47 protein-coding genes, 2 tRNA genes and 2 pseudogenes (1 of these 51 only partly in view) are annotated in these 57,671 nt (G+C 62.2%); 32 read left to right on the forward strand and 19 right to left on the reverse strand.

Translation table 11 applies throughout. The features are described from left to right. Window positions 1-112: 112 nt before the first annotated feature. Complete coding sequence (locus BDD18_RS00810; RefSeq protein WP_066698908.1) at window positions 113-1,252, reverse strand: branched-chain amino acid ABC transporter substrate-binding protein; 1,140 nt, start codon at window positions 1,250-1,252, stop codon at window positions 113-115. 233 nt (window positions 1,253-1,485) lie between these two features. Between BDD18_RS00810 and BDD18_RS00815 the strand changes: the two genes are divergently transcribed. The 11 genes and pseudogenes from BDD18_RS00815 (at window position 1,486) to BDD18_RS00870 (ending at window position 13,143) form a co-directional block, all read left to right on the forward strand. Continuing rightward, the gene (locus tag BDD18_RS00815) at window positions 1,486-3,489 is read left to right on the forward strand and encodes a peptidase U32 family protein (protein ID WP_142080842.1); all 2,004 of its coding nucleotides are present in this window, start codon (window positions 1,486-1,488) and stop codon (window positions 3,487-3,489) included. Between the two features lie 54 nt (window positions 3,490-3,543). Next, a pseudogene (locus BDD18_RS00820) lies at window positions 3,544-6,239 on the forward strand (cation-translocating P-type ATPase). Window positions 6,240-6,409: 170 nt separating this feature from the next. Then, complete coding sequence (locus BDD18_RS00825; protein WP_142080844.1) at window positions 6,410-7,681, forward strand: O-acetylhomoserine aminocarboxypropyltransferase/cysteine synthase family protein; 1,272 nt, start codon at window positions 6,410-6,412, stop codon at window positions 7,679-7,681. Window positions 7,682-7,752: 71 nt separating this feature from the next. Next, window positions 7,753-8,841 (forward strand): IS5 family transposase, encoded by a 1,089-nt coding sequence (locus BDD18_RS00830; RefSeq protein ID WP_142080708.1) that lies wholly within the window; start codon window positions 7,753-7,755, stop codon window positions 8,839-8,841. A gap of 286 nt (window positions 8,842-9,127) precedes the next feature. Then, on the forward strand, window positions 9,128-9,541 hold the full coding sequence (locus BDD18_RS00840) for a YbaN family protein (protein ID WP_082758600.1): 414 nt from the start codon (window positions 9,128-9,130) through the stop codon (window positions 9,539-9,541). 72 nt (window positions 9,542-9,613) lie between these two features. Beyond that, a tRNA-Asn gene (locus BDD18_RS00845) sits at window positions 9,614-9,689 on the forward strand. A 51-nt stretch (window positions 9,690-9,740) separates the two neighbouring features. After that, window positions 9,741-9,816 (forward strand) — tRNA-Asn (locus BDD18_RS00850). 195 nt (window positions 9,817-10,011) lie between these two features. Then, a pseudogene (locus BDD18_RS00855) lies at window positions 10,012-10,724 on the forward strand (IS5 family transposase). 65 nt (window positions 10,725-10,789) lie between these two features. Continuing rightward, window positions 10,790-11,530, forward strand: a complete 741-nt coding sequence (gene aat / locus BDD18_RS00860; protein ID WP_142080846.1) for a leucyl/phenylalanyl-tRNA--protein transferase — start codon at window positions 10,790-10,792, stop codon at window positions 11,528-11,530. Window positions 11,531-11,538: 8 nt separating this feature from the next. Continuing rightward, window positions 11,539-12,282 carry an arginyltransferase gene (locus tag BDD18_RS00865; protein ID WP_066696491.1) on the forward strand — a complete coding sequence of 248 codons (744 nt, stop codon included), beginning with the start codon at window positions 11,539-11,541 and terminating at the stop codon, window positions 12,280-12,282. Window positions 12,283-12,348: 66 nt separating this feature from the next. Beyond that, a complete protein-coding gene (locus BDD18_RS00870) occupies window positions 12,349-13,143 on the forward strand; it encodes an IclR family transcriptional regulator (RefSeq protein ID WP_066696493.1) in 795 nt (264 codons plus the stop codon). A 53-nt stretch (window positions 13,144-13,196) separates the two neighbouring features. Here the strand turns inward: BDD18_RS00870 and BDD18_RS00875 are convergent, their stop codons facing one another. The 6 genes from BDD18_RS00875 to BDD18_RS00900 form a co-directional block, all read right to left on the reverse strand. Then, window positions 13,197-14,318 (reverse strand): serine hydrolase, encoded by a 1,122-nt coding sequence (locus tag BDD18_RS00875; protein WP_142080848.1) that lies wholly within the window; start codon window positions 14,316-14,318, stop codon window positions 13,197-13,199. Window positions 14,319-14,433: 115 nt separating this feature from the next. Continuing rightward, window positions 14,434-15,972: a 2-isopropylmalate synthase gene (locus BDD18_RS00880; RefSeq protein WP_066787940.1), complete on the reverse strand. Its 1,539-nt coding sequence runs from the start codon at window positions 15,970-15,972 to the stop codon at window positions 14,434-14,436. 207 nt (window positions 15,973-16,179) lie between these two features. Then, window positions 16,180-17,013 (reverse strand): CDP-diacylglycerol--serine O-phosphatidyltransferase, encoded by an 834-nt coding sequence (gene pssA / locus BDD18_RS00885; protein WP_142080851.1) that lies wholly within the window; start codon window positions 17,011-17,013, stop codon window positions 16,180-16,182. 187 nt (window positions 17,014-17,200) lie between these two features. Further along, on the reverse strand, window positions 17,201-18,217 hold the full coding sequence (gene ilvC, locus BDD18_RS00890; protein ID WP_142080854.1) for a ketol-acid reductoisomerase: 1,017 nt from the start codon (window positions 18,215-18,217) through the stop codon (window positions 17,201-17,203). A gap of 50 nt (window positions 18,218-18,267) precedes the next feature. Beyond that, entirely contained in the window at window positions 18,268-18,759 is a 492-nt protein-coding gene (gene ilvN, locus BDD18_RS00895; RefSeq protein ID WP_044396337.1) for an acetolactate synthase small subunit, read from the reverse strand. Between the two features lie 139 nt (window positions 18,760-18,898). Next, complete coding sequence (locus BDD18_RS00900) at window positions 18,899-20,680, reverse strand: acetolactate synthase 3 catalytic subunit (RefSeq protein ID WP_142080856.1); 1,782 nt, start codon at window positions 20,678-20,680, stop codon at window positions 18,899-18,901. 287 nt (window positions 20,681-20,967) lie between these two features. Between BDD18_RS00900 and BDD18_RS00905 the strand changes: the two genes are divergently transcribed. From BDD18_RS00905 to BDD18_RS00930, 6 genes are read left to right on the forward strand one after another with little or no spacing between them, the layout of a single operon-like run. Continuing rightward, entirely contained in the window at window positions 20,968-21,537 is a 570-nt protein-coding gene (locus BDD18_RS00905) for an RNA polymerase sigma factor (protein ID WP_044396330.1), read from the forward strand. After that, a complete protein-coding gene (locus tag BDD18_RS00910; protein WP_066788674.1) occupies window positions 21,534-21,971 on the forward strand; it encodes a DUF3619 family protein in 438 nt (145 codons plus the stop codon). The genes BDD18_RS00905 and BDD18_RS00910 overlap by 4 nt, the downstream gene beginning before the upstream one ends. Window positions 21,972-22,000: 29 nt before the next feature. Beyond that, a complete protein-coding gene (locus BDD18_RS00915) occupies window positions 22,001-22,897 on the forward strand; it encodes a DUF3106 domain-containing protein (RefSeq protein ID WP_142080858.1) in 897 nt (298 codons plus the stop codon). A gap of 12 nt (window positions 22,898-22,909) precedes the next feature. Continuing rightward, window positions 22,910-23,449 (forward strand): RDD family protein, encoded by a 540-nt coding sequence (locus BDD18_RS00920; protein WP_082758808.1) that lies wholly within the window; start codon window positions 22,910-22,912, stop codon window positions 23,447-23,449. Window positions 23,450-23,494: 45 nt separating this feature from the next. After that, window positions 23,495-23,899, forward strand: coding sequence for a diacylglycerol kinase (locus BDD18_RS00925; protein ID WP_142080860.1), 405 nt, complete (start codon window positions 23,495-23,497; stop codon window positions 23,897-23,899). Continuing rightward, a complete protein-coding gene (locus BDD18_RS00930) occupies window positions 23,892-24,485 on the forward strand; it encodes an LOG family protein (protein WP_142080862.1) in 594 nt (197 codons plus the stop codon). The genes BDD18_RS00925 and BDD18_RS00930 overlap by 8 nt, the downstream gene beginning before the upstream one ends. A gap of 74 nt (window positions 24,486-24,559) precedes the next feature. Here BDD18_RS00930 and BDD18_RS00935 read toward each other — a convergent pair whose 3' ends face one another. After that, the gene (locus tag BDD18_RS00935; protein WP_044396316.1) at window positions 24,560-24,898 is read right to left on the reverse strand and encodes a P-II family nitrogen regulator; all 339 of its coding nucleotides are present in this window, start codon (window positions 24,896-24,898) and stop codon (window positions 24,560-24,562) included. Between the two features lie 72 nt (window positions 24,899-24,970). Next, a complete protein-coding gene (locus BDD18_RS00940) occupies window positions 24,971-26,629 on the reverse strand; it encodes an NAD+ synthase (RefSeq protein ID WP_142080864.1) in 1,659 nt (552 codons plus the stop codon). 80 nt (window positions 26,630-26,709) lie between these two features. Here BDD18_RS00940 and BDD18_RS00945 point away from each other — a divergent pair, with 80 nt between their 5' ends. Then, the gene (locus BDD18_RS00945; protein WP_142080866.1) at window positions 26,710-27,987 is read left to right on the forward strand and encodes a GNAT family N-acetyltransferase; all 1,278 of its coding nucleotides are present in this window, start codon (window positions 26,710-26,712) and stop codon (window positions 27,985-27,987) included. Window positions 27,988-28,091: 104 nt separating this feature from the next. Here BDD18_RS00945 and BDD18_RS00950 read toward each other — a convergent pair whose 3' ends face one another. The 3 genes from BDD18_RS00950 to ppa all read right to left on the reverse strand — a co-directional run bounded on the left by BDD18_RS00950 (window position 28,092) and on the right by ppa (window position 33,319). Then, on the reverse strand, window positions 28,092-30,236 hold the full coding sequence (locus tag BDD18_RS00950; RefSeq protein WP_142080868.1) for a methyl-accepting chemotaxis protein: 2,145 nt from the start codon (window positions 30,234-30,236) through the stop codon (window positions 28,092-28,094). Window positions 30,237-30,740: 504 nt separating this feature from the next. Then, window positions 30,741-32,426, reverse strand: a complete 1,686-nt coding sequence (locus BDD18_RS22690; protein ID WP_276490452.1) for a methyl-accepting chemotaxis protein — start codon at window positions 32,424-32,426, stop codon at window positions 30,741-30,743. Between the two features lie 356 nt (window positions 32,427-32,782). Further along, window positions 32,783-33,319, reverse strand: coding sequence for an inorganic diphosphatase (gene ppa / locus BDD18_RS00960; protein ID WP_142080870.1), 537 nt, complete (start codon window positions 33,317-33,319; stop codon window positions 32,783-32,785). Window positions 33,320-33,558: 239 nt separating this feature from the next. On the opposite strand from ppa, the gene BDD18_RS00965 reads away from it, so the two are divergent. Both BDD18_RS00965 and BDD18_RS00970 read left to right on the forward strand, forming a co-directional pair. Further along, window positions 33,559-35,640 carry a sodium-translocating pyrophosphatase gene (locus tag BDD18_RS00965; RefSeq protein WP_142080872.1) on the forward strand — a complete coding sequence of 694 codons (2,082 nt, stop codon included), beginning with the start codon at window positions 33,559-33,561 and terminating at the stop codon, window positions 35,638-35,640. 123 nt (window positions 35,641-35,763) lie between these two features. Continuing rightward, window positions 35,764-36,588: a metal-dependent hydrolase gene (locus BDD18_RS00970; RefSeq protein ID WP_142080874.1), complete on the forward strand. Its 825-nt coding sequence runs from the start codon at window positions 35,764-35,766 to the stop codon at window positions 36,586-36,588. Between the two features lie 124 nt (window positions 36,589-36,712). Here the strand turns inward: BDD18_RS00970 and BDD18_RS00975 are convergent, their stop codons facing one another. Further along, window positions 36,713-37,237, reverse strand: coding sequence for an Mpo1 family 2-hydroxy fatty acid dioxygenase (locus tag BDD18_RS00975; RefSeq protein ID WP_142080876.1), 525 nt, complete (start codon window positions 37,235-37,237; stop codon window positions 36,713-36,715). Window positions 37,238-37,614: 377 nt separating this feature from the next. On the opposite strand from BDD18_RS00975, the gene BDD18_RS00980 reads away from it, so the two are divergent. The 4 genes from BDD18_RS00980 to BDD18_RS00995 all read left to right on the forward strand — a co-directional run bounded on the left by BDD18_RS00980 (window position 37,615) and on the right by BDD18_RS00995 (window position 41,331). Then, window positions 37,615-38,322 (forward strand): Crp/Fnr family transcriptional regulator, encoded by a 708-nt coding sequence (locus BDD18_RS00980; RefSeq protein ID WP_044396307.1) that lies wholly within the window; start codon window positions 37,615-37,617, stop codon window positions 38,320-38,322. Between the two features lie 113 nt (window positions 38,323-38,435). Further along, on the forward strand, window positions 38,436-39,869 hold the full coding sequence (locus BDD18_RS00985; protein WP_142080878.1) for an aldehyde dehydrogenase family protein: 1,434 nt from the start codon (window positions 38,436-38,438) through the stop codon (window positions 39,867-39,869). A gap of 47 nt (window positions 39,870-39,916) precedes the next feature. Continuing rightward, window positions 39,917-40,510 (forward strand): DUF2889 domain-containing protein, encoded by a 594-nt coding sequence (locus BDD18_RS00990; RefSeq protein WP_066788020.1) that lies wholly within the window; start codon window positions 39,917-39,919, stop codon window positions 40,508-40,510. Between the two features lie 59 nt (window positions 40,511-40,569). Further along, window positions 40,570-41,331: an SDR family oxidoreductase gene (locus BDD18_RS00995; RefSeq protein ID WP_142080881.1), complete on the forward strand. Its 762-nt coding sequence runs from the start codon at window positions 40,570-40,572 to the stop codon at window positions 41,329-41,331. A gap of 34 nt (window positions 41,332-41,365) precedes the next feature. Here the strand turns inward: BDD18_RS00995 and BDD18_RS01000 are convergent, their stop codons facing one another. Beyond that, window positions 41,366-42,205 (reverse strand): type IV pili methyl-accepting chemotaxis transducer N-terminal domain-containing protein, encoded by an 840-nt coding sequence (locus BDD18_RS01000; RefSeq protein WP_142080883.1) that lies wholly within the window; start codon window positions 42,203-42,205, stop codon window positions 41,366-41,368. Between the two features lie 223 nt (window positions 42,206-42,428). Between BDD18_RS01000 and moaA the strand changes: the two genes are divergently transcribed. From moaA to BDD18_RS01020, 4 genes are all read left to right on the forward strand, one after another. Next, window positions 42,429-43,565 (forward strand): GTP 3',8-cyclase MoaA, encoded by a 1,137-nt coding sequence (gene moaA, locus BDD18_RS01005; RefSeq protein WP_142080885.1) that lies wholly within the window; start codon window positions 42,429-42,431, stop codon window positions 43,563-43,565. Window positions 43,566-43,660: 95 nt separating this feature from the next. Next, window positions 43,661-44,290, forward strand: a complete 630-nt coding sequence (gene mobA, locus BDD18_RS01010) for a molybdenum cofactor guanylyltransferase MobA (RefSeq protein ID WP_066692511.1) — start codon at window positions 43,661-43,663, stop codon at window positions 44,288-44,290. Window positions 44,291-44,350: 60 nt separating this feature from the next. Further along, the gene (moeA, locus tag BDD18_RS01015; protein WP_066692509.1) at window positions 44,351-45,703 is read left to right on the forward strand and encodes a molybdopterin molybdotransferase MoeA; all 1,353 of its coding nucleotides are present in this window, start codon (window positions 44,351-44,353) and stop codon (window positions 45,701-45,703) included. A gap of 124 nt (window positions 45,704-45,827) precedes the next feature. Continuing rightward, window positions 45,828-46,151 carry a thioredoxin family protein gene (locus BDD18_RS01020; RefSeq protein ID WP_142080887.1) on the forward strand — a complete coding sequence of 108 codons (324 nt, stop codon included), beginning with the start codon at window positions 45,828-45,830 and terminating at the stop codon, window positions 46,149-46,151. Between the two features lie 28 nt (window positions 46,152-46,179). On the opposite strand, the gene BDD18_RS01025 is transcribed toward BDD18_RS01020, so the two are convergent. After that, window positions 46,180-46,908 carry an SIMPL domain-containing protein gene (locus BDD18_RS01025; protein ID WP_142080889.1) on the reverse strand — a complete coding sequence of 243 codons (729 nt, stop codon included), beginning with the start codon at window positions 46,906-46,908 and terminating at the stop codon, window positions 46,180-46,182. 230 nt (window positions 46,909-47,138) lie between these two features. On the opposite strand from BDD18_RS01025, the gene ompR reads away from it, so the two are divergent. Both ompR and BDD18_RS01035 read left to right on the forward strand, forming a co-directional pair. Beyond that, complete coding sequence (gene ompR / locus BDD18_RS01030; protein WP_015014739.1) at window positions 47,139-47,870, forward strand: osmolarity response regulator transcription factor OmpR; 732 nt, start codon at window positions 47,139-47,141, stop codon at window positions 47,868-47,870. Between the two features lie 5 nt (window positions 47,871-47,875). After that, window positions 47,876-49,405, forward strand: coding sequence for a sensor histidine kinase (locus BDD18_RS01035; RefSeq protein ID WP_142080891.1), 1,530 nt, complete (start codon window positions 47,876-47,878; stop codon window positions 49,403-49,405). A gap of 59 nt (window positions 49,406-49,464) precedes the next feature. Here BDD18_RS01035 and BDD18_RS01040 read toward each other — a convergent pair whose 3' ends face one another. Further along, window positions 49,465-50,379 (reverse strand): DHH family phosphoesterase, encoded by a 915-nt coding sequence (locus tag BDD18_RS01040; protein WP_142080893.1) that lies wholly within the window; start codon window positions 50,377-50,379, stop codon window positions 49,465-49,467. A gap of 146 nt (window positions 50,380-50,525) precedes the next feature. Here BDD18_RS01040 and BDD18_RS01045 point away from each other — a divergent pair, with 146 nt between their 5' ends. Continuing rightward, window positions 50,526-51,338, forward strand: a complete 813-nt coding sequence (locus BDD18_RS01045; protein ID WP_142080895.1) for a pseudouridine synthase — start codon at window positions 50,526-50,528, stop codon at window positions 51,336-51,338. Window positions 51,339-51,410: 72 nt separating this feature from the next. Further along, a complete protein-coding gene (locus tag BDD18_RS01050; RefSeq protein WP_142080897.1) occupies window positions 51,411-54,584 on the forward strand; it encodes an ATP-binding protein in 3,174 nt (1,057 codons plus the stop codon). A 182-nt stretch (window positions 54,585-54,766) separates the two neighbouring features. Here BDD18_RS01050 and BDD18_RS01055 read toward each other — a convergent pair whose 3' ends face one another. From BDD18_RS01055 to BDD18_RS01065, 3 genes are all read right to left on the reverse strand, one after another. Then, on the reverse strand, window positions 54,767-56,962 hold the full coding sequence (locus BDD18_RS01055; protein ID WP_244938954.1) for a putative bifunctional diguanylate cyclase/phosphodiesterase: 2,196 nt from the start codon (window positions 56,960-56,962) through the stop codon (window positions 54,767-54,769). A gap of 254 nt (window positions 56,963-57,216) precedes the next feature. Then, the gene (locus tag BDD18_RS01060; protein WP_142080902.1) at window positions 57,217-57,441 is read right to left on the reverse strand and encodes a SlyX family protein; all 225 of its coding nucleotides are present in this window, start codon (window positions 57,439-57,441) and stop codon (window positions 57,217-57,219) included. Between the two features lie 24 nt (window positions 57,442-57,465). Then, window positions 57,466-57,671: the end of a lysozyme inhibitor LprI family protein gene (locus BDD18_RS01065; RefSeq protein WP_170207361.1), read on the reverse strand. The gene runs 559 nt beyond the window's last position; the window shows 206 of its 765 coding nt (coding positions 560-765); its start codon lies off the right edge, out of view — the gene reads right to left on this strand; its stop codon occupies window positions 57,466-57,468.

The raw sequence follows: 57,671 nt of genomic DNA on the forward strand, positions 1-57,671 counted from the left end.
CAGAGATTTCGCAGCCATTCACCAAACAGACGACATACAGCTTGAGTGATCCGCTGCGACTACATTAAGCGGCTACCTGAGCCAGTGCTAGATAGCCACTCAGGGTGAGAGATCAGTTAAGAGCGACGCGACGACCATCTTTGTATGTATACAAAGTGACCGCCGGGGTAGTCAACTCCCCCTTGGATGTGAAAGCAATGTTAGCTGTAACACCCTTGTATTCCGTTTTCGAGATGAACGCGTTGAAAACCCTGGGATCAACAGAGTTAGCGCGCTTCATCGCATCCGCCAACACCATCGTAGCGTCGTAAGCGTATGGACTGTAGATCTGGAATTGACCAGGGAACTTAGCGTCGTAGCGTTTTTTCCAATCAGCCCCACCTTGCATTTTGTCTACGGAAGCACCACCCGTAGCGCATGTGACATTCTTGAGCGCTTGAGTTTTACTTGCCAGCTCGGGTAGCTTTTCAGTGCACAGAGCATCACCTCCGAAATACTTCACGCCAGACAACCCCAGCTGCTCCATTTGACGCAACATAGGCCCAGCTTGAGCATCCAATCCACCGTAAAAGATGGCATCAGGCTTTTTGTTCTTGATGGAAGTCAAGATAGCCATGAAGTCTGTGGCCTTGTCGTTGGTGAATTCTTCACCGACAACCTTGACGCCTTTTTGTAGCGCTGTAGCTTTAAAAACTGACGCGACACCCTGCCCGTAAGCAGTGCGATCATCAATGATCGCCACTGTTTTAATTTTGAGGTGGTCAGCACCGAACAACGCCAACGCAGCACCCAGAGCGTTGTCGTTGGCAATCAGTCGGAACGTTGTCTTGTGTCCAGGCTTTGTTAAGTCTGGATTGGACGCAGACGCCGTGATGTGAGGCATGTCGCATTTGGCATAGACAGCTGAAGCTGGAATCGAAGTTCCAGACTGCAGGTGCCCCACCACACCAGCTACTTTTTGATCACACAATTTCTGCGCAACTGCAGTAGCTTGCCGTGGGTCTCCGGCATCGTCTTCTGCCGCGAGTTCAAATTTGATCTTCTTTCCACCAATGACCAACGCTTGAGCATTCAGATCCTCAACGGCCAAGCGAACCCCGTTTTCAGTATCTTTTCCAATGTGGGCAATCCCACCTGACACCGGGCCACCATGCGCGATTTTTACAACTTGAACGTCTTGAGCATGTGCCGTTCCAGCGATAACTGCACAGGCAGCCGCAGCTCCGAGGGGAAGAGAAACTAAACGAAGCATGTTTTGATGAAATACAGGAAAAACAAAAGACACGAAACGATCTCCAAAATTGATTGACTTGGGTTTTCGCACTCTGAACGCCCGACTGAGCGACCAGCATGTTAGCAAGCCCAACTCTTGTGGGGGACAGATGCTATGTTCACATATTAGTCCACTTCAAGATTGCGCATATTGACGAGGCGTTTAAAGCAGCGTCTGAGATGCGCTTTTCTACCGAGAACGATAATTGAGACATGTCCCTACTTCCCCACCAGCTCGAACTGCTATCGCCTGCGCGCGACACAGACATTGGCATCGAAGCCATCAACCACGGCGCCGATGCCGTCTACATCGGCGGCCCGGCCTTTGGCGCGCGGGCCAGCGCGGGCAATGACATCCGAGACATTGAGCGCCTGGTGAAGCACGCCCACCGCTTCAACAGCCGCATTTTCATCACGCTCAACACCATCCTGCGCGACGATGAGCTGGAGGCCGCGCGCCAGATGGCCTGGCAGGTGTACGAGGCGGGCGCGGACGCGCTCATCATCCAGGACATGGGCCTGCTCGAAATCGACCTGCCCCCCATCCAACTGCACGCCAGCACCCAGACCGACATCCGCACGCCGGAGAAGGCCCGTTTTCTGCAGGACGCAGGCCTGTCGCAAATCGTGCTGGCACGCGAGCTGACGGTGCAGCAGATTGCGGCAGTCCACAAAGCGCTGGGCCCGGTGGATGCGCCCGGCCGCGCCAACATCGAGTTCTTCATCCACGGCGCGCTCTGCGTGGCCTACAGCGGCCAGTGCAACATCAGCCATGCGCAAACGGGCCGCAGCGCTAACCGCGGCGACTGCAGCCAGGCCTGCCGCCTGCCCTATCAGGTGACGGACGCGCAGGGGCGCATCATTGCGCACGACAAGCACGTGCTGAGCATGAAGGACAACAACCAGAGCGATAACTTGCGCGCCCTCATCGACGCCGGCGTGCGCAGCTTCAAGATTGAGGGCCGCTACAAAGACATGGGCTATGTGAAGAACATCACGGCCTACTACCGCACCTTGCTCGACGAAATCATCGAAGAGCGCGAGGCCCAGGGCCGGCCGCTGTCGCGCTCGTCCAGCGGGCGCACCACTTTCACCTTCACGCCCGACCCGGCGCAAAACTTCAACCGCGAGTTCACCGACTACTTCGTCACCGGCCGCAAGGAAGATATCGGCGCCTTCGACACCCCCAAGAACCCTGGCCAGGCAATCGGCTGGGTGACCAAGGTGGGCCCCGATTTTGTGGAGCTGGAAGTGAGCGACCCCGCCACCGTGCTGCACAACGGCGATGGGCTGTGCTACTACGACCTGCACAAGGAGCTGGTGGGCATGGCCATCAACGTGGCCGAGCCCGTGTCGGCACGCAGCGTAGGCCAGTGGCGCGTGTACCCCAAGGACCCGATGGAAGGCTTCAAGGACCTGCGCAAGGGCACCGAGATCAACCGCAACCGCGACATGGACTGGGTGCGCACGCTCGAGAAAAAATCCAGCGACCGCCGCATCGGCCTGTGGGCGCACCTGAGCGAAACGCCCAGCGGCTTCAGCCTGATGCTGACCGACGAAGACGGCAACGCGGGGTGTGCCGAGGTACAGCAGCCGCATCAACCCGCCACCGATGCCACCAAGGCCGAAGCCAGCCTGCGCGAGCAGCTGGGCCGCTTTGGCGCAACGGTGTTTGCGGTGCATGACATTGCGCTGCAGTTGTCACAGCCCTGGTTTGTGCCCGCGTCAGTGCTCAACGCCCTGCGCCGCGATGCGGTGGCCGATCTGGAAGCCAACCGCGCCCGCAACTTTGCCCGCCTGCCACGCGCGACACCGGTGGAGCCCCCTGTGCCCTACCCCGAAGACACGCTCTCGTTCCTCGGCAACGTGTTCAACCATAAGGCCCACGACTTCTACGTGCGCCACGGCGTGAAGGTGATCGCTGCAGCCTACGAGGCGCACGAGGAGGAAGGCGAAGTCAGCCTCATGATCACCAAGCACTGCGTGCGCTTTTCCATGAGCCTGTGCCCCAAGCAGGCCAAGGGCGTGACCGGCGTGCAGGGCACCATCAAGGCCGAACCCTTGATGTTGATCAATGGCAAGGAAAAGCTGACCTTGCGTTTTGACTGCAAGCCCTGTGAAATGCACGTGGTGGGCAAGATCAAGCGCCAGGTGCTGAACCAGGTGCCAGAAGCCCCGCTCCAGTTCTACAAAGCCCGGCCGCAAGTCGCGCACTAAGACAACGCGAAGAAGTCCTTGTGTGGGCGTGCGGCCCGTTTCACCGATTGCCGCATGTTCCCATCCACCGCGCCGCACCTGCACCCTACCGAGGCCGTCGCCCAGGCCCATGGCGTCAACCCTGACGCAGGCCTGCATGCCGAAGAGGCGCAGCGCCGCAACGCCACCCATGGCGCCAATGAACTGGCTGCATCCCAAGACCGCCCCTGGTGGCGTCTGCTGGCCGACCAGTTCAAGGACTTTATGGTGCTGGTGCTGCTGGGCGCGGCCGTCATATCGGGGCTGGTGGGCGAAGTCACCGACACGCTGGTGATCCTCGTCATCGTAGTGCTCAACGCCGTCATCGGCTTTGTGCAGGCCTGGCGCGCCGACCAGGCCATGGCTGCGCTGCGCCAGCTGGCGGCGGCACACGCCACCGTGCTGCGCGGCGGCATGGTGCAGGTCCTGCCCGCTACTGAGCTGGTGCCCGGCGACATCGTGCTGCTGGAGGCTGGCAACCAGATCCCGGCCGACCTGCGACTCATCGAGATTGCGCAGCTACAGGTGGACGAATCGGCCCTCACGGGTGAATCCGTGACCGTGGCCAAGCAGACCGAAGCCCTGGCGGCCGAAGACGTGGGCGCGCTGGGCGACCGCACCAACATGGCCTTCAAGGGCACCACGGCTACGCATGGCCGCGCACGCGGGCTAGTAGTGGCCACCGGCATGCACACCGAGCTGGGCAAGGTCGCCACGCTGCTTGACACCGGCGACCGCAGCACGCCGCTGCAACTGCGCCTGGCAGCCTTTGGCAAGCGCTTGGCCATCGCGGTGCTGGGCATCTGCGCCGTGATTTTTGTGGTGGGCATCCTGCGCGGCGAAGTGCCCCTGCTCATGGCGCTGACAGCCATCAGCCTGGCCGTGGCTGCCATCCCCGAGGCCCTGCCGGCCGTGGTCACGGTGCTGCTGGCCCTGGGTGCGCGCCGCATGGTGGCCGTGCACGCGCTGGTGCGGCGCCTGCCGTCGGTGGAAACGCTGGGGTCGGTCACCACCATCTGCTCGGACAAGACGGGCACGCTCACGCAGAACCGCATGCATGCCGAGCTGCTGGTGGCGCACGGTGTGCGCTGGGTGCCCGGCGACCCCCTGCCCGGTGCGGCCCACGCCGAGGCCCTGCGCGCCGCCGCACTGTGCAACGACGCCACGCTCCAGGCAAAGAGCGAAGAGGGTCCGTCAGGCACCCAGTGGCTGGGCGACCCCACCGAAACCGCGCTGGTGCTGGCCGCCCACGCGGGCGGGCTGGACAAGGCCCAGCTCGACGCCGCCAGCCCCCGCGTGCAGGAGCAGCCCTTCGAATCCGACCGCAAGCGCATGACGACCTTCCACCGTGCAGCGCACGGCTTTGTGGCCTACACCAAGGGCGCGCCCGAATCCTTGCTGCCCCGCTGCACCGCCCACTGGACGCCCGAAGGCGCTGCCGCCCTCGACACCGCCCGGGTCCTCGCCACCGCCCAGCAGCTGGCCGCCCAGGGTCTGCGCGTGCTGGCGCTGGCCCGCCGCAGCCACGCCCGCCTACCCGACACCAACGATATCGACGCGGTAGAAAACCAGCTGGAGCTGCTGGGCCTGATCGCCCTTATCGATCCACCCCGCCCCGAGGCCCAGGCCGCAGTGCGCGACTGCATCAGCGCGGGCATCACGCCGGTGATGATCACGGGCGACCACCCAGCCACCGCACGCGCCATTGCGCACCGGCTGGGTATCGCGCGCAGTGCCGATGCTCCGGTACTCACCGGCGCCGACCTGGCCACGCTGGACGACGCCGCGCTGCGGGCCAAGGTGGAGCAGGTGCAGGTCTACGCCCGCGTGGACCCGGCGCAAAAGATCCGCATCGTCGAGGCCCTGCAGGCCCAGGGCCACTTCGTCGCCATGACCGGCGATGGTGTGAACGACGCCCCGGCGCTCAAGCGCGCCGACATCGGCGTGGCCATGGGCCAGGGCGGCACGGACGTGGCGCGCGAGGCGTCGAGCCTGGTGCTGCTGGACGACAACTTCGCCACCATCGTCGCAGCGGTGCGCGAAGGCCGCCGCATTTACGACAACATCCGCAAGTTTGTGCGCTACGCGATGACCGGCAACTCGGGCGAGATCTGGACCATCTTCCTTGCGCCGCTATTGCTGTTGCCCATTCCTCTGCTGCCCATCCACATCCTGTGGGTCAACCTGGTCACTGATGGCCTGCCGGGCCTGGCGCTGGCGGCCGAACCGGCCGAGCGCGGCATCATGCAGCGCCCGCCCCGCGCGCCGCGCGAGAGCTTGTTTGCGCATGGCATGTGGCAGCACATTCTGGGCGTGGGCCTGCTCATTGGCGGGCTGTGCCTGGCAGTGCAGGCCTGGGCCCTGCACACCGGCCACGCGCGCACTGGCAAACCATGGTGTTCACCGTGCTCACGCTGGCGCAGATGGCGCATGTGATCGCGATCCGGTCCGAGTCCGAGCCCATCTGGCGCCTGGGCCTGTGGAGCAACCGCCCGCTGCTGTGCGCCGTGCTGCTCACCTTTGCGCTGCAGTTGGCGACCATCTATGTGCCCTGGCTCAACCCCATCTTCCGCACCGAACCACTGAGCCTGGGCGAGCTGGCGCTGTGCATCGGCGCCGCGCTGGTGGTGCTGGTGGTGGTCGAAATCGAGAAGGCATGGCGACGCAGCCAGCCGCAGCGGCGCACCACGCCAGAGCCCAGCGACAGCGCCCTGGACGAGCCTGCGACCTGAGGGTGCTCTGGGCACGCAATAACGTCATAAGCACATAGCCAACGATTCGATGACGCCGTGGGCCAGCGGTGCCAGAATGGCCCGCGCCATCGGCACATTCGGCTTCGCCCCCGGCACGGGTGGAGGCCGGTTGCCCCACTCCCTTCCCTTCAACGAAAGAGACAGCTTCCATGAAAATCGAAACCCTGGCCGTACACGCTGGCTACAGCCCCGACCCCACCACCAAGTCTGCCGCCGTGCCCCTGTACCAGACGGTGGCCTATGCGTTTGACAGCGCCCAGCATGGGGCCGACCTGTTCGACCTGAAAGTGCCGGGCAACATCTACACGCGCATCATGAACCCCACCACTGACGTGCTCGAAAAGCGCGTCGCAGCACTCGAAGGCGGCGTGGCCGCGCTGGCCGTGGCCTCGGGCATGGCGGCCATCACGGCAGCCATCCAGACCATTGCCGAGGCCGGCGACAACATCGTCTCCGCCAGCACGCTCTATGGCGGCACCTACAACCTGTTTGCCCACACCTTCCCGCAGCAAGGCATCGAAGTGCGCTTTGCCGACCCGCGCGACCCCGCCAGCTTTGCCAAGCTGATCGACGTGCGTACCAAGGCCGTGTTCTGCGAATCCATCGGCAACCCGCTGGGCAACGTGACCGACATCGCCGCGCTGGCCAAGGTGGCGCACGACCACGGCGTGCCGCTGATCGTGGACAACACCGTGCCCAGCCCCTACCTGTGCCGCCCCATCGAGCACGGCGCCGACATCGTGGTGCACGCGCTCACCAAGTACATGAACGGCCATGGCAACAGCATCGGCGGCATCATCGTGGACAGCGGCAAGTTCCCCTGGGCCCAGCACAAGGAACGTTTCAAGCGCCTGAACGAGCCCGACGTGAGCTACCACGGCGTGGTCTATACCGAGGCCCTGGGCCCGGCGGCGTTCATCGGCCGCGCACGCGTGGTGCCGCTGCGCAACATGGGCGCGGCGCTCTCGCCGTTCAACGCCTGGCTGACGCTGCAGGGCATCGAGACCCTGCCGCTGCGCATGGACCGCATCTGCGACAACACGCTGGCGCTGGCGAAGTTCCTGCAAAGCCACCCCAAGGTGGAATGGGTGCGCTACGCGGGCCTTCCCGACCATGCCGACCACGCCGTGGCGCAACGCCAGATGGGCGGGCGCGCATCGGGCATCCTGAGCTTTGGCCTGAAGGCCGGTGACGCTGACCCACGCGCGGCAGGCGCCCGACTCCTAGATGCACTGGGCCTGTTCACGCGCCTCGTGAACATCGGCGATGCCAAGTCGCTGGCCACGCACCCAGCGTCCACCACCCACCGCCAGCTCAACCCCGAGGAGCTGGCCAAGGCGGGGGTCAGCGAAGGTATGGTGCGCCTGTCGGTGGGCATCGAGCACATTGATGATCTGCTTGCAGACCTAACAGGCCGTTGAAAAATCCCCCGCCGACGCTGGCGTCGGCCAGTACGATCTGAAGCCATCGGCGAACAACCCAGACGAGGACGATGAGAGGCAACCAAGACTTCCAGGGGGCGATGTTCAGCTACATCAGCCTTGAAGAGCGCGTGCCGCAGACACACCCGCTGCGCAAACTGCGCGCCGCAGTCGATGCGCTGCTGGCGACGATGAACCGCGAGTTCGACGCGGTGTACGCCCGCCGGGGCCGCCCCTCGGTGCCGCCGGAGATGCTGCTCAAGGCCCTGCTGCTGCAGATCCTGTTCTCCATCCGCAGCGAGCGCCAGTTGGTCGAAGCGGTCAACTACAACCTGCTGTACCGCTGGTTCGTGGGCCTGAACATCGAGGACAAGGTCTGGGACCACTCCACCTTCAGCGCCAACCGCGAGCGGCTCTTCAACGAAGACTTGGCCCGCGCCTTCTTCGAGCGGGTCAAGCACACCGCCGATTGGGCGAAGTTGACCAGCGACGAACACTTCAGCGTGGACGGCACGCTGATCGAGGCCTGGGCCTCGCACAAAAGTTTCAAGCGCCGGGACGACGACCAAACCCCGACTGAGGGGCGCAATCCCGAGGTGGACTTCAAAGGACAGCAGCGCTGCAACGACACCCACGCCAGTACCACGGACCCCGATGCCCGGCTGTTCAAGAAGAGCGCGGGCGACAAGGCTCGCCTGTGCCACATGGCGCACATCCTCATGGAAAACCGCAACGGTCTGATCGTGGACGTGGAGATCACCCATGCCAGCGGCACCGCCGAGCGCGAGGCGGCGCTGGCCATGTTGAAGCGTCGGGACAACAAGAACAAGCGGGCTACGGTCGGGGCCGACAAGGGCTACGACAGCAAGGCCTTCATCAAGGGCTGCCGAAAGCTCAAGGTCACGCCGCACGTGGCGGCCAAGGACAAGCACTCGGCGGTGGATGCCCGGATCACCCGACACGAGGGCTACAAGACCAGTCAGAAGGTGCGCAAGCGCATTGAGGAGGCCTTTGGCTGGATCAAGACCGTGGGTGGTCTGGCCAAGACCAAGCTCATCGGTCAGGCCAAGCTCACGGGTCAGGCGCTGCTGTGCTTTGCCACCTACAACCTGGTGCGCATGGGCAGCATCGGCGGCTGGTGGGACGCGCATCATGCGTGAGCCCGGGGATACGTGCGCCCGAAATGGGCGAGATGGCCTGCAAACAGGCCAGATTGGCCGGTGCAATCGCTGCGCAGACGCGTCTGGGCCACTCGTTTCTTCGAAAACAGCGTCCCTGATGCGTTCGATGCCCACTTTTTCAACGGCCTGCTAAAGAATGCACTAGATCAAGTGTGATGACCTGCCAATGCTCGAAGACCTATCCATGACGCCATTCCGCATTCACAGATAGCCGAGCGCCCCACGTAGGCACGAGGCGCTGATGCCTTGCGGGCACAATGCGCGCATGGATCAAGACAGGGCCAAATCCCCCGAACCCGCACCACTACGGCCCCTTCCCGTATTGGTTCGGGGCATTCTCTTGGTATTTGCCATATTCAATTTGGCACTGGGAATAGTGGGTATCTTTGTTCCCGGGCTGCCCACCACGATGTTCATCTTGTTGGCGGCCTGGGCCGCCGCAAAGAGTTCCCCGCCCCTTTACCGATGGCTGTGGAATCATCGGTTGTTCGGCCCAATGCTTCAAAACTGGGCCAGTGGCGGTTGCGTCAGCCGCAAGGCCAAATGGACAGCTTCAGCAGTGATGTCATCGAGCGTGGTCATCCTGTTGTTCAGCAACGCACCTCGCTGGGCAACTGCTACAGCCATTGCGTGCATGGCCATTGTCTTGGCTTGGTTGTGGCGCCGCCCTGAGCCTTGAAGACAGAGTCTTCAAACAAAACGCGAGAATGTTGAGGAGCACACAATTTTGTGTATATAATCTAAGTCTTGTTCCTCGATAGCTCAGTCGGTAGAGCGCCGGACTGTTAATCCGTAGGTCCCTGGTTCGAGCCCAGGTCGAGGAGCCAAAAATTTAGATAGCTTTGCAAATCTCAGTAAAGCAAAACCATACCGATTATTCCTCGATAGCTCAGTCGGTAGAGCGCCGGACTGTTAATCCGTAGGTCCCTGGTTCGAGCCCAGGTCGAGGAGCCAATCAAAAACCCTGCACTGCAAAGTGCAGGGTTTTTTTTTGCCCGAACATCTATGCAGACGACAAATACGGAATCATGACCAACTCCGTCTAAAACGCTAGGGTCTGTTGAGAATCATTCTGAGATGCGTGAATGGATGTGATGCAATAGGCGCATGAGCATTCGATGGGTACTGACAGACGAGCAATGGGCCAAGATGGAGCCTCAATGCCTTGGCAAGCCAAGTGATCCTGGACGCAGCGGCACAGACAACCGCCGCTTCGTTGAGGCAGTGCTGTGGATTGCCCGCACAGGCAGCCCCTGGCGAGACCTGCCGCCAGAGTTCGGCAAGTGGAACACGGTGTTCAAACGCTTTAGAGACTGGGTTAAGGCCGATGTGTTCCAACGTCTGTTCGATGCAGTGAGCGAGCAGCCGGACATGGAATATGCGATGGTGGATGCCACGATTGTGAAAGTGCATCGGCACGGCCAGGGGGCAAAAGGGGGACTTCGGGCCAGGCCATAGGCCACTCGAGGGGCGGCATGACCACGAAGATACTGGCGCTGACGGATGCATTGGGCAATCTGGTGAAGTTCGTCTTGATGCCAGGGCAGCGCCACGACACCAAAGGGGTCAGAGAGCTGATTGCCGATGTGCGCTTTGATGCCTTGCTTGCCGACAAGGCCTTCGATGTGAATTGGCTGATCCAGGAGTTGGGTAAGCGCGGGGCGCAGGTGGTGATCTCACAGATGCCCCGCAGGAGAGCGCCACTGGAGATTGACCTGGAGGTCTACAAATGGCGCCACTTGATCGAGAACTTCTTTTGCAAGCTCAAGGAGTTCAAACGTATCGCAATGCGCAGCGACAAGACGGATAGCAGCTTCGCAGCGATGATCTATCTCGCAGCTGGGGTTATCAACTCTCGGTAATTCTCAACAGACCCTAGCTTAGTCACACTTGAACCGCTCGCTGAAGATTTCTATCTGCATAACCTATGGACGTCGCACTGCCTTGGCTCGCCCCTGGGGACCCATTCCCCACACCTGAATCCGCATGGGGACTTGATACACCGGCGCCGGGACTACTGGCCGCAGGCGGCACACTCGATACCGAGACTTTGTGTCGTGCCTACGCTCAAGGTACCTTTCCCTGGTTTAGCCATGGTCAGCCCATTCTCTGGTGGGCTCCAGACCCACGGATGGTGCTCCAGGTGAACCAGTTCAAGCTACACCCTTCGTTGCGCAAGACTCTCAAAAAATTCCAAAAATCGCCAGAGTGCTCAGTCACTGTAGACAAGGCGTTCTCACGGGTGATCCGAACTTGCGCCACCCAGAGCAGAAAAGGTCAAAACGGTACTTGGATCGTTCCATCCATGGTGGAGGCATATGAACAACTTCATGCCCTGGGCGTGGCGCACAGCGTGGAAACCTGGGTCGATGACAGGTTAATCGGAGGTCTTTACTTCGTAGCACTGGGCAAGGCGGTGTTCGGCGAATCCATGTTTGCACATGTGACAGACGCCTCGAAAATTGCACTGGCTGCATTGGTGTGCATCGCAAAAGCGCAGGGCGTGCCTTGGATCGACTGTCAACAAAACACCAGACACCTGGCATCTTTGGGGGCAGCAGAAATACCACGCAAAGCATTCGTTGCTGACATTCAGGCCCTTTCAAGCGAACCGGACCCTCAATGGTTTTTTGAATCCGTATACTGGTCGCAGTTACTGTCCCGCTGAAACAAGGCATGACGCAACTCAATGACCTGCCACTGCACACGCTGCAGTACTACGCTACGGCGCCCTACCCCTGCAGCTACCTGCCAGACAGGGTGGCACGCTCGCAAGTAGCAACCCCCAGCCACCTCATTCAGAATTCCGTTTATTCGGACTTGGTGAACAAGGGATTCAGGCGCAGCGGCATGTTCACTTACCGCCCATATTGCGATGGCTGCCAAGCCTGCAAGCCATTGCGCATCGTCGCTGATGAGTTTTTGCCTGATCGCAGTCAGCTAAGGGCGCAGGCACGCCATCAGCACCTGCAAGCCCACATCTTGCGTTTGTGCTTCCTTCCCGAGCACTATCAGCTGTACCAGCGCTACCAAAAAGCCCGACATCCTGGTGGCGGTATGGATCAGGACAATATTGACCAGTACACGCAGTTTCTGCTGCAAAGCAGAGTCAATTCGCGATTGGTGGAATTTCGAGAGCCAGGGCATGACGGCATACCGGGAACACTCAAAATGGTCTCCATTCTCGATGTGCTAGATGACGGGATTTCGGCGGTCTACACGTTCTTTGAGCCAGATGAGCGTTCAAGCTACGGGACTTACAACGTGCTCTGGCAGGTAGCACAGGCACGAAAACTGAGCCTCCCTTATGTTTACTTGGGGTATTGGATCCAAGAAAGCCCAAAGATGGCTTACAAAGCCCGCTTCAAACCCAGCGAAATCCTGGAAGACCAGCGCTGGCAGCGACAGGCATCTGGCTGACACTCACGCAAGGCGGGATCACATTTCACAAGGTAAGATGCAGTAGCACATGCTGCGTCATAGCCCATGAAAAAAATAGATTCAGATATCCCAGCGAAACCAAGCGTACAAGTCCTTGAACGGATGTTTACCCTGATAGATGTCTTGGCCTCACGCGAAGATGCCATCTCATTGAAGGAAATCAGTGAAAAGACAGGGCTGCACCCCTCCACCACACACCGCATCCTGAACGACTTGACCATCGGTCGATTTGTTGATCGACCAGAATCTGGCAGCTATCGCCTAGGAATGCGCCTGTTGGAGCTGGGCAATCTCGTCAAAGCCCGCTTGAGCGTGCGAGATGCTGCATTGGTGCCTATGCGCAACCTGCACAAGCTCATCCAACAACCCGTCAACCTGAGCATGCGCCAAGGAGACGAAATTGTTTACATCGAACGGGCCTACAGTGAGCGATCTGGTATGCAAGTGGTTCGCGCCATTGGCGGCAGAGCGCCTTTGCACTTAACCTCTACCGGAAAATTATTTCTGGCACTGGATGACCCGCAACGCGTACGCGCTTACGCAACCCGTACTGGGCTGGCCGGGCATACCCGCAACAGCATTACCCAACTACCCATTTTGGAGCGCGAGTTGGCAAAAGCACGGCAATATGGCATTGCCCGCGACAACGAAGAACTGGAATTGGGCGTTCGATGCATTGCCGCCGGCGTTTATGACGACCAAGGCAAACTGGTGGCAGGCCTTTCGATTTCTGCACCAGCGGATCGGCTGGACGAAGGCTGGCTACCAAAACTTCAGGCCACAGCGCAAGAAATTTCATTGGCACTGGGATACACGCCCGACCGCACAGCGAGCCCCTGAAATAGCAAAGCCCAGGGCACCTTCGATACCCTGGGCTTCAAAAGCGCCGGCTATCAACCGTGGCTTCCTTTTTGGGCCGTCATCTTGGGCGCTCCAAAAGCGCGGGCTGACTCCACCCAGTTTCTCACCCGCTCTGCATCTCCCAGACGGCTGAACTTACCCGCAGAGTCCAGGAAAACCATGATCAGCTTGCGTCCTGCAACCTCGGCCTGCATCACCAAGCAACGACCGGCTTCGGAGATGTAGCCTGTCTTCTGAAGACCGATGTCCCAAGTAGGGTTTTTCACCAGACCATTCGTGTTGTTGTACTGCAGCGTCTTGCGCCCTACAGCCACTTCATAGCTGGGCGACGTAGACAACTCCCGCAGCACTGGATCCCCATGAGCCACATTCACCAGGGTGGCTAGGTCACGTGCACTGGCTTGGTTCTGGCTTGATAAACCAGTCGGTTCCACATAACGCGTATCTGTCATGCCAAGCATGCGAGCCTTCGCGTTCATGAGGCTCACGAACGTAGCCAAGCCGCCGGGGTAAGTACGTCCAAGGGCATGCGCCGCACGATTCTCGCTGGACATCAACGCCAAGTGGAGCATCTCGCCACGGGTCAGGGTAGTGCCTACGCTCAAACGGGACCGGCTTCCCTTTTCTGTATCTACATCATCCTGGGTGATGGTAATGGGTTCATCCATCGGTAACTTGGCCTCGCTGATGATGAGACCTGTCATCAGTTTGGTGAGGGATGCAATCGGCAAAACAGCATGATCGTTCTTGCTCAGCAACACTTCACTCGTGTCTTGGTCAATGACCAAGGCAACGCTCGACTTCAAATCCAAGGGATCAGACACCTCATGCAACCCAGCCATCTGCCCAAATGACAACTTGGCCGGGACCGCCGGAGCACGCGAAACAGCCGAAGCCTTGACGGGGCGAACCCCGGCTTTCGCACTCACGCGCCGACGGTCGTTGGCCTGGCGATCAGAAGAACGCAGGGTCACGGCCACACGGCGATCAGCAGTTTTTTTGGTGGAGGCGGTGGCTGAAGGTGCCACCTTTTTGACGGTAGCTCGCTTGCGCTCTGCGGCATTTGCAGAGGGGGCGATGAGCGCGGAACTGACGATGACAAGACCCAAGATGGAGGCAATCCGGCTCACTGCGGTGCGAAAGCGATGTTGCATCCAGGTGCTCCAAACGTAAAGGAATGTGTGGCAGTGTACAGAATCAAAAAAAGTCGCGCAAGATCAAGACCTTGCACGACTTTTAACGAAATTGGTTGAATTATAAATTGCTTACTCAACCTTGGGCGGCCACTCTGTCTGCTTTACTTTGTAATTTATTCAGCGCGCTCAGATAAGCTTTGGCAGAGGCCACCACGATGTCAGGATCGGCACCCACGCCGTTGACGACGCGGCCGCTGTTTTGCAATCGCACCGTCACTTCGCCTTGACTCTCTGTGGAGCCACTGATGGCGTTCACAGAATAGAGCACCATCTCGGCACCACTTTTGACGTGCGACTCAATCGCCTTCAACGATGCGTCCACAGGACCGTTGCCAACAGACTCTCCACGCACTTCCACGCCATCTACCGTGAAAACTACGCGGGCACGTGGCTGCTCACCAGTTTCACTTTGCTGAGCCAACGATACAAACCCATATTGCTCGCGCTCACTGGTAACACTCTCATCGCTCACCAGGGCCAGAATGTCCTCATCAAAGATCTCGCTCTTGCGATCAGCAAGTTCCTTGAAACGAGTGAACGCCGTGTTGAGTTCCGTCTCGCTCTCAAGACTGACGCCCAGTTCCTGCAAGCGTTGCTTAAAGGCGTTACGCCCGCTAAGCTTGCCCAGCACGATTTTGTTGGCACTCCAGCCCACGTCTTCCGCACGCATGATTTCGTAGGTGTCACGGGCCTTGAGCACACCGTCCTGGTGAATACCAGAAGCGTGTGCAAAAGCGTTGGCGCCGACCACCGCCTTGTTGGGCTGCACCACAAAGCCAGTGGTCTGGCTGACCATGCGGCTGGCCGCCACGATGTGCTGGGTGTCGATCGCCAAATCCAGGTTGAAGTAATCACGACGGGTTTTGATGGCCATGACCACTTCTTCCAACGAGCAATTACCAGCGCGTTCGCCCAGCCCGTTGATAGTGCATTCCACCTGACGCGCACCACCAATCATCACGCCAGCCAGCGAGTTGGCTACAGCCATGCCCAAGTCGTTGTGGCAGTGCACAGACCAGATGGCCTTGTCGCTATTGGGAATACGCTCACGCAGCGTTTTGATGAAGTTGCCGTACAGCTCAGGAATTGCGTAGCCCACCGTATCAGGCACGTTGATGGTAGTTGCACCCTCCGCGATGACCGCCTCCAGCACACGGCACAGAAAATCTGGCTCGCTGCGGTAGCCGTCCTCAGGGCTGAACTCGATGTCGGCCACCAAATTGCGCGCAAAGCGTACCGATTGCTTTGCTTGCTCCAGCACCTGCTCCGGAGTCATGCGCAGCTTCTTCTCCATGTGCAACGGAGACGTGGCGATGAAGGTGTGAATGCGCGCTGAATTGGCACCCCTGAGAGCCTCGGCAGCACGGGAAATATCGCGGTCATTGGCGCGGGACAGCGAGCAAATGGTCGAGTCCTTGATGGCATTGGCGATGGACTGCACTGCCTCAAAATCACCGTTCGAGCTGGCAGCAAACCCGGCTTCGATCACATCCACCTTCAGACGCTCCAGCTGGCGCGCAATGCGCAGCTTCTCGTCTTTGGTCATGGAAGCCCCGGGGGACTGTTCACCGTCACGCAAAGTGGTGTCGAAAATGATGAGTTTGTCTGCCATGTCGTCTCTCCTGGTACTGGTGGGGTTAACCCGCAACGCTTGAAATTGGATGCCCAAAGAAAAAGGCCCGTTGCGGGTGCATACGGGCCTTTGAGAAAAAGTGTGCGCGTGCGCCTACCGTCTCCGCCCGTGGGGAGATAGCAGTAGAGCCAGTGCAAACATATTCATGCATTGCAATGTAGCACAAGTCATCCATCTGCCTTACCCTCATTTGTGAAGCCCACGCTCTTCGGGCTCATCGGTGGAGGTGCTGATCACACTGCTATGCTGACCCTTGGCCTTGCGCCAGGCATAAACGCCATAGCCGCTCATGCCATACAGAACAAAAATGCCAAACAGCACGATGGGGGGATGGATATTGATGACGGCAATCACCAGCGCGATGAGCACGATGGCTGCGAAAGGCACGCTCTTTTTCATCTGCACGTCTTTGAAGCTGTAGAACGGCACATTGGTGACCATGGTGAGACCCGCATACAGCGTGAAGGCAAACATGATCCACGTGATCTGCGACCAGCTAAGCCAAGAATCCTCACCCGGCCGCACGCCCAGTTCGGTCATCAACCAAATAAAGCCAGCCACCAACGCCGCAGCCGCAGGAGACGGCAGACCTTGGAAGTAACGTTTGTCCACGACCCCAGTGTTCACATTGAAGCGAGCCAGACGCAACGCAGCGCAAGCACAGTAGACAAACGCAGCAGTCCACCCCCACTTGCCCAAACCCTGCAACGCCCACTCATAGGCAATCAAGGCCGGTGCGGCGCCAAACGACACCATGTCCGAGAGCGAATCCATCTGTTCGCCAAAGGCACTCTGGGTGTTGGTCATGCGGGCCACGCGCCCATCCAGGCTATCGAGCACCATGGCACAGAAGACACCCACAGCGGCCATGTCGAAGCGGCCATTCATGGCCATCACAACGGAATAAAAGCCCCCAAACAAAGCCGCCAGCGTGAACAGATTGGGCAAGATATAGATACCCTTGCGCCGCTTGCGCACCGAGACACCGTGGTTGTTGCGGGACTCATTGCCATCGTGCATCAAACAAACCTCCAGCGCTTTGTGGACAAGCGCAAACAGCTATTATATTTGTAGCAACGCAGAATCCCGGGAAGCTGCGATGTCCACCACCCTCAAACGGGCAAAGGACGAGTGTAGCCGTTACCCATGCTGCGATCGACCAATGAAAAGGGCCACCGAAGTGGCCCTTGGATTCTGCAAGGCAAGATCAGTTGCGGGTCTGGTCCACCAGCTTGTTCTTGGCGATCCAAGGCATCATGGCGCGCAGCTGAGCGCCCACCAATTCGATGCTGTGGTCGGCGGTGTTGCGGCGGCGGGCGGTCATGCTTGGATAGTTCAAGCGGCCTTCCTGGATGAACATCTTGGCGTAGTCACCGTTCTGGATACGCTTGAGCGCATTGCGCATGGCGGCGCGCGATTGCTCATTGATCACTTCAGGGCCGGTCACGTACTCGCCGAACTCGGCGTTGTTCGAAATCGAGTAGTTCATGTTGGCAATGCCGCCTTCGTAGATCAGGTCCACGATGAGCTTGAGCTCGTGCAGGCATTCGAAGTAGGCCATTTCAGGAGCGTAGCCAGCTTCAACCAGGGTTTCGTAACCCATCTTGATCAGCTCAACAGCACCGCCGCACAGCACGGCTTGCTCACCGAACAGATCGGTCTCGGTTTCTTCCTTGAAGTTGGTCTCGATGATGCCGGCCTTGCCGCCACCGTTGGCCATGGCGTAGCTGAGAGCCAGGTCACGGGCCTTGCCGGACTTGTCTTGGTGCACAGCCACCAGGTGGGGCACGCCGCCACCTTGGGTGTACGTGTTGCGCACAGTGTGGCCGGGAGCCTTGGGGGCGACCATCCACACGTCCAGGTCAGCGCGGGGCACGACCTGGTTGTAGTGAACGTTGAAACCGTGGGCGAAGGCCAGCGAGGCACCTTGCTTGATGTTGGGGGCCACGTTGTTGTTGTAGACCTCGGCGATTTGCTCGTCAGGCAGCAAGATCATGACCACGTCAGCAGCCTTGACTGCATCGTTGACTTCCATCACGGTCAGGCCAGCCTTGCCAACCTTGTCCCAGGAAGCGCCGCCTTTGCGCAGACCCACCACGACCTTCACGCCGCTATCGTTCAGGTTTTGCGCGTGGGCGTGGCCCTGCGAGCCGTAGCCGATGATGGCAACAGTCTTGCCCTTGATCAGGCTCAGATCACAGTCTTTGTCGTAGAAAACTTTCATGGGTAGCTCCGGTTGAAATACGTTGTAAAGGATAAAAGTTCGGGATTGTCTTACACGCGCAAGATGCGCTCGCCGCGGCCAATGCCGCTGGCGCCCGTGCGCACGGTTTCCAGAATGGCAGCACGGTCAATGGCTTGCAAAAAGGCGTCGTTCTTGGACTGATCGCCAGTGAGCTCGATGGTGTAGCTCTTCTCGGTCACGTCGATGATGCGGCCGCGGAAGATGTCGGCCATGCGCTTCATCTCTTCGCGCTCCTTGCCCACGGCACGCACCTTCACCATCATGAGCTCGCGCTCGGTGTAGGCGCCTTCGGTCAGGTCCACCACCTTCACCACTTCGATCAGGCGGTTCAGGTGCTTGGTGATCTGCTCGATCACGTCGTCAGAACCCGTGGTCTGGATGGTCATGCGCGACAGCGAGGGGTCTTCCGTGGGGGCCACGGTCAGGGACTCGATGTTGTAGCCACGGGCAGAGAACAAGCCCACAACGCGGGACAAGGCGCCCGCTTCGTTTTCGAGCAAAACGGCAATGATGTGTTTCATGATGATGAGATTCCTCTTTTCGCTGCCCTCCCCTGCGCACGGTAATGCGCAGGCTTGACAGACAATAGATTCGTCAAAAAATGCTATCAATTAGATAGCTGCTAGCGCTTTACAGAAAAGCGCTGGAGGCCGATTTTGCTTAAAGGTCTTCCGAACCCAGCAGCATTTCGGTAATGCCCTTGCCGGCCTGCACCATCGGGAACACGTTCTCGGTGGGATCGGTACGGAAGTCCAGGAACACGGTGCGGTCCTTGAGCTTGCGGGCTTCGCGCAGCGCGGGCTCCACGTCCTGAGGGCGCTCAATGAGCAAGCCCACATGGCCGTACGCTTCTGCCAGTTTCACGAAGTTGGGCAACGCGTCCATGTAGCTGTGGCTGTAGCGGCCCGAGTATTCAATCTCTTGCCACTGGCGCACCATGCCCAGGTAACGGTTGTTCAACGCACAAATCTTGATCGGTGTGTTGTACTGCAGGCAGGTGGACAGTTCCTGGATGTTCATCTGCACCGAGCCTTCGCCGGTGACGCAGAACACTTCAGCATCGGGCTTGGCCAACTTGATACCCATGGCGTAAGGAATACCCACGCCCATCGTGCCAAGACCACCCGAGTTGATCCAGCGGCGCGGCTCATCAAAGCGGTAATACTGGGCAGCCCACATCTGGTGCTGACCCACGTCCGACGTGATGTAGGCATCTGCGTCTTTGGTCATGTTCCAGAGCGTTTCAACCACGTACTGGGGCTTGATGACATCAGGCGAGCCCATGTCGTACTTGAGGCACTGGCGACTGCGCCAGGCTTCAATCGTGTCCCACCAAGCCGACAGCGCACCCGCATCGGGGCGCGTGCTGCTCTCGCGGATCATGGAGATCAGCTCGGTCAACACATCTTTGACATCGCCCACGATCGGCACGTCCACCTTGACGCGTTTGGAGATGCTGGAAGGATCGATATCGATGTGGATGATCTTGCGATCGTTTTGCGCAAAGTGCTTGGGATTCCCGATCACGCGGTCATCAAAGCGCGCCCCCACCGCCAGCAGCACGTCGCAGTTCTGCATGGCGTTGTTGGCTTCAATAGTGCCGTGCATGCCCAGCATACCGAGGAACTTGCGGTCAGAAGCCGGGTAAGCCCCCAGGCCCATCAGCGTGTTGGTGACGGGGTAACCCAGCATGTCCACCAGCGTGCGCAACTCGTTCGTCGCGTTGCCCAGCAACACGCCGCCACCGGTGTAGATGTAGGGACGCTTGGCGGCCAGCAGCAGCTGGAGCGCCTTGCGAATCTGGCCGCTGTGGCCCTTGCGCACGGGGTTGTACGAGCGCATTTCTACGCTTTGTGGATATCCCGTGTAAGGCACTTTCTTGAAGGAGACGTCCTTGGGGATGTCCACCACCACAGGCCCTGGCCGACCGGAGCGGGCAATGTGGAATGCCTTCTTGAGCGTCATGGCCAGATCGCGTGGATCTTTGACCAGGAAATTGTGTTTAACGATGGGGCGCGTGATGCCGACCGTATCGCATTCCTGGAAAGCGTCCAGACCGATGGCTGCCGTGGGCACCTGACCAGAGATGATCACCATCGGGATGCTGTCCATGTAGGCGGTAGCGATGCCGGTCACGGCATTCGTGAGGCCCGGGCCGGATGTCACCAATGCCACACCCACTTCACCGGTGGCGCGGGCATACCCGTCTGCAGCGTGCACTGCGGCCTGTTCGTGGCGCACCAGCACATGCTGAATGGTGTCTTGCTTGTAGAGAGCGTCGTAAATATAGAGAACAGCTCCGCCTGGGTAACCCCAGATGAACTGAACATTCTCTGCTTGAAGCGACTTGACGAGAATCTCGGAACCCATCAGATCCTGCGAAGTGTTCGCGGATGCCTGTGCAGCGGCTGCCACTGCGAGTTCTGCTTTGGAAATTTCCATGATCAACCTTTGTGAATTTCTCTAACGAAAAACCTTGGGTGCTCCTCGCACGCGCTCTTGTGAAGCCAGCTTGGAACTTGAGGCCAAGGACATAGGCGGGATGATTGCCGCGCCGGACCGTGACCCGTTTGCCTTTTGAATTGCTCGCAGATTATCGCACTGCAACACAAGCTCACACGCTGCCTTTCAAAAAAAACATCAAAAATGAGATAATCGAGGGCTTACCAGCCTGTGGGTGTTGTTAGCACCACCAACCATGGCGCTGCACCATTGCGGGCCCATTTGTCTTGGCAACTGAACAAGAACTCTCCGATTTCCTCAAAAGCGTAGAAAAGCGCGCATTCAAGCGCTCGCTTTACCACGTGCGTAACGAGGAGGCGGCCCTGGACATCGTGCAAGACAGCATGCTCAAGCTGTCGGAGCACTACGGGGACAAGCCGGTCGCCGAGCTACCCATGCTGTTCCAGCGCATTCTTTCCAACTGCACCCTGGACTGGTTTCGCAGGCAAAAGACCCGCAACGCACTGTTTTCGAACATGAGCGACTTCGAAGGCCCAGGCGAAGATGGCATGGATTTTGATTTGCTAGAGGCATACTCTGGCCCAGACAACGGAGAGCGCGCAGAAAGCGCCGAAGACGAAACCACACGAGCCCAGACGTTTCGCGAGATAGAAACAGAGATTCAGGAGCTCCCCGCACGTCAACGGGAAGCGTTCCTCATGCGTTACTGGGAAGAAATGGATGTTGCAGAAACAGCCGCCGCTATGGGCTGTTCCGAGGGAAGCGTAAAAACACATTGTTTCAGAGCCATCCAGACACTGAGCAAGGCACTCAAGGCCAAAGGAATCGAGTTATGAACACCGCACCCCACCCCTCTAACGACGCAGCCGCAGACCTGTTTGCTCGCCGGGTTGCGGCACGAATGACGCAAGGCACTGAAGACCTGCCCTACGACATCAGCGAACGCCTGCGGGCCGCTCGCATGCAGGCACTGGCCAAGCGCAAAGTGGTAGCACCGGTGCGCAAAGCAGCTCCCGTGGTGCTGCACTCCGGCTCCACAGCTATTTTGGGACGCGGAAGCGACGGCGGCTGGTGGAACGCACTGGTGTCAGCCATCCCCCTCATGGCGTTGGTGATTGGACTATTCGCTATAAATGCGGCCCAAGACGAAAATGGGCTCAATGAAGTGGCAGAAGTGGATGCAGCCTTGCTCACCGATGACCTGCCCCCTGAGGCATATGCCGATCCAGGATTCATGCAATTTTTGAAAACTGCTGCCGCGCGCAACTGACGCGCTTTCACACTCCGCCCACCGCCTGCATGCAAACAGAACAAACCGCCGCGCTCACCAACACGCCAGCCATCGTGCTGGCTTTGGTGCTTTTGGGCGCCATGGCGGTTGCGAGCGTACAAGTAGCGCAGTACGTTCTTCTTGCGCCAGGCACGCTGCTGCCTGCAGCGCCTTCCAAGCCCGTGACCAAGCTGCGGCCTGCTGCGGCTACGGGGCTTCAGCCTTCAGAGGCATTCACCGAAATGGCCTCGGGCCCTGGTTGGGAAACCCTCTCAACACCCCAAAAACTGGCGCTCTATCCGCTGGCAGAGCGATGGGCTGTTTTGAGCGAAAGTCAAAAGCGCCGCTGGCTCGCGCTGGCACAGACCTTTGAAACGTTGCCGCCTGAAGAGCAGGAGAAACTGCACAACCGCATGACCGAGTGGTCAAGCTTGAGCGCTCGGCAACGCAGCCAGGCACGCCTGAACTATGCAGACGCGCAGCGGCTGGCGCCCAATGACAAGCGGGCCCACTGGGAGGCTTATCAGGCACTGAGCGATGAAGAAAAGCGCTCACTGGCTGCTGATGCTCCCACCAAGCCTGCGGGAGCGGCGCCTGCTTTGCGCCCCGAGTCTCCCAAGAAACTGGTGCAGGTTCCCGCAGCCGCGCAAGCAGGGCCGGCCCGGGCCAACCCACCAAAGATCACACCGACGGACCCGCACCTGCCGCGTACCTTGGTGGTCGTCCCCGTGCCAGCAACCACCCCACCAGCGGAGCCTGCCCGAGCACCAGCGGCACCCATTGTGGTGGAGACGACCCCGGTTTCCACGCCTTCGGCCACCCCCTCCTCGCTGCCTCCGCTGCCGAGCGGTCCGGCTGCATCGGAGCCCGCACCAGCCCCTGCACTGCAACCCCGGCCGGAAGATATTGGCTACCAGCCGCAGTGATACCCTTCAGGCATGTCTGCTCTTCCCGAATCCGGCTCCTCCATCCCATCGCCCGCCCCTCAGTCCAGCAAGCTTCAAACACCCAGTATCACGCGGCGGATGGCATGCTGGCTGTACGAGGGCATTCTGATGTTTGGCGTGGTCTTCATCGCGTCGTACCTGTTTGATACGCTGAGCCAGTCTCGCCACGCATTGGCCAACCGCGGCCTCCGCATGGGGTTCCTGTTTGTGGTCTTTGGTATTTATTTCGGGTGGTTCTGGTCGCGCGGCCAGACGCTTGCACAAAAAACCTGGCACATCCGCGTAGTCAGCCCCACTGGCGCGCCTGTCACGCAAGCGCGCGCTGCGTTGCGCTACGTGCTGTGCTGGGTATGGTTCCTTCCACCCCTGGCAGCCTATTCCTTTGGTGTACCAGCCCTTGAAGTGCTGGTCCTGCTGGGCGGTTGGGTGGCGATGTGGGCTATTTTGAGCCGTTTCCACCCTGCGCAGCAGTTCTGGCATGACGCATGGGCGGGCACCCGTCTGGTGCATTTTGATCCGGGCAAAAAATAATACCGGGGCGGCTTGGTCGCCCAGCCCTCTCCACGACGACCTCACATGTCCATCCCACCCCCCACATCACCAGCCAACGCACAAAAAAACCGCAAAGGGCTTAACCGCGTCTGGCATGCCGCTGGCTATTCCATTGAAGGTTTGAAGGCCGGCTGGCACGAAACCGCCTTCCGCCAGGAAGCTCTGGCAGCGTTGGTACTGGTTCCCCTGGCCTTCTGGCTGGGCAAGAGCTGGGTAGAGGTCGCTTTGCTGGCCGGTTCTGTGGTGATTGTGATGATCGTCGAACTGCTCAACACAGGGATCGAAACGGCCATTGATCGCATTGGCCCGGAGTGGCACGACCTTTCCAAACGCGCCAAGGACATGGGCAGCGCCGCCGTGCTGCTGGCGTTGCTGCTGTGCGGCGGGATCTGGGTAGCCGCTATCGCTCAAAGGATTTTTCATGGCTGAACCCACGTTTTCGATCTGTGTCTACTGCGGTTCACGCCCTGGAGAGAACCCCGCATTTGCCCAGGCCGCACAAGAGGTGGGCCGCTGGATCGGGGAACACTCGGGTCAGCTGGTGTACGGCGGCGGACGCAGCGGACTGATGGGCACCGTGGCAGAGGCCACGCGCCTTGCGGGCGGTCGCGTAGTGGGCGTGATTCCGCAGGCGCTGGTAGACAAGGAATTGGCCAACCGTGCCTGCGATGAATTGCACATCGTGCAGAACATGCACGAGCGCAAGGCGATGATGGCCGAGCGTAGCGATGCCTTTGTGGCCCTGCCGGGCGGCATCGGCACGTTTGAAGAACTGTTTGAAGTGTGGACCTGGCGCCAGCTTGGCTACCACGGCAAGCCCTTGGGCCTGCTGAACGTGGCGGGTTATTACGATGGCCTGTTAGGTTTTCTGCAAACCAGCGTGAAGAGCGGCTTCATGGGCAACTGGCAGATGGAGCTGCTGCAAACGGAGACGACTCCGGCAGCGTTGCTGCGCAACCTGGTGCTGGCAACCGGCCCGGACCAACAGGGCACCCCACTGCGTGCAGTGATCTAAAAAGCTATTCGAAGGGCGCACCTTGCGCGTGAGATAGTCAGTGGGGCTACCGTGCCCCACCAACCGCGGCATCGTCAGATGGCCGCATCGTCCAGGTCTCCGGTTCGGATGCGCACCACGCGCTCCACGGGAGTCACAAAAATCTTGCCGTCACCGATCTTGCCGGTGCGGGCCACGTTCACGATGGCATCGACGCAGCGGTCCACGTCCTCTGTTTTCACCACCACCTCCACCTTCACCTTGGGCAGAAAGTCCACCACGTATTCCGCGCCTCGGTACAGCTCGGTGTGGCCTTTTTGGCGCCCAAAACCTTTGACCTCGGTCACCGTCAAGCCAGTCACGCCGCATTCGGCAAGCGCTTCACGCACCTCTTCCAGTTTGAAGGGCTTGATGACAGCGGTGATCATTTTCATAGGGGTCTCCTGGGGCGATATAAAAAATTGGCGGGCACGCTGAAGGGCTAGTGACAGGTGGCAAACCTGCCTTCAGGCGCGGAACTTGTTGGTAATAGGGTAACGCCAGTCTTTACCAAAACTGCGCTTTGTGACGCGAATGCCCACGGGCGCCTGGCGGCGTTTGTATTCGTTGATTTTGATGAGCCGCGTCACGCGCTCCACATCCGCCCGCGCAAACCCGGCAGCGATGATGGACTCGATGGGCTCGTCATTTTCCATGTACCGCTGCACGATGGCGTCCAGCACCTCGTAAGGCGGCAGGCTGTCCTGGTCTTTCTGGTCAGGCCGCAACTCGGCGCTGGGCGGGCGGGTAATGATGCGCTCCGGGATGGGGTTGCTGCCCGTGCCATACGGGTCATTGGCGTTGCGCCAGCGTGCCAGCTCAAACACGCGGGTCTTGGCCACGTCCTTGATGACGGCAAAGCCACCCGCCATGTCGCCATACAGCGTGCAATAGCCCGTGGCCATCTCGCTCTTGTTGCCCGTGGTGAGCACCACCTGGCCAAATTTATTGGACAAGGCCATCAGCAAGGTGCCGCGAATGCGGGCTTGCAGGTTCTCTTCCGTCGTGTCCTCGGGCAGGCCTGCAAACTCTTGCGCCAGGGCCGACTTGAAAGCCTCGAACTGAGGGCGAATGGAGATTTCGTCGTAACGAACGCCCAGGCGTGCAGCCATGTCGCGGGCGTCGATCCAGCTGATGTCTGCAGTGTAGGGTGACGGCATCATGACCGTCCGCACCTTGTCGGCCCCCAGAGCGTCTACCGCAATCGCCAGCACCAGGGCCGAATCAATGCCGCCGGACAACCCCAGCAGCACGCCAGGGAAGCCATTCTTGGTGACATAGTCGCGCACGCCCAGCACCAGCGCGCCCCACAGGTCTGCATCAGCGCTGGGAACGGGGGCCACATCAGCTATCAATTCAATAGCACCTTGCGCTTGCTGCAAGCGCACTGTGAACAGATTTTCTTTAAAACCAGGCGCGCGCCCGGCCACACGCCCATCGGCCCCCAAAGCAAACGAGCGACCTTCAAAAACCACTTCGTCCTGCCCACCCACCAGATGCGCGTACAGCAGGGGCAAACCCGTCTCCGCCACGCGCTCCCGCATGGTTTGCTCGCGCTCGGCACTCTTGCCCAGGTGAAACGGCGACGCATTGATGACCGCCAGCACCTCTGCGCCCGCAGCCGCTGCATCACGTGCGGCTGCCGGGTACCAGGCATCCTCGCAAATCAGCACACCCACCCGCACTCCAGCCACTTCAAACACGCACGGTTCCTGCCCCGCCACGAAGTAGCGGCGCTCGTCAAACACTTGGTAGTTGGGCAACTCGCGTTTGAAATAGGTCTGCTCGATCTGCCCATTGCGCACCACGCTGGCGGCATTGCGGCAGACGCTGAAAGCCGCCGCATCGGCAGACAGAGCCTGAGGGTGGCCCAGCACGATCGCCAGCCCTTGTAACCCTGCAGTTTCGCGGGCCACGGCTTTCACGGCATCATCGCAAGCCGCAAGAAATGCGGGGCGCAAAAACAGGTCTTCCGCCGCATAGCCACACACTGCAAGCTCGGGCGTCAGCAACAGCTGCGCGCCCAAGGCATGGGCTTCGCGGGCAGCGGCAATGATCTTTTGCGCATTGCCGGGCATATCGCCCACCACGAAATTGAGCTGAGCTGTGCAAATGGAGAGCGTCATGGATTTGATAAGGGCCTTGCAGGCCTGGTGGAACAACGCCCACACCGCCCCCGCGGGGTTGACGCAGAAAATCCTGATGGATGCCTGCCCCCCCAGAACACGCCGTGGCTGAGTCGCACATTATCGCGCGCGTACACGCGAGCGTGCTCGATGTGGACCCACAAGCCTGGAACGCATTGCTGGCGCATCAAGCCCACGCCACGCCCTTCATGCGGCATGAATACCTGGCTGCACTGGAGACCAGCGGCAGCGCTACGCCGCGCACGGGCTGGACGCCGCGCTTCCTCACCCTGTGGGACGCGGGGGCGCTGGTGGCCGCCTGCCCGCTGTACCTGAAAACCCATTCGTACGGCGAATACGTATTCGACTGGGCCTGGGCCAGCGCCTACGAGCAGCACGGCGTGCCGTATTACCCCAAGGCGCTGGTGGCCGTCCCCTTCACCCCTGTGCCGGGCTCCCGCTTGCTGGCCCGTGATGCCACTGCGCGGGCACAGCTGGTGCAGGCTGCACGCCAATGGTGCATTGAAGAAGATATCTCGTCATTGCACCTGCTGTTTGCGGCAGAAGAAGACATTGCCACCTGCGCCGACCAGGGCCTGATGTTGCGCCACACCGTGCAGTTCCACTGGCAAAACACGGCGCCTGTAGCACCTGCTGTGTCTAGCGAAGCACCCTCGGAATGGCTGGCGATGCCAAATCGCTTCACCAGCTTTGACGACTTTCTAGCCAGCCTGGCGCAGGAAAAGCGCAAGAAGATCAAACAAGAGCGACGCCGTGTGACCGATGCAGGCGTGACTTTTCGCTGCCTGCAGGGCAAGGACATCAGCACAAGCGACTGGGATTTCTTCTACCGCTGCTACGAACGCACCTACCTCGAACACGGCAACCCGCCCTACCTGAGCCGCGCCTTTTTTGCAGACATGGCGCGCACCATGCCCGAAGCGTGGGTGCTGTTCATTGGCGAGCGGGACGGCCAGCCAATTGCTAGCAGTTTGATAGCTATCAGCGCTTATCCTGCAAGCGCTACATGCCAAAAAGATACTGAGATCATCGCCTACGGGCGCTATTGGGGGGCACTGGAACGCGTGGACTGCCTGCACTTTGAGGCCTGCTACTACCAGCCTTTGCAATGGTGCATTGAGCATGGCGTGCACCGCTTTGAAGGCGGCGCCCAAGGCGAACACAAAATGGTGCGGGCCTTGCTGCCTGTGCAGACCAGCAGCGCCCACTGGCTGGCGCACCCTGCTTTTGCCGATGCGGTGGAACGCTTTTTGGAACGCGAGGGCGAAGGGGTGGACGCCTACCTGCAGTCGCTGCACGAACGCACGCCTTTTCGCAAAACTCAAAACCCAGCCTGACCCCAAGAAAAAAGCCGGTGCAACGCACCGGCCTTTCGGGTCACTGGATAGACCGCTTCACTGCACCGCCCGTGTGCGGACTGCAGCCAACGGCCCGTGCAGCTTTAGAACGACTCCCAGTCTCCATCATCGGATGCCACAGGCGCCTTGGACTTGACAGGAGCACTGTAGGCCACTTGCCGCGCAGGCGTAGCTGCTGCCTTCTTGGAAGTGGCGGCACCTGCCATTTTTACCTTCAGTTCCTTCGCCAGCTGGATCACCGCAGCACCCACTTTTTGCGAGGCATTGGAGAAACCGGTGTTGCTCTCCAACTGCATCTCGGCTTCCGAATAAGCGCCCTGGTTGATCAGGCGCGCCACCTTGCCAGCCTCCTGGTGGAACTGTCGGTGCGACTCCAGCAACTGCACAAACGACGGTTTGCCGCCGTACTGCGAGCTGCCCGCGCCGTGCAGCCACTTGCCCAGCTCGCAGCAATCGTCACGCGACACGGTGTCTGCATCCAGAGTTTCTTTCTGAGCAACAGCCGTACGCAATTTGGCTCGCCAGTTAGCGTGCGCTTGAATGGCGTTGTCCAGATTAATGCCCAAAGGGGGGCCTTCCGATGCAGCGGAAGAACGGCCCAGCGCGGCAGCGGGCGCCGCAGCCAATCGGGCCGAGGTGGCTGCAGGCGCAGAGCCCATGCGCGGAGCTTGCGTGCGAGCCACGCGCTCCTCGCCTGCGGCCAGCTTGAAGAACGCCACGGTGTCGACGAGATCCTGAGCCTGATTGTTCAGGCTGCTGGCCGCCGCGGCCATTTCTTCCACCAGGGCCGCATTTTGTTGAGTGACCTGGTCCATTTGGGTTACCGCTTCACCCACCTGGCTGACGCCCTGGCTTTGCTCATTGCTGGCAGCGCTGATCTCACCCATGAGGTCCGTCACGCGCTTGATCGCACCCACCACTTCCGTCATGGTGGTGCCGGCTTGGTCTACCAGCGACGTACCGTGCTCTACGCGCTCCACGCTGTCGTTGATCAAGGTCTTGATCTGCTTGGCGGCCTCGGCCGAGCGGCCAGCCAGGCTGCGCACTTCGCTGGCCACCACGGCAAAACCACGGCCTTGCTCGCCCGCGCGGGCGGCTTCCACGGCAGCGTTCAGTGCCAGGATGTTCGTCTGGAAGGCAATGCCGTCGATCACGCCAATGATGTCGGAGATCTTGCGCGAGCTGTCGTTGATGCCCTTCATGGTTTCCACCACCTGGCTCACTACCTCACCGCCCTGCACCGCCACAGTAGAGGCGCTCATCGCCAACTGGTTGGCCTGGCGGGCGTTGTCGGCGTTCTGGCGCACGGTCGAATTGAGCTGCTCCATGGACGCAGCCGTTTGCTGCAGGGCGCTGGCTTGTTGCTCCGTCCGGGCGCTCAGGTCGTTGTTGCCCGAAGCGATTTCAGACGAAGCCACCGCTACGCTTTGTGAGCCTTCACGCACATGGCCCACGATGCGCGACAGGCTTTCCTGCATCTCCGACAGTGCGCGCAACAGGCGGGCTGCCTCGTCCTTGCCCTGAGCATCAATGCGAAGAGACAGGTTGCCCTTGCTGATTTCTTCAGCAGCCTCCACCGCACGCTGCACGGGGGTGGTGATGGAACGCGTGGCCCACACCGCAAACAGCAAACCCAATACCAACGAGGCACCAGCCCCGATCGCCAGCACCCACTGGCTGGTCTCCGCAGCGCTCAATACCGATTTTTCAAAAGTGTCCAGCTCGTCGTAGGTGTACTTGGTGACGTTTTCAAGCGACTGGATGTAGTTCTGGGCCATGGGGCGGAGATCGCTGTCTACCAGGGCGAACACATCTTCACCGGCCTTTTTGCGCTCGAGCAACTTGGCGCGGGCATCCACATAGGTTTTGCGGGCGGTGGCTACGTTGGCCAGCAGTTCTTTACCCTTGTCGCTGTCAATCAAGGTTTCGAGTTTTTTCTGCTTCTCGCTCACCTCTTTGGTGGTGGCCGACATGTCGGCCCCCAGCGCAGAGATGTAGCTCGCATCAGTAGCCTTGAGCGCTGCGGAGGCGCGGGCCCAGTTCAAATCAATCCCGGCTTTCCACTCCATGGCCAGCTGGTTGCGCTCAATCTCCACAGTCGAGATGCGAGTGATGGCTTCCTTGAGCATGGACAGACGCCAAAAGCCTACTGCGGCAATCACGGCGGTGATCAAAAGAACAAGCCCAAAGGCCATGCCTAAGCGGGTACCGATCTTGAATTGGTTCATCGTATTTCTCTTAAAAAGCGCCTGCGCATCAAAGAGGCACAGGCGTACTGCCAACCTCGTCGAACTCCCACTACAGCCCATCACCCACCTCGGGATTGCCAAGGCGATGGACGTGAGGCCTGCGCCACAACACTGCTGGGCGGTCGGGCCTCACTTGCATTTGAAGCAGCGCTTCGACACCAGTCAACACACATCGTCCAGCGCAATTATATCATAAATATTAAATTAAAACTTGTTCACATTGAATTCGTCCATCAAACAAGAGGATGTGGCGGGCGAGTAACGTATCAGTTCGGTAATAAATAGCGATTCGCATTTCACTGTGGTGACAGGCGCAGCCATGCGCCTGTGTAAGCCTCGCAAACCAAGGCTTACCAATGCGTGACATGAGTGGATGCAAAGGCAGTCGCTGGCCGTTGGGGTGCGCTGAATAAAAAAGCACGCTGGCTTACAGCGTGCTTTGGTTTGGCAGCAGCCTTCGTTGGAAGGCCATCGGGGCGATGCTTAGAAGCTCTCCCAATCGTCGTCATTGGCCTTGGGCGTGGCTGGCGCTGTGGGCGCTGTGGGTGCTGTGGGTGCTGTGGGTGCTGTGGGTGCTGTGGGTGCTGTGGGTGCTTTGGCTGCAGGCAGTGCTCGGGGCGCCGCTGCCCGAGGCGCAGAAGCAGGCTTTGCAACTGCGCGCGCCCGGTTCGGTGCACCCTGGGGGGCGGCTGTGGCTACCTTCGCAGCGGGCACTGAAGCCCGGGCAGCTGGGGCGTTTGCATTGAGCTGGAAAACCGCCACAGCGTTGACCAACTCCCCCGCCTGGGTGTTCAGGCTGGCCGCTGCCGCCGCCATCTCTTCCACCAAAGCCGCATTCTGCTGTGTGGCCTGGTCCATCTGCGCGACAGCCTCTCCCACCTGGCCTACGCCTGCGCTTTGTTCGCTGCTGGCCGCGCTGATCTCTCCCATGATGTCGGTCACGCACCGGATGGCAGTGACGACTTCGGTCATGGTGGCCCCAGCCTTGTCTACCAGCGCGCTGCCTTGTTCCACCCGCTCTACGCTGGCGGTGATGAGGCTCTTGATTTCCTTGGCGGCTTCTGCGCTGCGCTGGGCCAGGCTGCGCACTTCACCGGCGACCACGGCAAAGCCTCGGCCTTGTTCGCCCGCTCTGGCGGCTTCCACGGCGGCGTTGAGCGCCAGGATGTTGGTCTGGAAGGCTATGCCGTCGATGACGCTGATGATGTCTGCAATCTTGGCGCTGCTGGCGTTGATGCCTTTCATGGTCTCCACCACTTCGGCCACAACTTCACCTCCCTGGGCGGCGACGGTAGATGCGTTCATGGCCAGCTGGTTGGCCGTGCGGGCGTTGTCTGCGTTCTGGCGCACGGTGGAGCCAAGCTCTTCCATCGACGCGGCGGTTTCTTCCAGGGCGCTGGCTTGTTGTTCTGTGCGTGCGCTCAGGTCGTTGTTGCCTGAGGCAATCTGCGCCGAGGCCGAGGCCACGCTTTCCGAGTTTTGGCGCACAGCCACCACAGCGGCTTCCATGCGCAGCAGGGTGCTTTGCAAGGCCTGGCTTGCCGGCGTGCTGACATGGACGGCTCGGGCTCCATGCAAGGTGATGCTGTCTCCGCTATCGACCGCTGCCACAAGGTTGCGCAACTCCTGCCCCGCGCGGGCAGTTCGCTCCAGGCTCACGGCCATCAAAACCTCCAGCGAGGTCTGCATCACCACATACACCGCATGGCTGAGCGTGCGCACGAAGCTGGCCTCGGTCAGGCAGTACACGCCGAAACCTGCGGCCTGCAAACGGTCGAACAGCACATGGTGCACCGCGAAGACCAGGGCTGACAACACGATGGGACGCCAGTCCAGGTACACCAGCAGCAATGCCAGCGTGACGAACACACCGAAGTGCAGCTCGGTCTGCCCCTGCGCGAGCTGAATGTGCAGCGCCACGAAGGCCGACTGCACAAAGGCCAACACCAGCCGGGAAGCCAATGCGCCTGCCGCACTGGCATACGCAATGACCGCCACCACCATCAAGACGGCCGACACACCCCAGGCCAGGCCTGATTCCACGAAATTGAAGCCCAACGCCACTGCCGTGATCGCACTGATCACGATGGCAGCCAACATCACACGGTCTCCCATGATGTGCATGGAACCCTGGGCGTGCCGAGGCAGTTGCCGGGAAGAATCGCTCATTGATAACTCCGAAAATTGAGGGAGCGCGCAAACATCCACCATGACAGATGCCCTGTTCTGTGATCAAAACCGTTGCCGGCGCGCCGCCAAGCCAAAACAGGTACTTCACCACCCAGAACCAGGTTCAACATCACCATGCTGCAATGCACAATGAAATATATCCATTAAATTTGATAAATATAACTTAATTGATAATTTTACTTGTGTATTCCGTGCCACTCGTCCGGCCTGCAGCCCGACAGAACCTCTTGCGAATGGCATCCCGACACAGCGCCGGGCAACAAAAAAGCACCTGGGCAAATACCCAGGTGCTTTTGCAGTGTGAGCGCAGCGGCGGTTACCGCAATGGACCCAAATCAGGCCAGGCTCTTTTGGTAGTTGGCCGCGCCGTCCATGACTTCCTTCTTGGCGGAATCAATGCCTTCCCAGCCAATCACCTTGACCCACTTGCCCTTTTCCAGGTCCTTGTAGTGCTCGAAGAAGTGGGCAATGGCGTTGCGGCGCATGGCGTTCACATCGTCAATGCTCTTCCAGTGGTCGTACATAGGCAAGATCTTGGAAGTGGGCACGGCAATGACCTTGCCATCCACGCCAGCTTCGTCTTCCATCATCAAAATGCCCAAGGGGCGGCAAGGCACCACCACGCCGGGGTGCAGGGGGTAAGGGGTGATGACCAGCACATCCACAGGGTCGCCGTCGCCCGACAGGGTCTGGGGCACATAACCGTAGTTGGTGGGGTAGTGCATGGCAGTGGTCATGAAACGATCCACAAAAATCGCGCCCGACTCCTTGTCCACTTCGTACTTGATGGGGTCAGAGTTCATCGGGATTTCGATGACCACGTTGAATGTCTCGGGGATGTTCTTGCCAGGGGTGACGTTGTTGAGGGACATGTTTTTGAAAATAGTGGTTTGCAACAGTAACCCGCGAAGCATGGCGTTCCATTGAGCGTCGGGATTAACCCTGATTTTAGAGGCATGCCCCTTTCTGCCCGCTTGCAACAGGGGGTTTGGTTGTAAATTGAGACCGTTGGCCAATCGGCCCCGCCCTGGGGCCCGAGGAAGCAACGCAGCGGAAGCACCACCGATGCGTCGTGTTTCCAACCGTGCAACCGCATTTGAAGGAGCACTGTATGGCTGACAGCACAGCAATGACCCCTCCCCTTTTATTGGCCCTGGTCTGCGGGCTGGTCGCCGTGGCCTACGGCATCTGGGCGCGGGGCTGGATTCTTGGCAAAGACCCCGGCAATGCGCGCATGCAAGAAATTGCGGCAGCCATCCAGGCGGGCGCGGCGGCCTACCTGGCGCGCCAGTACAAGACCATTGCCCTCGTGGGGGTGGTGCTGGCGGTGCTGATTGGCGCTTTCCTTGACAGAACGACGGCCGTTGGTTTTGTGGTGGGGGCCGTGCTCTCGGGTGCCTGCGGCTTCATCGGCATGAATGTCTCGGTGCGCGCCAACGTGCGCACAGCGCAGGCCGCCACGCAGGGCATTGGCCCGGCGCTGGATGTGGCGTTTCGCGGCGGCGCCATCACCGGCATGCTGGTGGTGGGGCTGGGGCTGCTGGGCGTGACTGGTTTCTTCTGGTTCCTCGCAGGCAATGGCAACCTCAAGCCCACGGCACAACTGGCCACGCTGCTTAACCCGTTGATTGGCTTTGCGTTCGGCTCGTCGCTGATCTCCATCTTCGCGCGCCTGGGCGGCGGCATCTTCACCAAGGGTGCCGACGTGGGCGCCGATCTGGTGGGCAAGGTCGAGGCGGGCATTCCTGAAGACGACCCGCGCAACCCTGCGGTGATCGCCGACAACGTGGGCGACAACGTGGGTGACTGCGCCGGCATGGCGGCCGACCTGTTCGAGACCTATGCGGTGACGCTGATTGCCACCATGGTGCTGGGCGCACTGATGGTGGGCGCCGCCCCGGTCAACGCCGTGGTGTACCCCTTAGCCCTGGGGGCGGTGTCCATCATCGCGTCCATCATTGGCTGCTTCTTTGTGAAGGCGTCCCCCGGCATGAAGAACGTGATGCCCGCGCTGTACAAGGGCCTGGCCATCGCCGGCGTGTTGTCGCTCATCGCGTTCTACTTCGTCACGCTGTGGATCATTCCGGACAACGCCATCACCGCCAGCGGCAGCCAGATGAAGCTGTTTGGCGCCTGCGCCACCGGGCTGGTGCTGACGGCCGCGCTGGTGTGGATCACCGAGTTCTATACGGGCACGCAATATTCCCCCGTGCGCCACATCGCACAGGCCTCCACCACGGGCCATGGCACCAACATCATTGCGGGCCTGGGCGTTTCCATGCGCTCCACCGCCTGGCCGGTGTTTTTTGTGTGCCTGGCCATCCTGGTGGCCTACCAGCTGGCGGGCCTGTATGGCATTGCCGTGGCGGCCATGTCGATGCTGTCCATGGCCGGTATCGTGGTGGCGCTCGATGCTTACGGCCCCATCACCGACAACGCCGGCGGCATTGCCGAGATGGCCGAGCTGCCCAGCAGCGTGCGTGACATCACCGACCCGCTGGACGCCGTGGGCAACACCACCAAGGCCGTGACCAAGGGCTACGCCATTGGCTCGGCAGGACTGGCTGCGCTGGTGCTGTTTGCGGACTACACCCACAAGCTCGAAAGCTACGGCCGGGCCATCACCTTCGACCTGTCGGACCCGCTGGTCATCATTGGCCTGTTCATCGGCGGGCTGATTCCTTACCTGTTTGGTGCCATGGCGATGGAGGCCGTGGGCCGCGCAGCGGGCGCCGTGGTGGTGGAGGTGCGCCGCCAGTTCAACACCATTCCCGGCATCATGGACGGCAGCGGCAAGCCCGAGTACGGCAAGGCCGTGGACATGCTGACCACTGCCGCCATCAAAGAGATGGTGATCCCCAGCCTGCTGCCCGTGGTGGTGCCCATTGTGGTGGGCCTGCTGCTGGGCCCCAAGGCGCTGGGCGGCTTGCTGATGGGCACCATCGTCACCGGCTTGTTTGTGGCGATTTCGATGTGCACGGGCGGCGGCGCTTGGGACAACGCCAAGAAGTACATCGAAGACGGGCATCACGGCGGCAAGGGGTCTGAGGCGCACAAGGCCGCCGTGACGGGTGACACCGTGGGTGACCCCTACAAAGACACCGCTGGCCCCGCCATCAACCCGCTGATCAAGATCATCAACATCGTGGCGCTGCTCATCGTGCCGCTGGTGGTCAAGTTCCACGCAGGTTGAACCACCGCACCCCGCCCTGCCAACCCCGGCAGGGGCGGGGCCTTGCGCAAACATGGATTGACGCCCTTCCCCCTCGCCGCCACCATGCACGGCAAACGCATGAAGGATTGAAGGAGACACGCCATGACCGAGCTGGTCGTACGCCGCCTGTTGATAGACCTGGCACAGTCCATGGCGCGGCACTGGTGCGCAGGCGATGCCTTTCGCACCGCGCTGTTCAACGCCCTGTCCATGAGTTTTCCGCTGGGCGAGCAATTCTTCATCGACGCGGTGCGCGATGCCCACAAGGCCCTGCCCCCGGATCTGCAAGCCCAATACGCCGCCGAAGTGCGCGGCTTTGTGGGGCAAGAGGCCACGCACCGGCGCATTCACACCCTGTTCAACAACCACCTGGAGCAGCAGGGGCTGCGCAACCTGTGGGCGTTGTCCATCGAAAAGCAGCGCAAGCTCTTCACAGGGCAAGACCCCCGCCACGCCCTGGCCGTGACCGCTGCCAACGAGCACTTCACCGCCATGCTGGCTGAATGGCTGCTGAGCCACCCGGAGGTGCTGCAGGGCAGTGAAGAGCGCTTGCAAACCCTGTGGCTGTGGCACAGCGCGGAAGAGGGCGAGCACAAAAACACCGCGTTTGACCTGTACGCCGCACTGGGGGGCAACCACCATTGGCGCCTGGTCTGGTTTCGGCGCACGACGCTGGCTTTTCTGGTGGATGTGACGCGCCAGGCGCTGAGCAACCTGTACCGCGACGGCAGCCTGTACCGCCCCAGCACCTGGGCCAGTGCCTGGCACACCCTGTTCGGCCCCACCGGGCTGGTGCGCCACATCTGGCGGCCATGGTGGGACTACCGGCGCCGCGACTTTCACCCCAACCAACAGGCCAGCAACCTGTCGGCCCAGTGGCTGGAGCACAACCGCCACCGCTTCACACCAGTGGGTGAAACCGGCTGAACCAGGCGGTGCACGCCGCAGCGCAGCCCTCGCGCTTCAGGGCATTTTCGCTATTGATTTCATAGCTACCCGCGCTTGACAGGAAAGCGCTGGAGGCCATTTTTACCAATAGCCATCTTCACCCTCAGGCCGTCTGACGCAGGTCACGCCTGCGCACTGGGCCGCTGCGCTGCTCCACGGCGTGCTGTACTTCTGCGCGCAAACCCAGCGCAAAGCCCCATTCGGCCACCACAAAAAGGGGCCCAACCAGCAAACCCATCACATCGTCCACAAAGGCGGGCTTGCGGCCCTCGTAATAGTGGCCCACGAACTGGATCACCCAACCCACGGCAAACAGCCCCAGCCCCCAGGCCAGCCAGGCGGTGGTGCCCAGGGGCGCCATGGCAGCCGCCCCCGCCAGCATGGCGGCGAGCAGGGCCGACATCACCAGCCCCAGCCGCACATCCAGCCGCAGGTAGAAAATGCCAGCCGCCACGGCGCAGGCCAGCGCCGGGCTCACGGGCACCATGCCCAGCCACCACACCGGGCGTGAAAGCAGCACCACCACGGCAAACATGATCATGGGCACGCCAACAAAATGGGTGTGGATGTTGCGCGGATCGCGGTGGTAGGCGGCGTATTGCGCCAAGTGATCGATCAGGGTTTTCATGGGTGTCTCCAGTCGTTGTTTTGAGCAGGATTCAATATCTCTCGCCAAAGGCGTTAACGTCTGTCGTGCAGCCGACAAAAACAGAGGCGGCAACAGCGCCCCTGTGACTGTGCGGGACTGGCGCTTTATCGCTGCCCGCAGCCCTTGTAGTCCCTGTTTCTGCCCCTTTTTTCGCGCCCAAGCCGCCCCTTTTTGTGATTGCCTACCCCGCCCGGTCCCTGCCTTTTTCGACGCGCACCCAAGCGGCCATGCACACAGCACCGCAAGCCTTGCTGCTTCCTGGCCCACGGCACGTCTGAGCTGCCTGAGCATCCCCTCCTGGCGCAGACTCTTGCCGCGCTTGCCCTTTTGCCCCGCCGACCCTGATCTCTGACTGCATGACGACCGAAGTCTCCGCCCACCTCATCGCGCTCCAATCGGGGCGCTGGTTCGCCCAGTTGCCCCCTGAATTTGCGGCGGCACTGCTGCGCATGGGCCGCATCCGGCAACTCACCGTGGGCCAGTCCCTGTTCTTGCGTGGCGACCCGCCCTGCGGGCTGTATGCCGTGCTGCGTGGCGCACTCACCGTGTCGGGCACGGGCGGGCGGTCTGACGACGCACGCTCTGCGCTGCTCACCCGCCTGGAACCCCCGCAGTGGTTTGGCGAAATTTCGGTGTTTGATGGCAATGTGCGCAGCCACGACGCCGTGGCGGCCGAGCCCTGCACCCTGCTGCACGTGCCCAACGAACCCCTGCAGGAATGGCTGCGCGGCCACCCCGAGCACTGGCACGCCCTGGCCCTGCTGGTAACCGACAAGCTGCGCACCGCCTTCATCGCCCTGGAAGACGCCGCCCTGCTGCCAGCCCCCCAGCGACTGGCCCGCCGGCTGGTGATGATGGCCGAGGGCTATGGCCAATGGAACGCCGATGGCCTCACCCGCCGGGTGATTGCACTGTCGCAAGAGCAGCTGTCGCAAATGCTGTCGATCTCGCGCCAGACCACCAACCAGATCCTCAAAGACCTGGAAGCCCGCCAGCTGGTGCGCGTGCAGCGCGGCGAGGTCGAAATCATGGACCTGGCCGGGCTGCGCCGCACCTACGCCTGAGACGAGCCACCAGCGCTATCAAAAAGAGAGCTGCTGTCGCCTGCAGTACAGGCGCTACAGCCCAATTCGGCTAAATAGTAAGCACGCATTCGATTTCTATGCAGAATGTCATCATGCAACTGAACTACATCGCCAACGCCTCCGTCCCGTCTTCGTCTGGCCGCACGCTTGCGGTGATCGACCCTTCTGACGGCCAGCCTTTTGACGAAATCCAGCGCAGCAACGCGGACGACATCGACGCCGCCGTGCACGCCGCCCGCCAGTGCTACCAGGCGGTGTGGCAGCGCATGGCACCTGTAGACCGGGGCCGGCTGCTGCAAAAACTGTCGGCCAAGGTGCTGGAGCATGCCGACGAACTCACGGCGCTGGAGCAGCGCGACTGCGGCAAACCCACCAAACAGGCCCGGGCCGATGCCGTGGCGCTGGCGCGCTACTTTGAGTTCTATGCCGGGGCCTGCGACAAACTGCACGGCGAAACCATTCCCTACCTGGACGGCTACAGCGTGCTCACCTGGCGCGAGCCGCACGGCGTGACCGGCCACATCATCCCGTGGAACTACCCCATGCAGATCTTTGGCCGCAGCGTGGGCGGCGCGCTGGCGGCAGGCAATGTGTGCGTTGTGAAACCAGCTGAAGACGCCTGCCTGTCGCTGATCCGCGTGGCGCAGTTGGCGGCCGAGGTGGGCTTTCCACCCGGTGCCATCAACATCGTGACGGGCTATGGGCACGAAGTGGGCGATGCACTGGCACGCCACCCTGGCATTGACCACATCAGCTTCACCGGCAGCCCCAAGGTGGGCACGATCATTCAGCAGGTGGCCGCCGAGCGCCACTGCCCCGTGACGCTGGAGCTGGGCGGCAAAAGCCCCCAGATCATCTTTGCCGATGCGGACCTCGACGCAGCCGTGCCCGTGGTGCTCAACGCCATCGTGCAAAACGCCGGGCAGACCTGCTCGGCAGGCTCGCGGGTGCTGATCGACTCGCTCATCTACGAGCCCCTGCTGGAGCGCCTGGGCCAAGCCTTTGAAAAGCTGCGCGTCGGCCCCGCCGCCATGGACCTGGACGTGGGCCCCCTGATTCGCCAAAGCCAGCAGCAGCGTGTGTGGGACTTTCTGTCGGACGCGCAAGTGGCAGGCATCCCCATGGTGGCGCAAGGCGTGGTGGTGGACGAGGCGCCCGAAGGCGGCTTCTACCAGGCACCTACCCTGCTGCGCGATGTGCCTGTGGGCCACCGTCTGGCACAGGAAGAAGTGTTTGGCCCCGTGCTCTCGGCCATGGCCTTTCAGGACGAAGACCACGCGGTCGAGCTGGCCAACGCCACGCAGTTCGGCCTGGTGGCAGGCATCTGGACGCGCGACGGCGCGCGCCAGTTCCGCATGGCCAAGCGTGTGCACAGCGGCCAGGTGTTCATCAACAACTATGGCGCGGGCGGCGGTGTGGAGCTGCCGTTTGGCGGCGTCAAATCCAGCGGCTACGGGCGCGAGAAGGGGTTTGAGGCGCTGTATGGGTTCACCACCCTGAAAACCGTGGCCATCAAGCACGGCTAAAGCCGCCCGATTCCCCTGTCCTCCTGCTCTTCGCTCGCTTCTTTCCCATGCCCCTGTCAGCTCCCGTCCCTCGCAAAACCAGCCATATCCGCCGCGTCACCTACCAAGGCTACGAACGTGAAGACGGCCTGTGGGACATGGAAGCCGAATTGCACGACAGCAAAGCACACGACATGCCATCGTTTCGCCACCAGGGCGTTCGGCTGGCGGGGGACCCCATCCACCACATGTGGCTGCGCGTGACGATTGACCGCAAGCTGGTGGTGCACGCCATTGAAGCCGCCATGGACGCCCACCCGCTGCAAGACTGCCCACAGGCGCGCCCGGCCCTGCAGGGCATGGTGGGCGCCTGCATGGCGCGCGGCTGGCGCCAGGCCATTGCGCAGCACATGGGCGGGGTGGCCAGTTGCACCCACCTGCGAGAGCTGCTGTTCAACATGGCCACCGCTGCCTTCCAGACCTTGCCCGCCGCCTTTGGTGGCGGCGACCCGGACACCCCGCCCCGCCACCTGGGCCAATGCACGGGCTGGGACTTTGAGGGCAACGGAGTGAAAGAGTACTTTCCGCAGTTCTACGGGCGTGGCGAGGCCAATACGCAGCCCTCCACCCCACACAATCCCACAGGCAAAAAGAGCTTCTAGCGCTTATCCATCAAGCGCAACCAGCTATCAAAAACAGAGCAAACACAAAGGAGACAGCCATGCGCGTGCAAAACAAATCCATCATCGTCACCGGCGCCGGCAACGGCATTGGCGAAGGCATTGCCAAACGCCTGGCGCAAGAAGGTGCCCAGGTGCTGGTCAATGACATCAACACCACAGGCGGCCAGCGCGTGGTGGCAGAGATCACCGCCGCAGGCGGCACGGCAGCGTTCTTCCAGGCAGACGTGACGCAATCTGCCCAGGTCCAGGCCATGGTGGCCGAGGCCGAGCGCCTGTTTGGCAAGCTCGATGTGGTGGTGAACAACGCAGGCTGGACGCACCGCAACCGCCCCATGCTGGAGGTGAGCGAAGACGAGTTCGACAAGGTGTACGCCATCAACGTCAAGAGCATCTACCTCAGCGCCATCCACGCCGTGCCTGCGCTGCGCCGTGCGGGTGGGGGCAGCATCATCAACATTGCCTCCACCGCCGGGCTGCGGCCCCGCCCCGGCCTCACCTGGTACAACGGCTCCAAGGGCGCGGTCATCACCACCAGCAAATCGATGGCGGCGGAGCTGGGGCCTGACAACATCCGCGTGAACTGTCTGAACCCGGTGTTCAACCCCGACACCGGCCTGGCGGCCGAGTTTGCGGGTGGCCCGGTGGACGATGCCCGCCGCGCCAAGTTCCTGGCCACCATTCCGCTGGGACGCTTCTCCACCGCGCAAGACGTGGCCAACGCCGCGCTCTACCTCGCCAGCGACGAAGCCGCCTTCATCAGCGGCGTGTGCATCGAGGTGGACGGCGCCCGCTGCGTTTGATCTGCCCAGGGCAGAGCTGGCGCCTTGTGTGGCTTCAGCCCAGCACTTCGCGCAGGGCTGCGTCGTACAGGGACGTGAGCCGGTCCATCACCTCCAGCAGCCGTTCGCTGGTGGTGGCCACGGCTTCCATGCCCTTGGTGTCGGGGTGGCGGCGCATGGCGGCTTCGAAAAACAGCCACTGGGCTTGCCCCAGTTCCAGCTCGGTGCGAATGGCAGGGGTAGACACCGGCGCTGCCGCCAGGGCCTGCAGAGCCTGCTTGAACTCTGCAGCGTCGGCATTCATCTGGGTCTGCGACGCCTTGGGGTCCACACCCGCGGCCAGCAAAAAGTACTGCTTGGCCATGCGCTGAGACAGCATGCGCTGGCGCCCGGCCATGCCCACCAGCTTGGCGCTGGGGGCGCGGGCCAGTTTCTCCAGCGATTCGGTCGCCGTCTGGGCCGCCGTCATCATGCGGTCGGCCTGCTCGGCCACGGCGGCGGCAGAGGCCTTGGAAGGCGCAGTCGCCGTCAGGGTGTTGAGCACGGTGTACTGCTTTTGCACCTCTTCAAGCTGGCGGCTCAAATCTGCGGGCCAGGCGCCCGCCGTGGAGCCCTTGGCCAAGTCGGCAGCGCCGGCCTGTGCCTGCTTGCGCACCTTGGCCAGCACATCCAGCGCCGCCAGGGGCAGCACCTGCAGATGCTGCTGGCAATAGGCCTTGGCCATGCGCTGCGACAGCGCGCGGAACGAGCCCGACACGTTGATGGCCGCAGAAAGCGCCATTTGCGCTTGCGCCGTGGCGGCCCAGGTGGGCAGAACCACCCCGGCAGCCACCCACTGCACCATGCGCCGACGTTGGTGGGAACAGGAAACGACGGGTTGATTACGACAGGTCATGGCAGTAGGGCTTTCTATGCAATCAGGGTGAAAGAATGTTTCCCGAAATGCAGAGAATTGTCATGACAATGTCAAACCAGCCCCCCCTTGCGACAGATCAATGCAATGCCAGCGCGCAGCAGCGAAGATCCGCACGCCGCCAACCGCCAATCCCTTGATGCGGATCAAGACAATCCAGTGCGGGTACCCCGCCCAGTGAAGGCCTTGGGGCACAATCCCGCCCATGGCTGAACGTGTCATTCCCCTGGTGGACCAGCGCCACGCCGACCTGGTGGCCCAGGTACCTCTGCACCCTTCTCCAGCAACTGGCTTGCTGGTGGACACCCGGGGGCGCCCCCTGCGCGATCTGCGCATCAGCGTGACCGACCGCTGCAACTTCCGCTGCAACTACTGCATGCCCAAGGAAGTGTTCGACAAGGACTACCCGTACCTGCCGCACAGCGCGCTGCTGAGCTTTGAAGAAATCACGCGGCTGGCCTCGCTGTTCCTGGCGCATGGGGTGCGCAAGATTCGCCTGACTGGCGGCGAGCCCCTGCTGCGCAAGAACATCGAAGAGCTGATTGCCCAACTGGCACAGCTGCGCACGGTGGATGGCAAGGCGCCGGACCTGACCCTCACCACCAACGGCTCGCTGCTGGCGCGCAAGGCCAAGGCGTTGAAGGAAGCGGGCTTGAACCGCGTGACCGTGAGCCTGGACGGGCTGGACGATGCGGTGTTTCGCCGCATGAACGATGTGGACTTTCCGGTGGCCGACGTGCTGGCGGGCATCGAGGCCGCGCACGCGGCAGGGCTGTCGCACATCAAGGTGAACATGGTGGTCAAGCGCGGCACCAACGACCACGAAATTCTGCCCATGGCGCGCCACTTCCGCGGCACGGGCACCACGCTGCGCTTCATTGAATACATGGACGTGGGCGCCACCAACGGCTGGCGTATGGATGAGGTGCTGCCATCGGCCAAGTTGATTGCCCGCCTGCGCGCCGAGCTGCCGCTGGTGCAGTTGGACCCGAGCAGCCCCGGCGAAACCGCCGAGCGATGGGGCTATGCCGACGCCAGCGGCCAGCACGACCCAGCCCTGGGTGAAGTGGGGGTCATCAGCAGCGTGACGCAGGCGTTCTGCCACGACTGCAACCGCGCCCGCCTCTCCACCGAAGGCAAGCTGTACCTGTGCCTGTTTGCCTCGCAAGGCCACGACCTTCGCTCGCTGCTGCGCGGCGGTGCCAGCGATGCCGACATTGCCGCAGCCATTGCGCCCATCTGGCAGCAGCGCACTGACCGCTATTCCGAACTACGCAGCACCTTGCCCGCAGACAACACGCAGGGTGCGCGCCGGGTGGAGATGAGCTACATCGGCGGCTAGGCGGCTGCGCGGGCCGTAGACCCTCGGCGCCTTGGGTCTGCAAGGCAGCCTGCACAATCGGGGGCTCGCTTTTTTCTCTTTTCAAAGGCCTCTTGATGATTGACACGCTAGACATCACCGGACTCGTCCTGGCCGGCGGGCGCGGCTCGCGCATGGGCGGGGTGGACAAGGGGCTGCAAAACTTCCGCGGCCTGCCTCTGGCGCTGCACACGCTGATGCGGCTGCAGATGCAGGTGGGGGTTTCGCTGATCAACGCCAACCGCAACCTGGCCGCCTACGAATCGTTTGGCGCACCGGTGTGGCCCGACGCCAACAACGACTACGCAGGCCCCCTGGCCGGCTTTCTGACCGGGCTGGAACACTGCGAAACGCCCTGGCTGCTCACCGTGCCGTGCGACACCCCGCTTTTTCCGCTGGACCTGGCCAGCCGCCTGGCCCAAGCGGCCGATGAGCAACAGGCCGACATTGCCATGGCCGCAGCCCCGGAAGATGACGGCACAGGCCACATCACCGTGCGGCCCCAGCCGGTGTTTTGCCTGCTGCGCGTAGACCTGCTCGAAAGCCTGGTGCGCTTCACCCAGGCGGGTGGTCGCAAAATTGACGCCTGGACCGCCCAGCACCGCTGCGTGACCGTGCCGTTTGACACCCCGGGCGACGACCCCAAAGCCTTTTTCAACGCCAACACGCTGGCCGAACTGCAGGCGCTGGAGCGCACTGCCCCCTGAGCTGCAGCGCCCCGGCGGCGCCCCGTGTGCGCCTGGCCTTCCTGAATTGACCGAACCACCATGAAAACCATCGCCCAAATTGCTGCCGAACTGCAGGGCTACGACCCCCAAGCCCTGCACGCCGACCAGGTCAACGCGTTTTTGCACCAGCTGGTGCAGCCCGTGGATGGCACGGAAGAAGTGGGCATTCTTGAAGCCCTGGGCCGCGTGCTGGCGCGGGATGTGATTTCCCCCATCAGCGTGCCGCCGCACGACAACTCGGCCATGGACGGCTACGCCTTTGCCGGCAGCCAGCTGGTACCCGGTCAGCCCCTCACGCTGCGCAGCGTGGGCACTGCCCTGGCGGGCAAGGCGTGGACGGGCACGGTGAAGGCGGGCGAATGCGTGAAGATCATGACCGGCGCCATCATGCCCGCTGGGCTGGACACCGTGGTGCCGCAAGAGTTCACCACCGCCCAGGGCGACCAAATCACCATCGCCCCCGATGTGCTGCGCCTGGGCGACAACCGCCGCTTCAAGGGCGAAGACTTGATGGAAGGCGGCGTGGCGCTGGCCCGTGGTGAATTGCTCACCCCAGCCGCGCTGGGCTTGGTGGCCAGCCTGGGGCTGAAAACCGTGACCGTGTCACGGCGGCTGCGTGTGGTGTATTTTTCGACTGGCGACGAAATCCTGAGCCTGGGTGAGCCCCCGCGCGAAGGCGCCGTGTACGACAGCAACCGCTACACGGTGTTTGGCCTGCTCACCCGCCTGGGCGTGGAAGTGATCGATATGGGCGTGGTGCGCGATGACCCCGCCCTGCTGGAAGCCGCCTTCACCGAAGCCGCGCAGCGCGCGGACGCCATCATCACCAGCGGCGGCGTGAGCGTGGGCGAGGCCGACCACACCCGCGCCATGATGAAAAAGCTGGGCGACGTGGCCTTCTGGCGCATTGCCATGCGCCCCGGCCGCCCCATGGCCGTGGGGCGTATTGCCGCCACAGGCCTTCAAGCCAAAACAGCCCCCAGCGCACAACCAGCAAGCGCAGGCAGCTATCAAAATGATATCAACACCAGCACAGGCGGTGCGGTGCTGTTTGGCCTGCCGGGCAACCCGGTGGCGGTGATGGTGACCTTTTTGGCCTATGTGCGCCCCGCACTGCTGCGCATGATGGGCAGCACGCGCACAGCGCCGCCGCTGCTGCGCGCCACCAGCACCGAAGCCATCCGCAAAAAGCCGGGCCGCACCGAATACCAGCGCGGCACCGTCACCACCGGGCCGGACGGCAACCTGCAGGTGCGCACCACGGGCAACCAGGGCTCGGGCGTGCTCAGCTCCATGGTGCAGGCCAATGGGCTCATCGTGCTGCACCACCACCAGGGCAACGTGGCTGTGGGCGATCCGGTGGATGTGATGGTGTTTGAAGGGGTGATCTGAAGCCCGAAACCAGCACAGGCAACACGCTCACAAGCTACTGGCAGTTTGCGTCCCTGTCTGACGGGCCTGCGGCACCCAGCGGCGGTACAAAGCGCTTTTAGCCTTTGCCTTGAGAAAGACCCCCATGCCCTACGCCGCTACCCACCTGCCCCAGCCGCCCACACGCGATGCGGTAGACGCCCTGCCCGGCACCACCGTGCTGGAATTTGGCACGCCCTGGTGCCCCCATTGCCTGCGCGCCCAGCCGTTCATCGAACACGCTTTGAAAGGCCAGGAAACCAGCCACATCAAGGTGGAAGATGGCCCCGGCCAGCGGCTGGGTCGCAGCTACAAGGTCAAGCTCTGGCCCACGCTGGTGGTTTTGAAAAACGGGCAGGAAGTGGCCCGTGTGGTGCGCCCCACCACCCAGGCCGAGGTGGACGAGGCACTGCGCGCAGCACAAGGCTGAGGCCCGGGGCCAGCCCACCCGCCAGCGCTCAGCGCATCTGCACCGTGCCAGAGACGCTGATGCTCACCTGCTCACGCCCTGGCTGCACAGGCACTGGCGCGTCAGATGCGAACGACGCCATCTTTTCGCGGGCCACCATGGCGCCCATCAGCGTCACCCCCTGGCCTTGACCCGACACGCTCACCTCGCGCAGGCCGTAGCTGGCAAAGCCAAACGCTTTCGACAGTTCTGCCGCACGGGCCTTGAATTGCTCAATCGCCTGCGACTGCGCCTCGCCCTCGGCCTTGGCCCGCGCCTCGCGCGACAGGCCAAACGACACATCGCTCACCGCCATCGACTGGATCTTGCCGGCCATGCCGGTAATGCGCCCAAAGTCGCGCCCTTCCAGCCGCAGCTCTGCCCGGCCTTGCCAGCCCAGCACCTTCTGGTCTTTGCCGTAGCGGGGGTACAGGCTGAACGTGCCGGTGGACACATCCATCTGCCCCGGCTGCGCGCCTGCCTTGGCTTGCGTCAGGGCTTCATCCAGGGCCTGCTTGAGCTGGGTCTGGGCGGCAGCCAGCGTGGGGGCTTCCTTGTTCGCCATCAGGGTGATGGTCAGCATGTCCTGCTCGACCTGCACCATGCCGGCGGCCGACAGTTGCACCACATTGCGCGGCTCTGCGGCCACGGCAGCTACCGGTGCGGCTTGTTGAGAAAAAACGGCCCCAGCGCTCATCAGCAAAGCGCTGGCAGCTACCAAACGAATAGCATTCTTCATGAATTCACTTTCTCAAAAATCGGTGTGACGCCGCACGCTGAAGCCATTTCCAGCACGCTTGCCAGCCCCTGATCAGACAGTGTGTAGGCACAAGTCGCTACGCGCTGTCAGACGGTGTTGACGATTGGGCAAAACTTGTAACAGTTGGTCAAACCCAAGGAAAAAACGCGAACTTCGGCGCTCAACATGGTCAGAATCGGCTCTGTTACAAATTGGACCCGAGATCAAATATGGCCACTACACCCAACCGTACCGACAAAGTTTTGGTGGTAGATGACGATGCCCGCATCCGCGATCTGCTGCGCCGCTACCTGACCCAGGAAGGGTTTGAAGTCATGGTCGCTGAAGACGGCAAGGCGCTCAATCGCCTGCTGCTGCGCGAAACCGTAGACATCATCGTGCTGGACCTGATGATGCCTGGCGAAGACGGCTTGTCCATCTGCCGCCGCCTGCGTGCCGCCAACGACCGCACCCCCATCATCATGCTCACCGCCAAGGGCGAGGACGTGGACCGCATCGTGGGCCTGGAAGTAGGCGCCGACGATTACCTGGGCAAGCCCTTCAACCCCCGCGAACTGCTGGCCCGCATCCACGCCGTGCTGCGCCGCCGCCCTGCACAGGAAGCTCCGGGCGCGCCCTCGGGCGACAACGAGGTGGTCACCTTCGGCCCCTTCACCTTCGACCTGGGCACCCGCGCCCTGCAACGCAATGGTGAAGAGCTGCCCCTGACCACTGGCGAATTCGCCATGCTCAAAGCCCTGGTGCGCCACCCACGCCAGCCGCTGTCGCGCGAAAAGCTAGCCCTGCTGGCACGCGGCCGTGAGTTCGAGCCGTTTGACCGCAGCCTGGACGTGCAAGTCTCGCGCCTGCGCAAGCTGGTGGAAGTGGACGCTGCAGCGCCCCGCTACATCCAGACCGTGTGGGGCGTGGGCTACGTGTTTGTACCGGACGGAACGAGCTGACCCCCATGACCCAGCCTGAAGGCAAACCACGGGCCCGCAGGCGCACACCTGAAGGACCAGCAGCCGACGTGACCAGCCCTGCACCGCTGGAATCGCCGCTGCCCGCCACGCGCGAGCAACGTGCCCGCGTGGGGCTGAATCTTTTTTGGCGCACGTTCTTTTTGCTGGCGCTGCTGCTGGTAGGCAGCATTCTGGCCTGGCTGCAAACGCTGCGGGCGCTGGAGTTTGAGCCCCGCACGCTGCACACGGCGCAGCAGATTGCCTCGCTGGTCAACCTCAGCCGCGCAGCGCTGGTGCACTCCGACGCGATTGCGCGGGTTTCGCTCATCAAGACGATGGCCGACCAGGAAGGCGTGCGCATTCTCCCCCGCGAGCCGGGCGACAAATTCACCCTGCTGGAAAGCGGCGCGCTGGGCAGCCGCCTGACCGAGGAGCTGACCCGGCGCCTGGGGCCCGACACCATCGTGGCGCAAAGCGTGAACGGAGAAAACGGCCTGTGGGTGGGCTTCAACATCAACGGCGACCCCAATTGGCTGCTGATGGACCGATCACGCTTCAGCCCTGCGGGCGGGCGCACCTGGCTCATCTGGCTCATCACCGCCGGAGCGCTGTCGCTGGCCGGCGCTGCGGCCATTGCGCGGCTGATCAACCGCCCGCTCAAGCAGCTGTCGTACGCCGCCAACCGCGTCAAAGACGGAGACTTCACCGCCAGCCACCTGGACGAAGAGGTGGTGACCAGCGAAATCCGCGAGGTGAACATCGGCTTCAACCGCATGGCCCAAAAGCTGGCCAAGCTGGAACAAGACCGCGCGGTGATGCTGGCCGGCATTTCGCACGACCTGCGCACGCCCCTGGCGCGCCTGCGGCTCGAGACCGAAATGAGCGTGATGGACGACATCGCCCGCGAACACATGGTGGCCGACATCGTTCAGCTCGACGCCACCATCGACAAGTTCCTGGACTACGCCCGCCCAGACCATGTGACGCTCACACCGGTGAACCTGCACGCCGTGGTGTCGTCCTGCGTGTACGCCGTGCAAGACCACCGGGAGCTGCAAATCACCATGCACATCCCAGAAGACCTGAACGTGCTGGCCGATGAGGTGGAACTGGCACGGGTGATTTCGAACCTGCTGGAAAACGCCCGCCGCTATGGCAAGACGGCCGACACCGGTGTGACCAGTGTGGAAATCGCCGCCAAGGGCCGCGAAAACTGGGTGCTGCTCAAGCTGCGCGACCACGGCGACGGCGTGCCGCCCGAGCAGCTCTCCAACCTCACCAAGCCCTTCTTCCGGGGGGATTCCGCCCGCACGGCAGCGGCGGGTGCGGGGCTGGGCTTGTCGATTGTGGACAAGACGGTGCAGCGCATGGGCGGCATCTTTGCGCTGGCCAACTCCAGTACAGGCGGTCTGGTGGCGCACATTCAGTTGCAGCGCGCCAGCGAATTGCCCGAGGGCGTGGATCCCAAGCAGCGCCTGCACCGCCCGGCCGTCAAACGCCACCTGCCCCGCCAGCGGGCGCAGGAGCAGGCCTGAAAGAGGCCTGAAACAGGTCTGACAAAGGCCCACGGTGTGAACCGTGGGCCTTTTCACTATCAGGCGTTGAACACGCCAGTCAGCAATTCGGGCAACCGGGCCACCGGCATGCGAAACCCGCAGGCCTGGGCATGGCCACCACCGCCCATGCTTTCAGCGAGGGCGATGCAATCAAAATTGCGCTGGGCCCGCAGCCCGGCCTTCACGCCCTTGTCGGTGGCGCTCCACATCAGGGCGAAGGTGCCCGTCTTGGCGGAAAGAATGTCGCCCACCAGGCTGTGGAACATGCCGGGGGCGTTCACCATCAGTCCGGCAACGCCGTTGAACACCAGCGGCTGCGCGCCCTCGGCAATGTCGTGGGCCATCTTGCTGAATTTCTCGTCCATGGCGGCGCCACGGGCCATGAAGGCGTCGAGCTGCTCGGGGGTGAAGCGGGTCATCTCCTTCCAGCGCTCGAAGGTTTTGGGCTCCATGTCCAGCGCCGACAGGAACGGAGCGCTCTGCGCAAATTCCCACTTCCAGATGTCACGGTCTTCCACGTACTGCAAGAGCGCGGGCACGGGTTCGTCGGGGTGGAAAAACTCCCACGCCAGCCGGGCGCCCGACTTGTTCATGTCGAAGTGCACCACGCCGCAGCGGCATGCAAAGCCTGTGAGCTTTTCGGCAGCGCTCTTGTGGTGGTCCAGCATGACGAGCTTGGCCGCGCGCTCGTCGATGGCGGCCAGGATCTCGGCAGAGAAAGAGAAGTCGAGGATGTACACCGTGCGCCCTTGCAGCGGCGGCAAGTCGTCCACAGTTTGCACATCGCCATGGTCCAGGCCCACGTATTCGGCCTGTTCGCCATAGTAAAGCCAGGCTGCCAACGCCGCGCCAAAGCCGTCGGGGCAGCCACGGCCGTGGTACAGAACCAGCACAGAGGGATCGTCTTTGCTGGGCGCCACCAGCAGTTGCAGGGGAAGAATGGATTTGCTCATTGCCCTGATTGTCGCGTGTGCCAGCGCACCGCGTGTCCCAAAGTCCCCATCAACCCCTTCAACCGGTTTTCAATTTTGATAGCAGCTTGCGCTTGATCGACGGGCGCGGGGCTATGATTTGGCTTGTCATCCCAACACCGTTCCCCATGCCCCAGCCCCTGCACATCCTCTGGCAAGACGACCACCTGGTGGCCGTGTACAAGCCTGCGGGCTGGCTGGTGCACCGCACGGGGCTGGACGCGGGCGAAACCCGCTTTGTGATGCAGACCTTGCGCGACCAGCTGGGCCGACACGTCTTCCCGGTGCACCGGCTGGACAAAGGCACCTGCGGCGTGCTGGTGATGGCGCTGCACAGCGACGCGGCCCGGGCGCTTTCCCAATCTTTTGAGAACCAGGCCACGCACAAGGTCTACATCGCCATGGTGCGCGGCTGGACGCCCCCGGCTGTGGAGGTAGACCACCCCCTGCGCCCGGACGATGCCCCGCCCGACGCCCCCGTGCAAAGCGCGCACACCCGGTTTCGCACGCTGGCGCAGTTGACGCTGCCCGAAGCCAGCGACCCGCGCTTTGCCACCACCCGCGCTTCTCTGGTGGAGGCCATGCCCACCACCGGGCGGCGCCACCAGATACGCCGCCATCTCAAGCACCTGGCGCACCCCATCATTGGCGATGCCACCCACGGCAAAGGGCCGCTGAACCGCTGGTGGGCCCAGCGCCTGGGCCAGCAGCGCCTGTGGCTGCATGCACTGCGCCTGAGCCTGCCGCAACCGTTGACTGGCGAGATGCTGCACCTGCACAGCGGTTTGCCACTGCAACCCGCGCCAGGCAGCAGCGTGGCCGCCTGCCCCCATGACCCCGAAGCGCCAGAAGCGCCCAGCTTGGACTGGCAACGTCTGCAAGCCGACTGGCCCTGGCAATGGCTGAACAACTCCCCGGCCCCGACCCCAGTGCGCTCATGACGGCAACCCCGGAGGTTTGGCGACGTGGAAGGGCTACGATGCGCCTTCGCTTCTGAACACCGCTTTCGCTCCATGGCATTTCCCTCGGTCAAGCTCACCACCCTGGCATCGCTGACCCACCGGCTGCCTGCCGCCTGCTGGCTGGCACAGCGCCTGGAGCAAGCGCCGGAGCGCTGGGCCACGCTGCCGGTGTGGTGGGTGGAGGGCGACCTGGACATGGCGGCGCTCGATCTGGTCACCACCCTGTCGAGCGACGGGCAATGGCTGCCCCCCCTGCCCTCCACCGCGCTGGATGGCAGTGCGCCCCACCCCGGCGGCGCCCTGCTGTGGGTGGACGGCCATTTGCGACTGCAAGGGGCACTGACGGGCGGCTGGCACACCCCTGCCAGCGCGGCTGAACCATCGAGCCCCGCCGTGCATGCGCTGGTGATGGGCGATGCCCAGGTGCACAGCGCCCTGCTGCGCCAAGGCCAGCTGCATGTGCAAGGCAACCTGTCGGTACACACATTGCTGTGGGGCGATGGCGCGCCGGGCGGCCTCACGGTGCTGGGCCAATCCACTGCACAGGTGGGGCTGTTCACGCGCGGGTATGCACCGCAGTGGAACCAACCGCCCAGCTTTGACTTCACGCTGCAAGATGCAGACCCTGCCGGTGATTCGGCGCTTTGGCAGCCTGCGGACCATGAAACACTGGGCCTGGTACTCCAGCCCCAGTACCTGGATGCCGACAACGCCGGAACAGGCAGCCTGGCCGAGATGCTGAACGCCCCCGCGCTGGTGGAAGCCGCCAGGGCGCAGCAGCCTGTGACGCAGCCCACCGCCGCAGTGCATGCACTGCTGCCGCCTGTCCCCTCCTTTTTCCAGGACGAATCCATCAGCGTGGCCAATATCAGGGCCGCTGTGCAGTCACCCCTGATCGCACCCAAGCAATTCACGGCCGAAGGCTGGTTTGGGCAGACCGACTTTTCGCTGTGCCGCAAACATGTAGACAGCGACGGCGATGCGCGGCAAGACAGCGTGTTCATCACCGTATGGAAACAATGGGACTTTTACCTGGGGGTGGAAAGCCCCGAGCCCGCGCAGGGCTGGCTGGGCGGCGGGTGGAGCCGGCTCCAGCGCCTGTTCAAGCGCCATGGCGGGCAACACCCTGTGGTGCTCAATGCCCGCAGCACGGGCAGCACACCAGGGTTGGTGGTGCTGTACCGCCCCTATGAGCAAGGCGTTGCCGGTGCATGGGCCCCGCTGGCGTTGGGTGATGAAGATGGCGCAGACCCCGCCGCCCAGCGGGCCTGCCAGCAAGCGTGGCGCGGGGTGCTGGACTATGTGCGCAAAGGCACCGCCCAGGCACGCGCGCACCACCCGTTGTGGGCGGCCCTGCATGAAGCAATTACCCCTGCGCGCCTCACGGCCCTCACGTCCACGCCCCTGTTCACCGAGCGCTACAACGACTGGTGGGACAGCGAAAAAAACGGCCTGTGGGTAGGCCAGTTCTGGATGGGCGCACGCCAGCCCTGCCTGCACCAGGGCGAGCCCTGGGGCCGCGCTTTCAAGCTGAGCTGGAAAAACGGCGAAGACGGCCCTGGCGATGCGCCTGACAACGCCCACAGCGCCTACCAGATCGACATTGAAGAAGCCCGCGAAGGCCCGCCGCTGCTGCGGGTAACGTACAGCCAGCGGCAAAGCGAGCCGCGCACGCCCATTCCACCCGACGCGGCAGACCATCTGGCGCGCCTGCTGCGCCTGTACCGCCAGGCGCAAACGCACATCGAGCGCCTGACGGCAGCCATGGCCCACGAGGCCCAGCCACCACGCCCCCCCGCTGCGCAACTGCTCACCGTGCCGCCGTTGGCACCCAATGTTCCCGATACCGCCGTTTTCGGCGCCGAGTGGATGCAGCGCTCGGGCCAGTGGCAAGCCACGGGCCAGGCCTACGCACAGCAAGCCCGCACCCAACTCGCCGTTGCCGACGCTCCACCTGCGCAGGCCATGGGGCAGGCAGCGGCGGATGCAGGCCTTTCGCTGTTTGGGGCTGCGGCTGACACCATGCCCGCGGTGGATGACCCCCGTGCAGCGGACGCCGAAGCCGTCCTGCAACTGGCGCGCGAGGTGCACCGCCATGCCGATATGGGCCTGGCAGCACGCTTTCGGCAGCGCTTTGCCTTTGCCCCCGATGCGCTGGCGGCCCATGCCTACCGGGCGGGCCAACCCGCAGGCCCCTTGCTGCTGCTGGACGATGACCGCGCCGTGGTGCGGGTGGCCCAAGGTGGCCCGCACGGCACGCACTGGTGGCTGTTGCAAGGCCTGCAGGCGACGGTGGTGGAAGGTTTGCACGGTGCGGGGCGTTCCCCCAACCGGCAATGCTTTGCCAAGTTCGACGGTCACCAAGTCACCACCCACGCGGGCTGGGTCGGGCCGGTGATCACCCGCTTCCACCTGCCCCACCACGCCAAAGCCGCAAGGCCGGGGACTGCCGGGTGTGACGAGATCCTGCCCTTCAACGATGGTTTGCGCGTTCTGTGGCGCGACGCTACCGGTGTGTACCTGCTGACACCCGACGCAGCGCAACAGCTGTACCCCAGAGCGGAAAGCAACGAAGCAGCCAATGCCCCGGAGCACCCAGATGCGCAAGAGCCACGGGCACAGCCTCTGCTGCACATGGCGCTGTCACCCGACGAGCGCTTCATCGCCGTGGGCGACCAGGGCAGCCAGCACCTCTTGCTCAACCCGCGTGGCGAGGTGCTGGGCCGGTGGGCACCGTTGTCGGCCTGCGCCCACCACGCCACATTCACCCACGACAGCACCCGGCTGCTGGCCCATTCCTGCCACCTTTACACGGGCCGTACCGGGGTGTTGCATCTGCCGCCCAAAGGCACTGGGGGCGGCCTCCATGAGTACCCATCGTTCCCAGGCGCTGCCGCGCTGCAGCCGTTTCATTGCCACAGCTGGCGGGTGGATGCCACGACCACGCTGCAGGGCACGGTGATGGAAGGCGATGCGGCAGGCTACCTGCATGCGCTCAGCGACGACGGACAACTGCTGTGGCACCACCACATTGGCGGCGCTTTGAACGCGCTGGACACGTCACCCGATGGTTCCACCATCGTCGCCGCCAGCCACAGCGGCTATGTGGTGTGGCTGCGGCAGCTGGGGGCAGGCATGGACCCCTGTTCGATCAGCACTTCGCCGTATGCCGAAACAGGGCGCTGGATTTTTTGGCAGGGTGAGGCGGAACCATTGCACTGGTAACGGCGCTCCGCCTTGAAGTCAGCCTGCTGGTCACCGACGCCCACGGTGCCAAGGCGGCCAACAAAGGATGTATTGCTACTTTTTTGATAGCTGCTTGCGCTTTTAAATAAAGGCTTTGGCACTGATTTGGCATCAACTCGGCTAACCCTACAGAGCAGCACCCAGCGGCCCGTGTGCTCCGCTCAATGCGGCCCGGGGCCTTGGGGCAAGTCGGGAGTCTGTCGGGCCATCCATTGGTCCACAGGCTCGGGGTGCCCAAAAAGGTAGCCCTGGTAGACCATGGCAGGTTCGCGCTGGGCGAGAAAATCCACCTGCTCCTGCGTCTCCACCCCTTCGGCCACAACGCGCAAACCAAACTGGCTGGCAACGGTCAAGAGGGCCTCCACCAAAGCGCCGTCGTCCTTGTTGCTCGGGGCCTCGCTCACGAAAGAACGGTCAATCTTCAGCTCCTGGATCGGCAGGCGCTTGAGGTACGCCAGCGACGAGTAGCCCGTGCCGAAATCATCCAGCGCAAATTCCACGCCCAGGGCGACGAGTTCGCGCATTTTCGACACCACATCGTCAAAGTCATCTATCACCAGACCTTCGGTGACTTCCAGCGTGAGCAGCGTGGGGTCTGCCCCCGTGGTGCGCAGCAAGGCCCGCAGGCTGGGCACAAAGCCATCCTCGCGAAACTGCCGGGCACTGAGGTTGACGGACATGCGCAGGCGACGCCGGCTGAAGTCGGGCTGCGCCACCACGGCACAGGCCTGCGCCAGCACCCATTCACCCAGGCTCACGATCAGGTCGGACTCTTCTGCCATAGGGATGAAAGCCCCAGGCGTCAACAGGCCATCGCGCGGGTGCTGCCAGCGCACCAGGGCCTCCACCCCCGTCACCTGACCGCGCACATTCACCTGGGGCTGCACGTAAAGCCGCAGCTCTTGCGCACCGATGGCGTGGCGCAGGTCCCGCTCCACCTGAAAGCGCTGGGCCGCCGCCGCGCCCATGCCCTGCTCAAAAAAGGCCGACCGGGCGCCACCCGCGTGCTTGGCCCGGTGCAGGGCGGTGCCCGCGCGCCCCATGGCAGCCAGCGGCGATTCCTCCACGCCTTGCGGGTACAGCGTCAAGCCCATGCTCAATCCCAGCTGCGCCTCTTCGCCGGTGTCGCCCAAGGCCAGGGGGCGCACAAAGGCTTGCTGGATCTGGTCGGCGAACGCCAGGGCACGGCGGCCTGCCACGGTAGCGTCGATGCCCAGGTCGTGCAGCACAATGCCAAACTCGTCCCCCGCCACACGTACCAGCAAATCGTGCGGGCCCAGCAGCTCGGCCAGCCGCAAGGCCACGGCGCACAGCAGCCGGTCGCCCATCTCGCTGCCTCGGGCATCGTTGAAGTTGGTGAACCGGTCCAGATCCAGCAGCAGCAAGACGTGCACATCGTCGCCCGAGCGCTGGTGGCGGGCCTGCAGGCTGGCCAGCCGCTCAATGAGCATGGACCGGTTGGGCAGGCTGGTGAGCGAGTCGTAATGCGCGAGCCGGTGAATCTCTTGCGCAGCCCGCTTGCGGTCACTCACGTCCTGCTTGAGCTCGACATAGTGGGTGATGCGCCCGTCTGGCTGGCGGATAGGGGCCACCACCACGGACTCGCTGATCACCGCGCCATCTTTGCGCAAATTGCTTTGCTCGCCCGCCCAGGACTCGCCACGCTCCAGGGTCTCGCGCATGCCCTGCCATTGCGTGGGCCCCAGGCCGTTGGCGGACACCTCACTGCTCAGCCGGCCCAGCACTTCATCGCGGGCATAGCCGGTGCGCGCCAAAAAGGCATCGTTCACAAATTCGATGCGCCCGTCCAGATCGGTGATGACCGTGCTCTCAGGGCTTTGCTCCACCACGCGCAGCAGCTTGCGCAGTTCGGCATCGCGGGCCCTCAGGTCTTGGGCCATGGTTTGGGCCTCATGCACCCGCCGGAGGTAGCTTTTGCGCGAGAGCAGCGTAGCTGCCGCCGTGAGCCCCACAATGCCTGCCAGGTACACCGCATACGCCCATCGGTTGTGGGGGCGCATGGCGGGCAGCGCCCCATGCTGATCAGCCCACAGGAAAAACGCAAACAAACCGCCGGTGACCGCCAGCAAACCCACGGTGGAGCGGCCGCCCAGCAGCCAGGCACACAACACGATCAGAACGGGATAAATAAGCAGGTTGGGGCTGTTGATGCCGCCATTGCTGGCAGCCACCAGCGACACGACCACCCACACGCCCCACACCAGCAACCGGGCAGCCAGCGTCTGCCACCCCAGGTGCAGCGCCACCAAGGTGGTGGCCCCTACACCGGCCACGCACAGGTTCAGCGCCAGGCGGCTCCACTGGGCTTGCTCTTCGCGCAACAGGAGCAGGGCCACCAAAGCGCCCACCACCACGGCCACCCAGCCAGCTAGCCACCTGCACCATGCGGCGCATGCTGGGGTCGTTATGGTTGACGACAGGCGGCATAGAAAGGGGTGCCCTGGTGGAATGCAAAACAAGCGTTGCATCCTAACGCGGAGCGGCGATGAATCACAGAGCACACCCCAGAGTTGGCGCGGGTACGCAACGCGCGAGCCCGGCGGCCACTGGGGACCTGGTGAGCCGGCGGCCGGGCCACCCGCCCCGGCGCTCAATAGTGCGGGGGAAGCTCGTCTCGCAAATTGCGCGGGCCGTTGGAGCCGCCCTCGGGCGCCTGCTGGCGCAGCTGGATGACTTCGTGCGTGAGCCGGTCGATGAGTTGCTGCTGCTGGTAAATGGTCAGGTTCAGCTGATCCAACAGGTCTTCTGTGAAGCTGGCCTTGATTTCCAGTGCTTCAAGCCGTTGAAGGATTTCGTCGGTAAGGGGTGAGGTCATGGGAGCTATCGGGTGGGCACAGCGTCAGGGCTGGGCTTCGGTGATGTGGAGCTGGCTGGGCCGCTCGAGCAGCCATTCGGTCAGCGCCAAGTGGCACAGGATGTCTTCGTTCAGCGGCAGATCCTTGCCAAGCACAAAGCGCAGCAGGATGTAGCCGCGCTGGCCTGCGCGTTCTGCGGGGCGAAACGCATCGCCCCATGAGCGCGTGGTGTATTCAAACCGCGAAGCGT

Source organism: Acidovorax temperans (assembly GCF_006716905.1).
Lineage (GTDB): Bacteria > Pseudomonadota > Gammaproteobacteria > Burkholderiales > Burkholderiaceae_C > Acidovorax > Acidovorax temperans.

Coding starts and splice junctions, on each gene's coding strand:
- BDD18_RS00810 (WP_066698908.1), bottom strand. CDS start 1,252: ATGCTTCGTTTAGTTTCTCTTCCCCTCGGAGCTGCGGCTGCCTGTGCA.
- BDD18_RS00815 (WP_142080842.1), top strand. CDS start 1,486: ATGTCCCTACTTCCCCACCAGCTCGAACTGCTATCGCCTGCGCGCGAC.
- BDD18_RS00825 (WP_142080844.1), top strand. CDS start 6,410: ATGAAAATCGAAACCCTGGCCGTACACGCTGGCTACAGCCCCGACCCC.
- BDD18_RS00830 (WP_142080708.1), top strand. CDS start 7,753: ATGAGAGGCAACCAAGACTTCCAGGGGGCGATGTTCAGCTACATCAGC.
- BDD18_RS00840 (WP_082758600.1), top strand. CDS start 9,128: ATGGATCAAGACAGGGCCAAATCCCCCGAACCCGCACCACTACGGCCC.
- aat (WP_142080846.1), top strand. CDS start 10,790: ATGGACGTCGCACTGCCTTGGCTCGCCCCTGGGGACCCATTCCCCACA.
- BDD18_RS00865 (WP_066696491.1), top strand. CDS start 11,539: ATGACGCAACTCAATGACCTGCCACTGCACACGCTGCAGTACTACGCT.
- BDD18_RS00870 (WP_066696493.1), top strand. CDS start 12,349: ATGAAAAAAATAGATTCAGATATCCCAGCGAAACCAAGCGTACAAGTC.
- BDD18_RS00875 (WP_142080848.1), bottom strand. CDS start 14,318: ATGCAACATCGCTTTCGCACCGCAGTGAGCCGGATTGCCTCCATCTTG.
- BDD18_RS00880 (WP_066787940.1), bottom strand. CDS start 15,972: ATGGCAGACAAACTCATCATTTTCGACACCACTTTGCGTGACGGTGAA.
- pssA (WP_142080851.1), bottom strand. CDS start 17,013: ATGCACGATGGCAATGAGTCCCGCAACAACCACGGTGTCTCGGTGCGC.
- ilvC (WP_142080854.1), bottom strand. CDS start 18,217: ATGAAAGTTTTCTACGACAAAGACTGTGATCTGAGCCTGATCAAGGGC.
- ilvN (WP_044396337.1), bottom strand. CDS start 18,759: ATGAAACACATCATTGCCGTTTTGCTCGAAAACGAAGCGGGCGCCTTG.
- BDD18_RS00900 (WP_142080856.1), bottom strand. CDS start 20,680: ATGGAAATTTCCAAAGCAGAACTCGCAGTGGCAGCCGCTGCACAGGCA.
- BDD18_RS00910 (WP_066788674.1), top strand. CDS start 21,534: ATGAACACCGCACCCCACCCCTCTAACGACGCAGCCGCAGACCTGTTT.
- BDD18_RS00915 (WP_142080858.1), top strand. CDS start 22,001: ATGCAAACAGAACAAACCGCCGCGCTCACCAACACGCCAGCCATCGTG.
- BDD18_RS00920 (WP_082758808.1), top strand. CDS start 22,910: ATGTCTGCTCTTCCCGAATCCGGCTCCTCCATCCCATCGCCCGCCCCT.
- BDD18_RS00925 (WP_142080860.1), top strand. CDS start 23,495: ATGTCCATCCCACCCCCCACATCACCAGCCAACGCACAAAAAAACCGC.
- BDD18_RS00930 (WP_142080862.1), top strand. CDS start 23,892: ATGGCTGAACCCACGTTTTCGATCTGTGTCTACTGCGGTTCACGCCCT.
- BDD18_RS00935 (WP_044396316.1), bottom strand. CDS start 24,898: ATGAAAATGATCACCGCTGTCATCAAGCCCTTCAAACTGGAAGAGGTG.
- BDD18_RS00940 (WP_142080864.1), bottom strand. CDS start 26,629: ATGACGCTCTCCATTTGCACAGCTCAGCTCAATTTCGTGGTGGGCGAT.
- BDD18_RS00945 (WP_142080866.1), top strand. CDS start 26,710: ATGCCTGCCCCCCCAGAACACGCCGTGGCTGAGTCGCACATTATCGCG.
- BDD18_RS00950 (WP_142080868.1), bottom strand. CDS start 30,236: ATGAACCAATTCAAGATCGGTACCCGCTTAGGCATGGCCTTTGGGCTT.
- BDD18_RS22690 (WP_276490452.1), bottom strand. CDS start 32,426: ATGAGCGATTCTTCCCGGCAACTGCCTCGGCACGCCCAGGGTTCCATG.
- ppa (WP_142080870.1), bottom strand. CDS start 33,319: ATGTCCCTCAACAACGTCACCCCTGGCAAGAACATCCCCGAGACATTC.
- BDD18_RS00965 (WP_142080872.1), top strand. CDS start 33,559: ATGGCTGACAGCACAGCAATGACCCCTCCCCTTTTATTGGCCCTGGTC.
- BDD18_RS00970 (WP_142080874.1), top strand. CDS start 35,764: ATGACCGAGCTGGTCGTACGCCGCCTGTTGATAGACCTGGCACAGTCC.
- BDD18_RS00975 (WP_142080876.1), bottom strand. CDS start 37,237: ATGAAAACCCTGATCGATCACTTGGCGCAATACGCCGCCTACCACCGC.
- BDD18_RS00980 (WP_044396307.1), top strand. CDS start 37,615: ATGACGACCGAAGTCTCCGCCCACCTCATCGCGCTCCAATCGGGGCGC.
- BDD18_RS00985 (WP_142080878.1), top strand. CDS start 38,436: ATGCAACTGAACTACATCGCCAACGCCTCCGTCCCGTCTTCGTCTGGC.
- BDD18_RS00990 (WP_066788020.1), top strand. CDS start 39,917: ATGCCCCTGTCAGCTCCCGTCCCTCGCAAAACCAGCCATATCCGCCGC.
- BDD18_RS00995 (WP_142080881.1), top strand. CDS start 40,570: ATGCGCGTGCAAAACAAATCCATCATCGTCACCGGCGCCGGCAACGGC.
- BDD18_RS01000 (WP_142080883.1), bottom strand. CDS start 42,205: ATGACCTGTCGTAATCAACCCGTCGTTTCCTGTTCCCACCAACGTCGG.
- moaA (WP_142080885.1), top strand. CDS start 42,429: ATGGCTGAACGTGTCATTCCCCTGGTGGACCAGCGCCACGCCGACCTG.
- mobA (WP_066692511.1), top strand. CDS start 43,661: ATGATTGACACGCTAGACATCACCGGACTCGTCCTGGCCGGCGGGCGC.
- moeA (WP_066692509.1), top strand. CDS start 44,351: ATGAAAACCATCGCCCAAATTGCTGCCGAACTGCAGGGCTACGACCCC.
- BDD18_RS01020 (WP_142080887.1), top strand. CDS start 45,828: ATGCCCTACGCCGCTACCCACCTGCCCCAGCCGCCCACACGCGATGCG.
- BDD18_RS01025 (WP_142080889.1), bottom strand. CDS start 46,908: ATGAAGAATGCTATTCGTTTGGTAGCTGCCAGCGCTTTGCTGATGAGC.
- ompR (WP_015014739.1), top strand. CDS start 47,139: ATGGCCACTACACCCAACCGTACCGACAAAGTTTTGGTGGTAGATGAC.
- BDD18_RS01035 (WP_142080891.1), top strand. CDS start 47,876: ATGACCCAGCCTGAAGGCAAACCACGGGCCCGCAGGCGCACACCTGAA.
- BDD18_RS01040 (WP_142080893.1), bottom strand. CDS start 50,379: ATGAGCAAATCCATTCTTCCCCTGCAACTGCTGGTGGCGCCCAGCAAA.
- BDD18_RS01045 (WP_142080895.1), top strand. CDS start 50,526: ATGCCCCAGCCCCTGCACATCCTCTGGCAAGACGACCACCTGGTGGCC.
- BDD18_RS01050 (WP_142080897.1), top strand. CDS start 51,411: ATGGCATTTCCCTCGGTCAAGCTCACCACCCTGGCATCGCTGACCCAC.
- BDD18_RS01060 (WP_142080902.1), bottom strand. CDS start 57,441: ATGACCTCACCCCTTACCGACGAAATCCTTCAACGGCTTGAAGCACTG.